Raw genomic sequence first — 57023 nt, 5'->3', positions numbered from 1 at the left:
CCGCTTCCAATCAGCTGCGGACGGTACACTGATATATTGATCCCTATTTCGGGAAGGAATACGATGACCGGGGCGCTCTCGAAGTCTTGACGATGTCATTCGGGTCGGTGTTGACGTCGCGTAACCCGGTTTACGGGAATCCTCGAGCGTGATCGAGAGCTGTTCAATTTGGTGTAGGGGTCCTATTTCGTTATGTTCCATGGCTTTCACCTGGAACCGTCGAATCCACGAACTTTCAAGCCCCTCGACTTTTCTCGGGATGAAAAGACTGGCGAGGTCGGTGGGCCTGACGCGGCGACCGTTCATGCGCCGACGGACGATGCAATTGGACGGGGTACCATCAGCTGCCACCCGATTCCAGGCTGCATCGACGCCACCGATCCGCTCCGGAACCCGCGCTCCACGGCATCGGCGCTCATCTGGAACGGTCCCACGACGAGCGCTTCGCCGCGGGAGAAGCCTCGGACGGCTCGAAGCGGGCGCCGCTGTCAGAGCCCTACCGCCGGAACCTCCCGCCGTGACGCGCCGATCCCCTGGAGCGACATCCCCGCCCGGCCCTTCCTCGGTCTGTCCGATGCCGACCGGCAGGAAGATCGCCGCGATTGGCGAGGAGCACATTCAGGCCGCGATCGGCTGATTTGCGTCGTGGCGTCATGAGAAACGTTTTTTCGTTTTGACGTTCCGGGACTTCCCGTTTATCCCACTCTCCCCCAGAAATTCCCGGCGTTTTCCGAACCCGAGCAAACCCAATCCCTGCCGGCAAAATCCAGCCCCTCATGATCAAGCCGATAATCCGACTGTTACTCAAAACCCTTTACCGGGTCCAGGTCAAGGGCATCGAACATTTTCACAGCGCAGGACCGCGGGTGCTCATCGTCTCGAACCACACCTCGTTCCTCGACCCCATTCTGCTCTGGGCCTTTCTGCCGGACGAAATCACCTTCGCGATCAATACCCGCATCGCCGAGTCCTGGTGGGTCAAACCGGCTCTGCGCTGGGTCCGGACGTTCCCGATGGACCCCACCAATCCCATGTCGGTCAAGACCCTGACCCATCACCTGCGCCGCGACCGGAGAGCGGTGGTGTTCCCCGAGGGCCGCATCACCGTTACCGGCTCACTGATGAAGATCTATGACGGCTCGGGCCTGGTGGCGGACAAGGCCGGCGCGGCGATACTGCCGGTACGTATCGACGGTGCCCAGTACACGCCGTTCTCCCGCCTCAAAGGTGTGGTCCGGCTGCGCTGGCTACCCCCGATCAGCATCAACATCCTGCCGCCGCGGACGATCAGCCCCCCACCGGACGCTCAGGCCGAGGAGCGCCGACGCCACGCCGGCCTGGCCCTCTCGGACATCATGAGCGAGATGATGTTTGCCACCGGCAATCACCGCGGCACCCTGTTCTCGGTCCTCCTCGATGCCCGCAAGGTGCACGGCGGCAAAACCCTCGTGCTCGAAGACGTCGAGCGCAAGCCCGTGAGCTACGACCGCCTGATCGCCCGCGCACTGTTCGCCAGTGAAAAACTCGAATGCCTGACCGAAACGGGCGAAACGGTAGGTATCCTGCTGCCCACCGCCATCGCCACAGTGGTTACGCTTCTGGGACTGCAGCATGCCGGCCGCATCCCCGCCATGCTCAACTTCAGCACCGGAGTCTCGGTCCTACGGGGGGCCTGCGAGACGGCCGCCATCCGGACGGTCCTGACCTCGCGGCGTTTCATCGATGCCGCCAAATTGGGGGACACCCTCGCCCAGCTCGAAAGCGGAGTCAGGGTGATCTACCTGGAGGAGGTCTTCGGCGACATTCCGGCACTGGACAAGCTGCGGGCGTTCGTGAAAGGACGCCTGGCCGATTACGGCCGGCGCGACCGGGCATCGGCGGATTCTCCGGCGGTGATCCTCTTCACCTCGGGCTCGGAAGGGCCGCCCAAGGGCGTTGCGCTCTCCCACGCCAACCTGCTCTCCAACCGTGAACAGTTCGCCGCCCGCGTGGATTTTGGTCCGCAGGACGTGATCCTCAACGCCCTGCCCCTTTTCCACTCTTTCGGCCTCACCACCGGTACCCTACTGCCCCTGCTGTCGGGCACGCGGGTGTTCCTCTATCCTTCCCCGCTGCACTATCGGATCATTCCCGAGGTGGCTTACGACATCAACGCCACCATCCTGTTCGGGACCAATACCTTCCTATATGGCTATGGCAAGCATGCGCACCCCTATGACTTCTACAGCATCCGCTATGTGTTCGCCGGGGCCGAAAAGGTACAGCCCGAAACCCGCAGACTCTGGGCCGACAAATTCGGCATCCGCATCATGGAAGGCTACGGAGTCACTGAAACCAGCCCGGTTCTGGCGGCCAACACGGCGATGCATTACCGGGAAGGCACGGTCGGCCGCCTCATGCCAGGCATCGAATATGCGCTGGAACCGGTGGAAGGTATCGTCGACGGTGGACGGTTGCATGTGAAAGGCCCCAATGTCATGCTCGGCTATCTCCATGCACATGCGCCAGGCCGGATCGAACCGCCGGCCTCGTGCTTCGGCCCCGGCTGGTACGACACCGGCGACATCGTCAGCGTGGACGAGCATGGTTATGTCACCATCAAGGGGCGGGCCAAACGCTTCGCCAAAATCGGCGGCGAAATGATATCGCTGGCAGTCATCGAGGAACTGGCGTCCAGGGTGTGGCCGGACGCCCGGCATGCCGCCGTCAGCCTCCCCGACCCCCGCAAAGGCGAGCAGATCGTACTGGCCACCGACCAGCCGCTGGCCGACCGAACCCTGCTTTTCGAGCGGGCACGGGCCGAAGGGCTGGGCGAACTGTACCTGCCCAAACGGATCCAGATGCTGCCCGCCCTGCCGCTGCTTGGCTCCGGCAAGATCGACTACCCGGCGCTCACTGCCCTGCTGGCAGCGGAGACCGGGGCATGATCAATGGACTCGCACCGCTGGTCATCGCCCAGTTTCTCTCCGCCTTCGCCGACAACGCGATCCTGTTCACCGTCATCGCCATCGTGCTGCAGAGCGGTACCCATGGAGACTGGTACGTCCCGGCCCTGCAGAGCGTGTTTCTGATCGCCTACGTGACGCTTGCCCCCTGGGTCGGCGTCTGGGCCGACCGGCTGCCCAAACCCCGGGTCCTGATCGTCGCCAATCTGATCAAAACGGCAGGGGGATGCCTGCTGCTGGCCGGGATCGAGCCACTGATCGCCTACTCGCTGGTCGGCGCCGGTGCAGCCCTGTACAGCCCCGCCAAATACGGCATCCTACCCGAAATCGCCGACGCGGATCATCTGGTCAAGGCCAACGGCTGGGTGGAGGGAGCCACCATCGCCGCCATCCTCCTCGGAACCGTCGGTGGCGCCAAGATAGCCGACCAGTCGATCCCGGCAGCCCTGGCAGTCATTTGCGGCTGCTTCCTGCTCTCGGTCCTGGCAGGGCTGCTGCTGCCCAGGCTGCCGGCGCGTCACACGGCCGAAGCGTCCGCCGTCCGCCAACTCATCCTCCAGAGCCGGTCCTTGCTGAAATCCCGGCGCGCACGGATGGTACTGTTGGGACTCGCCATGTTCTGGGCCGCCGCCGCGACGTTGCGGGTAGTCCTGGTCGCCTGGGCGCCCGCAGTACTGCACACCCGGACCGCCACGGACATCGCCGAGCTGACACTGTTCACCGCCATCGGCATCATCATCGGTGCCGCCCTCGCCCCGCGCTGGATTCCATTGGCGGAACTCCACCGCAGCCGCTATGCGGGCTATGCTTTGGCGCTCATGCTCGGCCTGCTCGCAGCCTCGTCCGAACCCTGGCCGGCCCGTGGTGCCCTGCTCGGCATCGGCGTCGCCGGCGGCTTCTTCGTAGTGCCGCTCAACGCCGCCATCCAGGACATCGGCCACCGCGGCGTCGGCGCCGGCATCGCCGTGGCCATCCAGAATTTTTTCCTGAATGGCGCCATGCTCGTCGCCGTCGGCCTTTATACCGCGGCGGCCGCACGAGGCGCCGATCCCGTCCTGGTGCTGCTGACCATGGGTGTCATGGTGCTTTGCAGTGTCGTCCGGATAGCGGTCCGGCTCCCTTCCCAGGCAGCGGACGACGGAAACCCCGGCGGCAAAGCAGCGACGGGACCGAATCTATACTATGATTAACATTCTGAAGACATCAGACCTTCAAACATCCATGCCCTTCCCGACCCGCCGACTGCCTTTACTGCTCCTGCTGCTTGCGCCGCTCGCGTGGGGTATCGATTCGCCCGAGGGGGGGGATCTCCAGCCGGTACCCGATCCGCCCGACATCCCGAGTCCGGTTCAAAGCGGAGAGGAGCTGGAACCGGACGTGACCATCATGCGCAAGGGCGAAGACCTCTACGAGGAATACCGGATCAATGGCAGACTCTACATGATCAAGGTCAAGCCCAAGATCGGTCCGCCCTATGTCATGATGGACAAGGACGGCGATGGCAACATGGATGTCCGGACGACCGACATGGCCCGCAGCATGGACATCCCGCAATGGGTCCTGTTCAGTTGGTGAACCGCCGCTGACGATCACTGCAACACGCCTTTTTTTAGGATTTCCGCGCGTGAGAAAACTCATCGACTCGCGGCTCGAGCAGCTTGCCCGCGCCGGGCAGGTGCATTTGCTGCGAAAAGGATTGAAAGGGCTGGAGAAGGAAAGCCTGCGGATCACTACCGCCGGCGAAATCGCACGCACGCCCCACCCGAAGGCACTGGGCTCGGCTCTGACCCATCCCGCCATCACCACCGACTATTCCGAGGCACTGATCGAACTGATCACCCCGCCTTTCGAGGACAGCGCCGACACTCTGGCGGCAATGGAGGATCTCCATCGCTTCGTTCACGCCAATATCGGCGACGAACTGCTGCTGGCGACCTCGATGCCCTGCCGGATCGAAGGCGACGAGAGCATCCCGATCGCATGCTACGGCAACTCCAACATCGGCCGGATGAAACACGTCTACCGGCGCGGCTTGGGCTACCGCTACGGCCGGGCCATGCAGGCCATCGCCGGCGTCCACTTCAATTACTCGGTGAGTGAAGAACTCTGGCCGGTTCTACAGGCCATGGCCGCCGACCGCCGTTCCCTGGCCGAATTCGTCGCCGACCGCTATTTCGGCATGGTGCGCAACATCCAGCGCTTCGGCTGGCTGATCCTGTACCTGTTCGGTTCATCACCCGCCTTGTCCAAGTCCTTCCTCGCGGGGCGGGAGACGCCGCTCGCGTCGAGTTTCACTGAATTCGATCCCACGACCTGGCACCGTCCCTACGCCACTTCGCTGCGTATGAGCGACATCGGGTACCGCAATGACAACCAGGCAAGCCTCGACATTTCCTTCAACCGGCTCGAAGACTACGTCCGCGATCTCAGCCACGCCATATCGACGCCCTATGCGCCCTACCAAGCCATCGGTGTCGAGGTGGACGGCGAATACCGACAGCTCAACGCCAACATTCTGCAAATAGAAAATGAGTATTACAGTACAGTACGACCGAAGCAGATCACCCGCTCCGGCGAAATGCCCACCCTGGCACTGAAGAAACGTGGCGTCCGTTATCTCGAACTGCGCTCCGTGGACCTGAACTGCTACCATCCGGCCGGCATCAGTCTCGAGCAGTTGCGGTTCCTGGAAATCTTCATGCTGCTGTCCCTACTCGCCGCCAGCCCCCCGATGAGCACCGAGGAGAAGAAGACCTCGGCCAACAACATGCTGGCCACCGCTTGTTGCGGGCGCACCCCGGGCATGACGCTGATCCGGGACAATACCGCGGTGGATCTTCGAGCCTGGGCCAAGGAACTGTGCGAATCCATGGCACCGATCGCAGCGGCGCTGGATGGCGATTCGACCGGGGGGGTGTTTTCCGCCGCCCTGGAGCATCAGTACGTGGCGATCGCCAATCCCGAACAGTGTCTGCCTTCGGCCCGCATGCTGCGGGAGATGCGGGGCAATCACGAATCCTTCGCCGAATTCGCGCAGCGCCTGTCGCTGCAACACGCCGAAAGCTTGCGCAGCCCTCCTTCGCTGCCCGCCGAAAAGGCCGAGGCCATGCGACGCATGGCCGAAACGTCGCTGGCCGAACAGGAATCCGTCGAGGCGGGCGACTCGCTGGCCTTTGCCGACTATCTGAAGCACTATTTCGCCCAAACCTGACAAGCTCACAAGCGCCTCCGCGACCCTCATGACGCAGACCGAGATCGACACGCTCCAGGCCGAACTGGCCGGCCGCTCCCCCCGCACCATTCTGGAAACGGCATTGAGCCGCTTCCAGCGGATCGCGGTATCGTTCAGCGGAGCGGAAGACGTCGTTTTGGTGGAAATGGCCGCGCGGTTGCGACCGGGCATCGAGGTCTTCACCCTGGACACGGGACGCCTGCATCCGGAGACCTACCGCTTCATCGAAGAAGTGCGCGAGCGCTTTGCCATCCGCCTCGACGTGCTGTCACCGGACGCCGCGGAACTGGAAGCAATGGTGCGGGAAAAAGGACTGTTCAGCTTCTACCGCGACGGTCATCAGGAATGCTGCGGAATCCGCAAGGTCCGGCCCTTGCGCCGCAAGCTGGCGACGCTCGATGCATGGATCACCGGTCAGCGCCGGGACCAGAACCCGACCCGGCAGGCGGTCCCTGAAGTGGAAGCCGATCCAGCTTTTGCGACTGGACATCACCCCCTCGTGAAATTCAATCCGCTGGCCGCCTGGACTTCCGCCCAGGTATGGGATTACATCACGGCCTGCGAAATCCCGTTCAACGCCCTGCATCTCAAAGGGTATGTGAGCATCGGCTGCGAACCCTGCACCCGCCCGATCCGCCCGGGCCAACACGAACGCGAGGGCCGCTGGTGGTGGGAGGATGCACTCAAGAAGGAATGCGGCCTGCACATCGGCGACGCTTCCAGGGTTTGACGCCCCCCGACTACCGCACGGGCAGCGTCAGCCCGGCAAACAAAGACTCCAGTTCCTTGGGTTCGCGCGTGCTCAGCGCCCGGTCCACCACCTCGCGGGTCAGATGCGGCGCGAACAGCTCGATAAAGTCGTAGAGGAAGCCGCGGACGAAAATGTCCCTCCGCAGGCCGATGTTGGTCACGCTGCTTTCGAACAGATGCGAAGCATCGAGCGCCACCAGATCCGCATCGGTCTCGGGGTTGTAGGCCATTCTGGCGATGATGCCGACGCCCAGTCCCAGCCGTACATAGGTCTTGATGACGTCGGCATCGACGGCGGTCAGGGCCAGCCGCGGCTTGATACCCGCCCTGTTGAACGCTTGATCCAGATGCGACCGACCGGTGAAGCCGAAGACATAAGTGACCAAAGGGTGCTCGCCGAGGTCCTCCAGGGTCAGGCCCGGCTTTTCGGTCAGGGGGTGTCCCTTTGGAACCAGAGCGATCCGGTTCCATCGGTAGCAGGGCAGCATGACCAAGTTGCCGAACAGTTCGATCGCCTCGGTCGCGATGGCGATATCCACCAGACCGCGTGATGCCTCCTCGGCGATCTGCACAGGCGTGCCCTGATGCATGTTGAGCTTGATACCCGGATAACGCTGCATGAATTCACGCACCACCGGCGGCAAGGCATAGCGAGCCTGGGTATGGGTGGTGGCGATGGACAGCGAACCGACCCGGTTGTCACGGAATTCCTGGGCGACGCTGCGGATGTCCTGAACCTTGCTGAGAATCTGTCCAGCCAGTTCCACGACGTATTTGCCGGCTGGCGTGATCTCGGTCAAATGTTTGCCGCTGCGGGCGAAGATGGAGATTCCCAGCTCCTCCTCCAGCAGCTTGATCTGCTTGCTGATACCCGGCTGGGACGTAAACAAGGCGTCCGCCGTCGAGGAAACGTTGAGATCGTGCTGAGAGACCTCCCAGATGTAACGCAGTTGCTGTAGCTTCACCGCCGAACCCCGGAAACCAGGTCCGCCCGCGCCTCACGCCGGTTGAGCGAAGACGCGCGCGGGTGAGGCGAAGCTTGTACGGAAAGGTCAGCGCTCAAGATACTGCAGTTTGTCCGGCTTGCCATTCCACTCGTCGGCATCCGGCAGTGCCTCCTTCACCTCGGAAATGCTGGGCCAGATCTTGGAAAGCTCGGCGTTCAACTGGATGAACTGCTCCTGTCCTTCCGGCAGTTCGTCTTCCGAATAGATCGCATGGGCGGGACATTCGGGCTCGCACAGCGTGCAATCGATACATTCGTCGGGATCGATGACGAGAAAATTGGGGCCCTCGTGAAAACAATCCACCGGGCAGACATCAACGCAATCGGTGTATTTGCATTTGATGCAGTTTTCGGTCACAACAAAGGTCATGTGAGCAATCCTAAAGGTGAGGGTCGTTCGCTTGAGTGAAGCGTTGTCATTCCGGGAGCGGCCACATCCGGTCCCGCATCGTGGGCACGCATTTTACATGCCCGCCCCCTTTTTCCCAAAACCCGGGCTCACTCCTCCCCCGGCATTGCACCGAGCCACGCCACCCACTGGCCGAACAGATCGGGATCCAGAGCGGCCACGGCGGACCGCACCCCCATGTCCGCCGCGACGGACACCTCCCGGGCGAGACGTGTCGCCCGGCCGCCGGCCTCGGCCAGAATCAGCATGCCAGCCGCATAGTCCCACAGTTTCTGGCCACCGTGCAGGTAAAGATGGTAACGGCCCGCCGCCAGCCAACACCATTCGAGGGCCGTGGAACCGAAGTTGCGTTGCGAGCTGAATGGCGGCTCGTCCACCAGCCGGCGTCTCAAGGCACGATCAAGGCGCTTGAAATCGACCACGGCGATGCAGCGCCGCAGGGACAGGCCGACACGCCGCGGCAACAGGCGCTCGCCGTTCACCCAGGCCCCCTCGCCAGCGCTGGCGACGAAGCATTCGCCGCGCACCGGATCGTACACCAGACCGAGCACCGAACCCCCTTCCCGGATCAAGGCCAGTGATATGGAGAAGAACGGAATTCCAGCGGCGAAATTGCTGGTCCCGTCCAGGGGATCCAGACACCACAGGCCGGCGCCGGCACGCGCCACGAGGCTCTCTTGCTCATCCCGGCTCATTTCTTCCCCGAGCACCTCGACGTCGGGTGTCAGTTTGCGAAGCTCTCCGGCCAACCGCTCCTGTACCGCCAGATCGGCCTCCGTCACGATGCTGCCGTCGGGCTTGACCGACCGCTGGGCGTGGGCGAAACGGGGGAGCAGTTCCTCGCGGGCGACATCTCTCAGCAAGGTCTCCAGGGTTGCGATTTCGGGAAACATTTTCCGCTCAGTCCTCTCTAACGTTCAGGCAAGTTTATGCGAAAAATCGGGGGATAAAACGGCCGGTGGTGGATAACCACCCCTCATCGTGGGTGCTGCCAACCACTCGCGCCGGTGTAAACCGCCAAGCGCCCGTCATCAGTCCACCTTCCGCCGACTCAGAACATGGCGTGGTCTTTGCTTCACATGAAACCACAAACTCCGTACCTCAGACGAGACCGCCATGAACACATCGACGATCGCCGATAGCATGCCGCTGGGCGGTATCGCCGGCTTGCAAGCCCACTGGAGAAACGATCTGGTCTCCGGCTTTCTGGTCTTCCTGATCGCTCTGCCGCTGTGCCTCGGCATCGCCATGGCTTCCGGCTTTCCCCCGATGGCCGGGATCATTACCGCGGTGGTGGGCGGTCTGCTGGTATCCCGTATCAACGGTTCCCATGTGACCATCAACGGCCCCGCAGCCGGGCTCATCGTGGTGATCCTCGCCGCGACGCAGACGCTGGGCCAAGGGGATGCGATGCAGGGCTATCGCTGTACCCTGGCTGCCATCGTGGTGGCTTCGGTGCTACAGATCGTGCTGGGCCTGTTCAAAGCGGGACGCCTCAACGCCTATTTCCCCGCCTCGGTGGTCCACGGCATGCTCGCCGCCATCGGCATCATCATCATGGCCAAGCAGATCCACGTCATGGTTGGCGTCAAACCGGAAGCCGCCAGCGACGATCTCCTGGCGACGATCGCCGAGATCCCCCACAGCCTGCTCAATCCCAACCCGGAAATCGCGCTGATCGGCTCTGTGGGTCTTTTGATCCTCATCGCCTGGTCGCTGATACGGAGCCGCCATCTGAAGATGGTGCCGGCGCCGCTGCTGGTCGTGATCGCCGGGATGGCCCTCGGCAAGTATTTCGACCTGGATCATGAACATATTTATATGTTCCATCCCGACAACCCCATTTTGCCGCACCATGAATATACCGTCGGCCCCAAGTTCCTGGTGACCATTCCGGAAGATTTCACTGCAGGCTTCTATTTCCCGGACTTTTCCAAAGTCTGGACGGCGGAGTTCTGGGGAGCCGTGATCAGCATCTGTCTGGTGGGCAGCCTGGAAACACTGCTCAGCGCGGTGGCGGTAGACAAGCTCGATCCCTATAAACGCTATTCCGACCTGAATCGTGATCTCACGGCCGTCGGGGTCGGGAATCTGCTTTGCGGCATGATCGGGGGACTGCCAATGATCGCGGAAATCGTCCGCAGTTCGGCCAACATCACCAATGAAGCCAAGACCGGCTGGGCCAATTTCTTCCACGGCGCTTTCCTGCTGCTGTTCGTCGCGCTGTTTCCGCACGTGATCCACGAGATTCCTCTGGCTTCGCTGGCGGCGCTGCTGGTTTACACCGGCTTCCGGCTGGCATCACCCCGGGAATTCGCCAAAACCATGGACATCGGCTGGGAACAGTTGACACTGTTCGTGGTGACCATCTTCGGGGTGCTTGCCACGGATCTCCTGGTCGGCGTCGGCATCGGCATCTTCGCCAAACTGGTCATCCACATGCTGCGGGGCGTTCACCCCAAGCATCTCCTCAAGATTTCCTACCGCGTCGAAGAGCATCCGGCCGGCACCTTCGTGATCCATGTCGACGGTTCTGCGATCTTCTCCAATTTCATCGCGCTCAAGAGCGAAGTCGCGGATCTGCCCGTGGGGAAAACGGTCATCTTCGACCTGTCGAAGGCCGATTTCATCGACCACACCGTCATGGAGTTCATCGACCATTTCCGGCACGACTATGTGCAGCGACACGGCCGCTGCGAGATAAGGGGCCTCGAGTCCCACGTGCCGTATTCGAATCATCCGCTGGCCGCGAGAAAACGCAAACCGCAGGCCAAGGCCGCCGACAAAGTCAAACTCGGCGGGCAAACCGGCTGAACACGCGGGCTCCCGGAACCGACGCCGGCGGCCGTTGCAGGCGCTGGAGCGATAAAGGGTCTGGGCTATAATCCTCCCCAGCCCTCATTCCCCATGTCCGTCGTGAAACCTCTGGTTTACCGTGCAGCCCAGCTTCGCGGCTGGGCTCTCCTCGGCCTGCTCGTGCTGATCCTCGCCGTGCTGGTCGGCATGATCTGGCGCAACCTCGACCGGTTCGAGACCATCCGCGCCCATGTCAGTTACGCTCACCGCATCATGCAGACCGGCCTGGACCTCCAAAAGGCCCTGACCGATTCCCTGCAGGACAACGAAAGGGCAATCCAGCCTGGACGCTTCGACACCCTTGCCCGCGACCTCAATCAGCTCCGCCAGTCCGATCAGCATTTCGATCCCGACACACCGCGCAAGCTCCAAACCGTCGAAACCTATCTCGCCGATCCCCTGCTCGCCCAGTTGGGCCCGCGGCCCCGCCGAACCCGCTTGTTGCTCGCGCTCCAGGCGATCAGTGAGATGCTGGATGCGGAAACCGCCCGCCGGGAAGAATTGCTGGAAGACATCAGCGCGAATACCCGCAGCGAAGTCACCTTGGCCAGCCTGACGCTGGCCGCCATCCTGCTGGTGACCGTATTGTTCCTGACCCGCCGCATCCTCACCCCCTTGCGGAACTTGCGGGAACTGCTGTCCCGAATCGCATTGGAAGACTTCTCGCCGATCGCCACTCGCAATCTGGACCCGGTGCTTTTGCCGGTTTTCACCAGTTACAACGAAATGGTGAGCCAGCTCGCCGAACTTCAGGACACCAAGCGGCGCTATGCCGAATCCCTCGAAGCGGACGTACGCGCCGCCACCCAGGCCCTCCTTGAACAGCAGTACAGTCTCGCAAGGGCGGAACGCTTCGCCGCGCTGGGTGAACTCGCCGCCGGCATCGCACATGAACTGCGCAACCCTCTGGCAGGCATCCAGATGAGTTGCAGCAACCTCAAGAATGAAATGGGCAACCCGGAACATGTCGAGAGGCTGGAACTCATCATCGACGAACTCAAACGGATGGGCCGGCTGCTCAACGACCTGCTCGCTCAGGGCAAGCATACGCCGGCTCCAGCGCGGGATTTCAACTTGGCCCCGATGCTTCACGATCTGGTGGCTTTGACGCGCTACCAGGTTCCTTCCCATATCGCACTGAATTACGAAGTTCCGGACGGGCTGACCTGCCATCTGCCGGACAGCAGCTTGCGGCAGGCTCTGCTGAATCTGATCCTGAACGCTGCCTCGGCCATCGGGCCGGCACCCGGCGAGATCGGCATCAAAGTGCACACCGAAGGCGAACAACTGATCATCCAGGTCTGCGACAACGGTCCTGGCTTTTCGGAAGAAATCTTGAAACATGGCGTCCGCCCGTTCGGAACCGGCCGCCCCGGCGGCACCGGTCTGGGCCTTGCCATGGTGCAGCGCTTCATCCGCGAGGTGAACGGCCGGATGGATCTGGCCAACCGGCCCGAGGGAGGTGCCCGCTGCACACTCATCATCCCCCGCCACATCGTTTCCGCCGGAGAAAAACCCGCCCATGGCCTATAGCTTGTTGATCATCGAAGACGAGAAACTGCTCGGCTCGGAACTGGTCCGGCACTACGAAAGGGCCGGCTGGGACGTCGATTGGGCCAAGACGCTGGCCGAAGCGCGCAACCTGTTCACCAAGAAAGCGGTCGACCCGCTGCTGGTACTGTCCGACCGTAGCCTGCCGGACGGCAACGCACTGGACCTCATGGAGGAAATGCGCGGCCAGGGCAACACGTCGGAATGGCTGCTGCTGACCGGCTACGGCAGCGTGCCGGATTCGGTGCGCGCCCTCCGTCTGGGGGCCTACGACTTCCTGGAAAAGCCCTGCGAACTCGAACGTCTCGACCTGGTGGTCGCCAGCGCGACGCGCTCCGCCCAGGCGCAGCGCCGTCTGCTCGAACAGGCGCAGGAACGGCACCGCCGCTATTCGCCGGAAGCCTACGTGGGCCGCAGCGAAGCCGCGCAGCGGGTACGCGACATGCTGGAGCGTCTCACCCGGGTGCCGTTCAGCGCCCTGATCATCGGAGGCGAAAGCGGCACCGGCAAGGGACTGGTTGCCCGCATCCTGCATTATTCGGGCAAACGCGCCCAGCAACCGCTGATCGAACTCAACTGTGCCGCCCTCCCCCACGACCTGCTCGAATCCGAGCTTTTCGGTCACGAGGCCGGTGCTTTCACCGGCGCCATCGGCCGTCACCGCGGCCTCATCGAGCAGGCCGACGGCGGCACCCTGTTCTTGGACGAGATCGGGGAAATGCACCTCGACCTGCAGGCCAAGCTGCTCAAAGCCATCGAAGACCGCAAGATCCGCCGGCTGGGCTCGGAAAAGGAAATCAGCATCGACGTCCAGATCCTGGCGGCCAGCAACCGCGATCTGGAAGAGATGGTGCGCAACGGGAGCTTCCGCAGCGATCTTTTTCACCGGCTGAGCGTCTTCCGGCTGCAACTGCCGCCCCTGCGTCAGGTCAAGCAGGATCTGGAAGAACTGGTGCCGCTGCTGATCGCTGAATTCAACGCCAAGGCCGGAAAGCAGGTGAAAGTCGTTTCCGACGAAGCATGGAACCTGCTCCGGAACTACGACTGGCCCGGCAACGTCCGCGAACTGCGCAACGTCATCGAGCGCTGCGTTCTGTTCGCCGACGGCCCCGTGTTCCCGGCGCAATGGCTGCAACTGCCGGGACACGGCAACGCGCCGCACCCTTCGCCGGTGGCGCCGGGAACCGAATGCATCGTGCTGCCCCTGGACGGCAGCATGGCACTGGACGACATGGACTGCTACATCATCCGCACCACGCTCGAACGCTATGGCGGCAACGTTACCGCCGCGGCGCGGGCGCTGGGTGCCACCCGCGAAACCCTGCGCTACCGCATCCGCAAGTACGGCCTCAAGGAAACCGCCTGAACCGCCCGCGGCCTTGTTGGATTCCCGACAACCGGCTGCACGGTTAAGGTGCACGAAACACGGAGAACCCCTCACAAAAGCTCGTCATCTTCGGATTCTCAAGGCTCGGTCCCGACGGCACGGGATATGCTTGATGTCGGACAGGGACCGCCGCGCCAGGGAACGGCCTCGCCTTCACCGACGACCGGAGGACATGCCGATGACCACGCCCACCGCAAGCCGCCTGCACAAGGCCATGACCTTCCTGATACTGTGGGGCAGCGGCTGGAAACGCCGCAAGCTGAGGTCCGCGACTTCGTACCGGATCGAATGGCAGGATCCTGCCTCCGGTACCTGGTACGGCGACCGGACGGCTTTGCGCCTGCTCAAGGTCCAGGCACTGGCACTCTATGATCGGCCGGAATCAGTCCGAGGGGAGTACGGCCGGCGTTTCTGACCGCTCGGAACGCAGGGAGCCGTAGACGACCAGATCACGCCCCAGCGTCTGGCAGCCGGAAGCGGCGATCCGGGAGGCACCGCGTCCAATGCCACCGCTCCCGCTGCCGCCTTGGAACTCGGGTACCACGGTGATGACACAGTAATCCGCCAGCGCCTGGTCGAGGAAACGGCCAGACAAGCCGGCATCACCCTCGACCAGCAGCGTACGCACCCCGAGGCCGAGTATGGTCGCCAGCACCGCGGCAAGGTCGATGTCACCCTGGGCGTCCGCGGATATCGCGACGACATCACCGACGGCAGACGGCGTGCCGGCCATGGCGAAATTTACGGGGGCTTTCCGACCGCCGCGCACGGTGAGCCGCAGTGCCGGACCGGACGCCGTCAGCGTTCCCTCGTGAACGGCCCGCAGAGCGCCGGCCAGCTCGCACGCCTCGGCCCCTGCCGTCGGCGCATCCCCGCCATCCAGACTCTGGACCCGGCTCAGCGTCACGAACGGCCGCCCTGGCGAAACCGGACCTTCGCTCTGGTGTTCGCACAGGGCATCGAGGAACGGAAAACGCGGCCGCTTCCGCTCGAACGACAGCATGTGCGACATTTTCTCGACTTTGGCCCGGAGATAGCGGACGTTCTCCGGATGGCTGGGCGCTTCGATCGGCACCCGGGCAGCGATGGGGATACCGTAGCGACGCAGTTCGTCGATCTTCTTGGGATTGTTGGTCATCAGTCGCACGCTCTTCACACCGAGGTCTTCCAGCATACGGGCCGCGACATGGTAGTCGCGCTCATCGGCCTGATGGCCCAGGCGCAGATTGGCCTCCACTGTATCCAGACCTTCGTCCTGCAGATTGTAGGCCCGTAGTTTCTGCACCAGGCCGATGCCCCTGCCTTCCTGGCGCAGATACAGCAGCACCCCACATTCCGCCTCGCCGATCGCACGGAGCGCCAGTTCGAGCTGCTCACCGCAGTCACAGCGGCGCGAACCGAACACATCGCCGGTCAGACATTCGGAGTGGACTCGGGCCAGCACGCCTTCTCGCCCCCGAACCTCGCCTTTCACTAGGGCCAGATGCTGCTTGCCATCCTGCGCCCCGCCGTAGCAATGGATGACGAAGTCACCGAATCGGTTGGGAAGGCGGGTGCTGACGAGTTCGTGAACGACGGGGAAAGTCCGGGTTTTCATGCAGGCGGTGGGTTACGGGTGCGGCCGAGCGGCACCGGAACCAGGATCCGGCAAGCGCGCTCAGGGTAGAAATCTACGCTTATACACAAGTTCGGCAGTGCATGCCAAGGGCAGGACGGCGGGTCAGCCCGCCGAGAGGATCTCGTTCAACGTACCGAGCGAATCCGTCGGCGCCGCGCAGACTCGCCCGCGGCAGACATAGGCCACGGGCCCGCCCGGACCCGGCATCCGCGCCGCCAGCGCCGATGGCAACCCGACCGCATCGGAGGGGATGGCATAGACCAGCGCTTCGGGAGCGGCTTCCCGCGCCTTGGCGCACCATTGCTTCAGCGCTTCACGTCCGCCCCTCAGGATGACCAGCGGCGGCGGAGTGAGCCATTCCCGGACGGCGTTCATCAAGGCACAGTGGGCATGCGGATAACGGGCCATCGCGCCATGCGCCGCCCGCAGTCCCCGTTCGGCCGCATCGGCATACCTCGACTCGCCGGTCAGCCCGGCGAGCCGGATCAGCGCACGGATCGCGACGCCGTTGCCAGAAGGCATGGACTCATCCATCCAGGGTTTGGGCCGCTGGATGAGCGTTTCATGGTCGGCGGCAGTAAAGAAGAAGCCGCCGTGTTCGGCATCCTCGAAACGCTCCAACAAGCGGTCGGCCAGGCTGACCGCCCACTCCAGGTCGTCCGTGGACCAGCGCGTCTGCAAAATCTCCAGCGCTGCATCCAGCAAGAAGGCGTGGTCGTCGAGATAGGCGTCAAACCGCGCCCGCCCGTCCCTGTAAACCGACATGAGCCTGCCACCGGCGTCCATGGTCCGGCGCACGAAGCCGAGAGCCCGGTCCGCAGACTCCATGAAATCCGCCCGTCCCAGCAGGCGCCCGGCCACGGTCATGCCCCGGACCATGAGGCCGTTCCACGCGGCGATGACCTTGTCGTCCCTGCCCGGCCGGACCCGTTGCTCCCTCACCCGGCGAAGGCGAGTCCTGGCCGATTCGAGCAGCCGCATCACCTCATCGCCGCCCTTCCCGGTCGCTGCCGCGACGGCTTCCAGGGACCGGGCGACGCGGAGATGCCAATGGCCCTCGAAATTCGGCGGCCCATCCAGCCCGTAACGAAGGGAAAACACGAGGTACTCATCCGCAGACAGCAGCCCCTGGACTTCCTGGCGATCCCAAAGGTAGAACCGGCCCTCCCCGCCCTCCGAATCCGCATCGAGCGCCGCGTAGTACCCCCCCTCCGGAGACTGCATCTCCCGGATCACCCATTCGGCGGTTCCGGTCGCAACGACGGCATAGGCCGGATCGCCGGTCTGCGCCGCCATTCGGGCATACAGTTCGAGCAGGGGACCGTTGTCGTAGAGCATCTTCTCGAAATGGGGAATCTCCCAGCGTTCGTCGACCGAATAGCGGGCGAAGCCGCCGCCGAGGTGATCGTAGATGCCGCCCCGCGCCATTCCGTCGAGCGTCGTGCGAAGCATCTCGACACCCTCGCCATCCGAACGCAAAAGCAATTCGAGGTCTGCCGTGCGGGGGAACTTGGGCGCCCCGCCGAATCCGCCGTGGCTGGCATCGAAACTCGTCCGCAGTGCCTGCGTTGCACGCGCCAGCAGCCCCGCATCCGGCATCAGAGTACCATCGCCTTCACGACCCATGGCCTCCAGTGCCTCGCGCAACACCTGGCCGTTCCGGGCAAGATCGCCCCGGTGCTCGGCATAGAAGGCGGCCAGATGGTGCAGCACGGACACGAAGGCCGGCATGCCGTAGCGCGGTTCCTTGGGGAAATAGGTGCCGGTGAAGAACGGCACCAGATCGTGCGGATTCAGGCATACCGTCAGCGGCCAGCCCCCGCCCCGCCGTGAGAGCAGCTGGTGGACGGTCTGGTAGATACGGTCGAGATCGGGCCGCTCCTCCCGGTCCACCTTGATGTTGACGAACAGCCGGTTCATGACTTCCGCCGTCGCCTCGTCCTCGAACGATTCATGCGCCATGACGTGACACCAGTGGCAAGCGGAATAACCGATGGACAGCAGGATCGGCCGGTCGGAACGGCGGGCTTCTTCCAGCGCCTCCGGTCCCCACGGATACCAATCCACCGGATTGTGAGCATGCTGCAGCAGGTAGGGACTGGTCTCTCCTGCCAGGCGGTTGGAACGCTGGGGGTCGGGCATGCTGAGGTGGCCTCTTCGGCGGGGGAAGTCCCAGTGTATCAGTTCCTCCATATTCCTGAGTATCCTACTGGGATTCAAAGCTCTGTTTCCGGCCCTCGGCCCTGCGCCCGGGCGATCCGAGCCCCGACATCCGAAGATGCGCTTGCGGCAGGCTTCGGCCGGTTCGTCGCTTTTCGAAGCCGGACCGTCGATCCGGGTCACGCCGGCGGACTCCAGGTTGCCCTGGGGATTTCCCCTGCAATCCCCGCGGCGTGTCGTAAGCCGAGGGAGGCGAGTTCAACCAGCCCGGAACGCCCGTTCCCGCACCTGCTCCCAGCCCGGCAGAGATTCGCGCTTGAGCACGAAGTCACCGCCCGGCGCCACGGCGCCGCCATCCGGCGGATCCGTCCACGATCCCACCGGCGCGATGGGGCGGGATCGCCATTTCAGCAGCAAAAAAACACGGAGTGGTAGAAGCTCGCGTAACCGCCATCGAAAGTCGGCACGACGGCTTCATCCTGCAATCCCGCCTTCTTGCCCGCTTTCGCGTCCGGCAACTCCCGGATGCCGCCTCCATGGGTGCCGTCGTCCTTCAGCCAATGGAAACAGGCATCGAAATGGACCGGCGTGACGACGGTGGAACTATTCGAGAACCGAGGCGCCACGAACGGCGCGCTGCATCAACGGCTTCCCGAAAGAGCGCAATTCGCGAGGATCACTGAACCAGCGCCAGCAGCACGCCCGCCGCCACGGCGGAGCCGATCACGCCGGCCACGTTCGGACCCATGGCGTGCATCAGGAGGAAGTTGTGGGGATTGCTCTCCTGGCCCACCTTATTGGCCACCCGCGCCGACATCGGCACGGCGGAAACGCCTGCGGCGCCGATCAGGGGATTGATCTTGTGGAGAGTAAAGCGGTTCATCAGCTTCGCCATCAACACCCCGGAAGCCGTGCCGAAGCCGAAGGCAATCGCGCCGAGCACGAGAATCCCCAAGGTTTCCGGGCGGAGGAAGGCATTGGCACTCAGCTTGGAACCAACCGACAGCCCCAGGAAGATCGTAACGATGTTGATCAGTTCGTTCTGGGACGTTTTGCTCAGGCGTTCGACCACACCGCATTCGCGCATCAGGTTGCCCAGGCAGAACATGCCGATCAGAGGCGCGGCGGAGGGCAGCAGCAAAGCGGTCAGGATCAACAATACCACCGGGAAAATGATCTTCTCGGTTTTGCCCACCACGCGCAGCTGCGACATTTCGATCAGGCGCTCCTCCGGCGTGGTCAGGGCGCGCATGATGGGTGGCTGGATCAACGGCACGAGGGCCATGTAGGAATAGGCCGCGACGGCGATGGCGCCGAGCAGGTCCGGCGCGAGCCTGGAGGCGACGTAAATGGCAGTCGGGCCGTCGGCCCCGCCGATGATGGCTATGGCGGCCGCATCCCTGAAGCCGAACTGGAGGCCGGGCACCAGGTTCAGCGCCAGCGCACCGAACAATGTGCCGAAGATGCCGAACTGAGCGGCCGCTCCCAGCAGCAGGGTCTTGGGGTTGGCCAGCATGGGACCGAAGTCGGTCATGGCCCCCACTCCCATGAAGATCAGCAGCGGGAATATGCCGGACTTGATGCCGAAATACAGATACGAGAGCAGCCCGCCTTCTTCGGCGATGCCGGCCACCGGAATATTGCTGAGCACCGCGCCGAAGCCGATGGGGAGCAGCAGCAAAGGCTCGAAGCCTTTGCGGATGGCGAGATAGATGAGCAGGAACCCCACCGTCATCATGATGACCTGCCCCCACTGGAAATTGGACAGGCCGGTGCTGCTCCACAATTCGACGAATCCGCTCATGGATCGGCCCGCCTCAGCCCAGCGTGACCAGCACGTCGCCGGTATTGACGGTATCGCCCGGCTTGACGGCGATACCGACCACGATGCCGCCGCTGCGCGCCCTCACTTCGGTCTCCATTTTCATGGCCTCCATGACGACGACCACCTGGCCTTCGGCCACTTTTTGCCCTTCGGTGACGTTGATACGCAGCACGTGCCCCGCCACCGGCGCGCTGACCGACTCGCTGACGGCCCGCGCGGCGAGGATCTGCGCAGCTGCGGACGGCGACGCCGTACCGGAGGCCGAATGGATCGCCCCGATGGCGCCGCCCGGCGCCACCTCGACCTGATAACTGCGGCCGTTGACCGTGACGGTGTAGAGACGGGCGCCATCCGGCGCCACGGCCTCGCTGGTGACCTCGGCTGCCGGGACGGCGGGCTCGGCACCTGGCGGCGGCTCGAAAGCCGCCGGATTGTCCCGGTTCTGGAGGAACCGCCAGCCGACCTGGGGGAACAGCGCATAGGTCAGCACATCCTCGACCTGCGGGGAGGACAGCTTTACCCCATGCTCCTTGGCCAGGCGCTTCAATTCGTCCGTCAGCTTCTTCAGCTCGGGTGCCAGGAGATCGGCGGGACGGCAGGTGATCGGCTCGTCGCCTTTCAACACGCGGGACTGCAGCTCGGCATTGACCGGCGCCGGGGTGGCGCCGTACTCGCCCCGCAGGACACCCGCCGTCTCCTTGGTGATGGTCTTGTAACGTTCGCCGGCGAGCACGTTGAAGACCGCCTGGGTACCGACGATCTGCGAGGTCGGCGTGACCAGCGGGATGAAGCCCAGATCTTCGCGGACCCTGGGTATCTCCTGCATTACCTCGTCGAAACGGTCCAGCGCCCCCTGTTCCTTGAGCTGGCTCTCCATGTTGGTGAGCATGCCGCCCGGTACCTGGGCCACCAGAATGCGGCTGTCGACGCCTTTCAGGCTGCCCTCGAACCTGGCGTACTTTTTCCGTACCTCGCGGAAATAGGCCGCGATTTCCTCCAGCAGATGGATGTCCAGCCCAGTATCGCGTTCGTGTCCCTGGAAGATCGCCACGACCGCCTCGGTGGGACTGTGGCCGTAGGTCATGCTCATGGACGATATCGCCGTGTCGACGTTGTCGATACCGGCCTCGACCGCTTTCACGATGGCGGCCGTGCTCAGACCCGTGGTCGCATGGCATTGCATGTGGATCGGCACGCCAACCTCCTGCTTGAGGCGGCCGACCAGTTCCTCGGCGACATACGGTTTGAGCAGGCCTGCCATGTCCTTGATGCAGATCGAATGAGCGCCCATGTCCTCCAGACGCTTGGACAGATCGACCCACATATCGATCGTATGCACGGGGCTCACCGTATACGAAATGGCGCCCTGGGCATGTTTGCCCATGGCGATGGCCGCGCGGATGGCCTTTTCGAAGTTACGGAGGTCGTTGAGGGCGTCGAAGATGCGGAACACATCGACGCCATTTTCGGCCGAGCGTTCCACGAATTTCTCCACCACATCGTCCGCGTAGTGGCGATAGCCCAGCAGATTCTGCCCCCGCAGCAGCATCTGCAGCCGGGTGTTTGGCAAGGCCTTCTTCAGTGCTCTCAGGCGCACCCACGGATCTTCGCCCAGATAGCGGATGCATGCATCGAAGGTCGCGCCGCCCCATGCCTCCAGGGACCAGAATCCGACCTTGTCCAGCTTGGGACAAATCGGCAGCATGTCCTCGAGACGAAGCCGGGTGGCCAACAGGGACTGATGCGCATCGCGCAGGACCACGTCGGTGATGCCCAAAGGGGTTGCCATGCAAAAACTCCTCAGATTGTGCCTTACTTGTTCTGGTAACGGTGGACCGCCGCCGTGATCGCGGCGACGATCTCCGCTTCATCCTCCCCGCCGGTACTCCTGGCGACCACGGCACTCACGGGCTTGAGTGCGACCGGCTCCTCCGGCGAATACCGGCCGATCAGGCGCGAAGTCACGTGGATGACCCCTACCAGCAGCGCCAGAAACAGGAATACGATGGTCATACCTATGAACATGAGCCTGCCACCGGCCAGCAAGAGCTCTGGGATCGACGATTCCATGCGGGAAGTTTCAGGTTAGCGACAAAACGCCGGAATGATAAAGCGCTCCGGCAGGAAAGTCGATCTGTGCCGTCCGGCGGCCCCGCCCGGGGTGTGCATGCGGCGGCAGACGTCTTCGAGCGCTATCGGTTGAGCTGGAGCATGTTCTGCTCATCCCTGGAACGGCGATCCTCTTCGTGACGCTGCTGCGGCTCCTTCGGCTTGAGCGTCAGCTTGGCGATACCGGTCCAGCCGGCCATGAACAGCAGCATCGCGATCGCCGACACCACCATGGCCGCCGTCAGCCGATCCGGATTTTTCGCCCAGAACAGCACCCACTTGGGTTTGATCAAACCGACGATCACGCCGATCAGGAAAAGAGCCGCGGCGAACACCACCACAATTCTCAGAATCATCACCTTGGTCGCCAGGTCCATACGTTCGTCCTCGAAACGGGGAAAAGCGCGATTAAACCGGATTCGACGAATCCACGCCACTCGCCCACGGTGACGAGCCGGTCGGGCGCTCGGCCGTGAAACACGACACGCCCGCCTGCTTCGCCGCGCCGCACCGGCCATGGTCTTTTCGACACCCGCAGGCGACGACGAGCGGGGATTGACACCCGAGTATGGAACTAGGAAATTAGCCGTAAACGCGTCAACTGGTAGAATTGCCCGGTTGACTTCCCTTCTCGCAGGTAACGCATGATGAATCGCAAACAGACTGTCGGCGTGCGCGTCGGTTCGGTACAGATCGGGGGCGGCGCGCCCATCGTGGTCCAGTCCATGACCAACACCGACACCGCCGACGTGGCGGGAACCGTCCGCCAGGTCATCGACCTGGCCCGGGCCGGTTCGGAACTGGTGCGCATCACCGTCAACAATGAAGAAGCCGCGGAAGCCGTCCCGCGCATCCGGGAAGAACTCGACCGTCAGGGTTGCAACGTGCCGCTGGTGGGCGACTTCCACTTCAACGGCCACAAGCTGCTCGACAAATACCCCGCCTGCGCCGAGGCACTGGGCAAATTCCGCATCAATCCGGGCAACGTCGGCCGCGGCTCCAAGCGCGATCCGCAGTTCGCCCAGATGATCGAGTTCGCCTGCCGCTACGACAAGCCGGTCCGCATCGGCGTCAACTGGGGCAGCCTGGACCAGTCGGTACTGGCCCGTCTGCTCGATGAAAATGCCCGGCTGGCCGAGCCGCGCTCCCTGCCGGAAGTGATGCGCGAGGCCGTCATCACCTCGGCGCTGGAAAGCGCGGAGAAGGCCCAGGGACTGGGGCTGCCCAAGGATCGCATCGTGCTGTCGTGCAAGATGAGCGGGGTGCAGGAGCTGATTTCGGTCTACGAAGCCCTGTCCAGCCGCTGCGACTATGCCTTGCACCTGGGGTTGACCGAAGCCGGCATGGGTTCCAAGGGCATCGTCGCCTCCACCGCCGCGCTGTCCGTGCTGCTGCAGCAGGGTATCGGCGACACCATCCGCATTTCGCTGACCCCGGAGCCCGGCGCCGACCGCAGTCTAGAGGTCATCGTCGCCCAGGAAATCCTGCAGACCATGGGATTGCGCTCGTTCACCCCCATGGTCATCTCCTGCCCCGGCTGCGGCCGAACCACCAGCGACTATTTCCAGAAGCTGGCCCAGCAGATTCAGACGCACCTGCGCCACAAGATGCCGGAATGGCGCAGGCGCTACCGGGGTGTGGAAGACATGCATGTGGCCGTGATGGGCTGCGTGGTGAACGGCCCGGGCGAAAGCAAGAACGCCAACATCGGCATCAGCCTGCCGGGTACGGGCGAACAGCCGGTCGCTCCGGTGTTTGAGGACGGCGTGAAGACGGTGACGCTGAAGGGCGACCGCATCGCCGAGGAATTCCAGGAACTGGTCGAGCGCTATATCGAGACCCATTACGGCAGCCGGGCAGAGGCCTGAACGCCGGGCCATCAGCGGGGAGCGTCGGAAGACTCCAGCAGTTCGAGTTCCCTGTCACTGAAGCCGGCGCGCCGGCGCAGTTCGAGATTGAATGGCCCACGCGCCCGGCCGTGCAGGTGACGGTCCACCAGAGCGAAATACTCGACTTCCGGATCGACCCCGCACTGATCGCAGACCCACCGGAACCAGCGCGACCCCAGGGCCACGTGCCCGACCTCGTCATGCAGGATGCGTTCGAGCACTTCGACGCTGCGCGCATCCCTGCCCGCCGCAGCCGCTCGATCATGCCCGGGGTCACGTCCAGCCCCCGCGCCTCCATGAAGCGCGGCACCAGGGCCATACGGGCGGCGACGTCGTAAGCCGTTTCCTCCGCCATGCTCCACAACCCGCCGTGCACCGGGAGATCACCGTAATCGGCGCCGAGTTCGCGGAGCCGCTGCCGCACCAGGGTGAAGTGTTCCGCCTCCTCCGCCGCCACCCGCAGCCAATCAAGGTAATAATCTTGCGGCAGGCCGCGGAAGCGGTAGAGGTGGTCCCAGGCTAGCTGGATCGCGCTGAATTCGATGTGGGCCACAGCATGCAAAAGAGCCACCCGCCCGTCCACGGTATTGATGCCGCGACGCGGCAGTCCGCGCGGATCGACCCGCCGCGGGCGCTCGGGGAAACGGGCGAAGCCGATCGGCCGCGGCTCGCCTTCGATTCCGAAATCGAGCTCGCCGGCGAGGCAGGCCCGCCAGGCCTCGTGGGATACCGCCAGTTTGGTTTCGACCTCGGGCGAGCCGAGGCAATGTTCGGCATAAGCCTGGAGGTTCCCGGCCCCAGCCGGCCCGCTGCCGGCCTCCTTCATGCCATCTCCAGATCCTTCACCTTCGCCGCCCGCTCGGCATAGGCCGGTGTGCGGTCGAAGTTCAGGTAGCGGTAAGTGTCAGCCGCTTTCTCCTCGATCTTGCCGGCATAGGCCATGTACTCCTCCACGCTGGGAATCCGGCCCAGGATGGAGCAGACCGCCGCCAGCTCGGCCGAGGCCAGGAACACCCGGGCGCCGGCTCCGAGACGGTTGGGGAAATTGCGGGTGGAGGTCGACACCACCGTGGCATTGTCGGCCACCCGCGCCTGGTTGCCCATGCACAAGGAACAGCCGGGCATCTCGGTGCGGGCGCCGGCCTTGCCATAGGTGGCGTAGTAGCCTTCCTCGGTGAGCTGGGCCTGATCCATGCGGGTGGGCGGGGCGATCCACAACCGGGTCGGCGTGGGCTTGCCGAAGGCTTCCAGCAACCTCCCGGCGGCGCGGAAATGGCCGATGTTGGTCATGCAGGAGCCGAGGAATACCTCGTCGATGTGAGTCCCGGCGACCTGCGACAGCGGCTTGACGTCGTCCGGATCGTTCGGACAGCACAACAGCGGTTCGGTAATCTGGTCGAGGTCGATCTCGATCACTTCGGCGTACTCGGCGTCCGGGTCCGCTTCCAGCAGTTGCGGATCGGCCAGCCAGGCTTCCATTGCCGCTATGCGCCGCCGCAGGGTGCGCGCGTCGCCATAGCCCTCGGCGATCATCCAGCGCAGCAGGGTGATGTTGGAATGGAGGTATTCCTCGATGGGCGCGCGGTCAAGCTTGATGGTGCAGGCCGCGGCCGAACGTTCGGCGGAGGCATCCGCCAACTCGAAGGCCTGTTCGACTTTGAGATCCGGCAGTCCCTCGATCTCCAGGATGCGGCCGGAGAAGACATTCTTCTTGCCCTGCTTCTCGACCGTCAACAGCCCCCGCTGCAGCGCGACGTAGGGAATCGCATGCACCAGATCGCGTAAAGTGATTCCCGGCTGCATCTCGCCCTTGAAGCGCACCAGCACCGATTCCGGCATGTCCAGCGGCATCACGCCGGTGGCGGCGGCGAAGGCCACCAGACCCGAGCCCGCGGGAAAGGAAATGCCGATCGGGAAGCGGGTGTGGGAATCACCGCCGGTGCCGACCGTATCCGGCAGCAGCATGCGGTTGAGCCAGGAATGGATGATGCCATCACCCGGCCGCAGCGACACACCGCCGCGGTTCATGATGAAATCCGGCAGGGTGTGGTGGGTCTCGACGTCGACCGGCTTGGGATAGGCCGCGGTGTGGCAGAACGACTGCAGCACCAGGTCGGCCGAAAAGCCGAGGCAGGCCAGATCCTTCAGCTCGTCCCGCGTCATCGGGCCGGTCGTGTCCTGCGACCCCACCGTGGTCATCGCCGGCTCGCAGTAGGTGCCGGGCCGGATTCCAGCCACCCCGCAGGCCTTGCCCACGATCTTCTGCGCCAGGGTGTAGCCTTTTCCGGTCTCGATCGGCGCCCTGGGACGGCGGAAGACCTCGGAAGGCGGCAGCCCCAGCACCTTGCGCGCCCGGTCGGTCAGACCGCGGCCGATGATCAGGTTGATGCGCCCACCGGCCCGCACCTCATCCAGCAGGATCTCGGTCTTGAGCGTGAACCGGCACAGTTCGACCCCGCTCTCGTGGTTCCGCAACACCCCTTCGTAGGGATGGATGTCGATCACATCGCCCGTCTGCATGGCGGTGACGTCGCATTCGATCGGCAGGGCTCCCGAGTCTTCCAGGGTGTTGAAGAAGATCGGCGCGATCTTGCCGCCGATACAGACCCCGCCCTGACGCTTGTTGGGAACGTGGGGAATGTCCTCGCCGATATACCAGAGTAAGGAGTTGGTGGCGGACTTGCGCGACGAGCCGGTGCCGACCACGTCGCCCACATAGGCCACCGGGAAACCCTTGGTTTTGAGTTCGGCGATCTGCGCTTCGGCATCGTGAATCCCCTCGCGCGGCACCTTCAGCATGGATTTGGCATGCAGCGGGATGTCCGGCCGTGACCAGGCGTCCTGGGCCGGCGAGAGGTCGTCGGTATTGGTCTCGCCGGGCACCTTGAACACGGTCACGGTCAACTTTCCGGGCACTTCCGGACGGGAGGTGAACCACTCGGCGTCCGCCCAGGCGCGCAATACGGCCTGGGCATGAACGTTGCCCGCTTCCGCCTTGACCTGTACGTCGTGGAAGGCGTCGAACATGAGCAGCGTACGGGACAGGCCGTGCGCCGCAACCGGGGCCAGCTCGGAATGATCCAGCAGCTCGATCAGCGGCGCGACATTGTAACCGCCCAGCATGGTGCCGAGCAGTTCGGTGGCCCGTCGGGGCGATACGATCGGGGAAACCGCCTCCCCCCGGGCGACGGCCGCAAGAAAACCCGCCTTCACGTAAGCCGCTTCGTCCACGCCGGCCGGCACGCGGTTGCTCAGGAGATCGAGCAGAAACGCTTCTTCGCCGGCGGGCGGCGACTTCAGCAATTCCACCAGGGCGGCGGTCTGTTCGGCAGTCAGCGGCTTGGGCACGAGGCCTTGGGCGGCACGTTCGGCTACGTGCTCTCGGTATTGGGTCAACATGTTCGAACCTTAAGAGATTGTGATAGAAAACGAGCCCGCCCTTCCCGCGGCCTGCCACGGGGAGAATACGAGTTCTTGCGGGAAACATGGGAGGCTATTATATGGAATAACCCGCTCCGAAACGGCATGCGCAGACCATGACGACGCTCTATATCAGCCATCCGGTGTTTCTCCGCCACGACACCGGTCCCGGCCATCCGGAAGGTTCGGTGCGCCTTGCCGCCATCGAAAGCGCTCTCGCCGCTCCGGAATTCCGGAGCCTGCGGCGTCTCGAGGCCCCCCGCGCCGACATCTCCCGGCTCGAACTGGTCCATTCCCGGCGGCACATCGAACGGGTGTTCGCCTCCCTCCCCCAGACCGGCCATCACTTCGTCGATGCCGACACGGTAGTCTCGCCGGAGTCGGGAGAAGCCGCACTGCATGCAGTCGGCGCGGTATGCCTGGCGGTGGACGAGGTGATCGGGAAACGGGCGCGCAACGCCTTCTGCGCGGTGCGTCCGCCGGGGCATCACGCCGAACCGGATGCGGCCATGGGCTTCTGCCTGTTCAACAACATCGCCATTGCCGCCGCCCATGCCCTCGCCAGCCACGGACTGCAGCGTATCGCCATCGTGGATTTCGACGTGCACCACGGCAACGGGACCCAGGCCGCGTTCAGACGCAATCCGCAGGCGCTGTACGTTTCGACCCACCAGTATCCCTGGTATCCGGGGACGGGCAGCGCCGAGGAAACGGGCGTCGGCAACCTGGTCAACATCCCCCTTCCGGCGGGCACGGACTCCGCAGCCTACCGCGAAGCCGTCACAGCCACCGCCTTGCCCGCCATCGACCGTTTCCGCCCCGAGCTAGTGCTCATCTCCGCCGGATTCGACGCCCACCGCGACGATCCGCTGGCCGACCTCGCGCTCACCGAGGACGACTACGGCTGGATCACGGCGGAACTCATGAAGCTGGCGGATCGCCATGCCGGCGGCCGTATCGTATCCGCCCTCGAAGGCGGTTACGCCCTGGAGGCTCTGGGCCGGAGCGCCGCGGCCCATGTCCGGACGCTGCTCCTCCCATCATCCTGAAATCCCGGCTGCAGCGGCCGATCAGACTGAGCCTCGCCCGATGGCGAAATAATCGAAACCCTTGGCCTTCATGTGTGCTGGATCGTAGATGTTGCGGCCGTCGAACACCGCGGGACGGGTGAGGGACTGCTTGATTTCGTCGAAATCGGGACTGCGGAACACGTTCCATTCGGTAACCACCGCCAGCGCATCGGCGCCTCGCAGGGCCGATTCCGGCGAATCGCACAGGATCAGGTCCGCCCGGTCGCCATAGATGCGATGGGCTTCCTCCTGCGCCACGGGATCGAACGCCCGTACTTTCGCCCCCGCCCGCCACAGCGCTTCCATCAGGGTGCGGCTGGGTGCTTCGCGCATGTCGTCGGTGTTCGGCTTGAAGGCCAGTCCCCAGACCGCTATGGTCTTGCCGGCCAGATCGCCCCCGAAATAGGCGCTGATTTTCTCGAACAGCTTTTCCTTCTGGCGGTCGTTCACGGCCTCCACCGCCTGCAGCAACTGGGCGGGATAACCGGCATCGCGGGCGGTACGCTCCAGTGCCTTGACGTCCTTGGGGAAACAGGAGCCGCCGTAACCGCAGCCGGGATAGATGAAATGGTAGCCGATGCGCGGATCGGAACCGATACCGACCCGGACCTTCTCGATATCTGCGCCCAGCCGCTCGGCGAGGTTGGCCAGCTCGTTCATGAAGCTGATCTTGGTGGCCAGCATGGCATTGGCAGCATACTTGGTCAGCTCGGCGGAGCGGATGTCCATGCACACCATGCGGTCGTGGCTACGGTTGAAAGGGGCATAGAGGGCGCGCAGCAGTTCCGTGGTGCGCGGGTTATCGGTGCCGACCACGATCCGGTCCGGCTTCATGAAGTCCTCGATGGCCGCGCCTTCCTTCAGGAATTCCGGATTGGAGACCACGTCGAACTCGATGGCCACACCACGCCGGGCCAGCACCTCACTCACCGCGCCGCGCACCTTGTCCGCCGTTCCCACCGGTACGGTGGACTTGTTGACGACCACCCGGTATTCCTGCATCCGCTCGCCGATGCTGCGCGCCACGGCCAGCACGTATTGCAGATCGGCCGAGCCGTCCTCGTCGGGCGGCGTGCCGACGGCGATGAACTGGAACAGGCCGTGGCTCACGCCCAGGTCGATATCGGTGGTGAACTGCAAGCGGCCGGCCACCATGTTGCGTTTGATGATGGTATCGAGGCCGGGCTCGTAGATCGGCACCTCGCCCCGCTCGAGGCGTTCGATCTTGCCAGCGTCGATGTCGATGCAGACGACGTCGTTGCCGACTTCGGCCAGACAAGCGCCGGTAACCAATCCCACATAGCCGGAACCAAAGATGGTGACTTTCATGCAGTTTCCTTAGGAAATGAGAAAAAAGGACCTCAGGCGAAGCGAGCCAGATCGGCCTGAATATCGGCGAGGTTCTCCAGTCCAACCGCGATGCGGATCAGCCCGTCGGCGATACCGGCCGCTGCCCGGGCTTCCGGACTCAGACGGCCGTGAGTGGTAGTCGCCGGATGGGTGATGGTGGTTTTGGCATCGCCCAGATTGCCGGTGATCGACAGCAGCCGGGTGCTGTCGATCAGACGCCAGGCAGCCTCCTGTCCGCCCTTGACCTCGAAGCTGACGATGCCGCCGAAACCCGATTGCTGGCGGGCGGCGAGTTCATGCTGGGGATGGCTGGCGAGTCCCGGATAATGCACCCGCTCGACCCAGGGCTGCGCCTCCAACCAGCGGGCCAGGCCGAGTGCGTTCTCACAATGGGCTTTCATCCTGAGATTCAGCGTTTCCAGGCCCTTGAGGAACACCCAGGCGTTGAACGGACTCATGCTGGGGCCGCCGGTGCGCAGGAATGGGTAGATTTCGGCGTCGAGCAGTTCGCGCCCGCCGACGATGGCCCCGCCTACGCAGCGGCCCTGGCCGTCGAGGTACTTGGTGGCCGAATGGATCACGATGTCCGCGCCCAGCGCCAGCGGCCGCTGCAAGGCCGGGGTGCAGAAACAATTGTCCACCACCAGCAGGCAGCCGCGGGCGTGGGCGATTTCCGCGAGCCTTGGGATGTCGGCGATTTCGGTCAGCGGATTGGAAGGCGTCTCGATGAACAGAAACCGGGTCTCGGGCCGGATGGCCGCGGCCCAGCCATCGTAATCGGTGAGACCGACGAAGGTCGTCGGGACCCCGAACTTGGCCAGGTAATTCTGGAACAGCAGGGTGGTATTGCCGAACACGCTGCGCGAACACACCACGTGATCGCCTGCCTTCAGCAACCCGAACGCGGTACTGGCAATGGCCGCCATACCGGAGCCGACCGCGACGCAGCGCTCCCCACCCTCCAGCGCCGCCAGCCTCTCCTCGAAGGTCCGCACCGTGGGATTCGTGAAGCGTGAATAGATGTTGCCCGCCGCCTTGCCGGCGAAGCGCTCGGCCGCCTCGGCGGCGCTGGCGAACACGTAGCTGGAAGTGGCGAAGATCGGCTCCGCATGCTCCTGCTCCATCGTCCGCCGTTGCCCGGCGCGCACGGCCCGGGTCTCCATGGCGAATTCGTTCCAATCCAGATCGTCCACGGCTCCTGCTCCTTTAGACGGTGTTGTAAAGATCGATGGCGGTCGCGGCCGCATCCCGTTTGGCCTTGGCATGATCCGAGCGGTGCTCGCTCAGGCGATCGAGATAGGCCTGATCGATGTCACCGGTGACGTAATCCTTGTCGAAGCAGGAGGTGTCGAAACGGGGGATCGACGGGTTGCCCTTCTGTACCGACTCGACCAGATCGGCCAGATCCTGATAGACCAGCCAGTCCGCGCCCAGCGCTTCCCGTACCTGTTCGTCGGTCCGGCCGTGGGCGATCAGCTCCTCGACCGCCGGCATGTCGATGCCGTAAACATTAGGGTAGCGCACCGGCGGCGAGGCCGAGGCGAAATAGACCTTGCGGGCGCCGGCGTCGCGCGCCATCTGGATGATCTGGGTCGAGGTGGTGCCACGCACGATGGAGTCGTCCACCAGCAGCACGTTCTTGCCCTTGAACTCCAGGTCGATGGCGTTGAGCTTCTGCCGCACGGACTTCTTGCGCAGGGTCTGCCCCGGCATGATGAAGGTACGGCCGATGTAACGGTTCTTGATGAAGCCTTCGCTGTATTTCACGCCCAGCCGGTTGGCGAGCTGCAGCGCCGAAGTGCGGCTGGTGTCCGGGATGGGGATGACCACGTCGATGTCGTGCTCGGGGCGCTCCCGCAGAATCTTGTCGGCCAGCTTGTCCCCCATGCGCAGCCGGGCCTTGTAGACGGAGATGTCGTCGATGATGGAATCCGGCCGGGCGAAATAGACGAACTCGAAGATGCATGGGGAATGGACGACGTGTTCGGCGCACTGGCGGATATGCAGGGTACCGTCCTTCTCGATCAGGACCGCCTCGCCGGGCGCCACATCCCGAACCAGCTCGAAGCCGAGCACGTCCAGAGCCACGCTCTCGGAAGCGATCATGTAGTCCTTGCCGAACCGCCCCTCCCGCTCGCCGAAAACCAGAGGGCGGATGCCATGCGGATCGCGGAAGCCGACGACGCCGAAACCGGTGACCATCGCCACCACGGCATAGGCACCGCGGCAGCGCCTATGCACCGCGGAAACGGCCCGGAACACGTCGTCCGGCGATACCCGCAGCTTGCCGATGCCCTGCATTTCATGGGCGAAGACGTTGAGTAGAACCTCCGAATCCGAATCGGTGTTGATATGGCGCTGATCCTGTCGGAACAGTTCGCGTTTGAGCCGGGCCGCATTGGTCAGATTGCCATTGTGGGCGAGCGAGATGCCGTACGGGGAATTGACATAGAACGGCTGCGCTTCAGCGGTGCTGGAACAGCCGGCAGTGGGATAACGCACGTGGCCGATGCCCATCGTGCCTTTCAGCTCCACCATGTGGCGGGTGTGGAACACATCCCGCACCAGACCGCTCTCCTTGCGCAGATGCAGCCGCTCCCTCTCGCAGGTCACGATACCGGCGGCATCCTGGCCGCGATGCTGAAGCACGGTGAGCGCCTCGTACAGTTCCTGATTGACCTCATCGTTGGAAACGATACCGGCAATTCCGCACATAGCCTGAACCTGTAAAGCGATTGAACGAAAGGGGACTCAAGGATAGGCCACCTGACCGGCGATTTCAGCCGGCAGCAGCGTCTTGATCCACAGCGCCATGGATTGAAACGGCGGAATGAGGCGCGACTCCTGCCACCATGGGTCCCGGGGCAACGGAGTAAACCCGGCCAGGAGCACCATGACCGATACGAGCAGCACGCCACGCGTCAGCCCGAACACCATCCCGGCCAGCCGGTCGGTCCCCCCCAGACCGGTGCCCGTCACCAGCCGACCGAGCAGAAAACCGGTGAGACCGCCCGCCATCAGACTGACCAGGAAGATGGCGACGAAAGCGACGCCGAGCCGCAGCGAGGGCAGCGGAATCAGGGATTCGAGAGGGACCGCCAGATCATGGCTGAAACGCAGCCCCAGCCACACCGCCGCGGCCCAGGTCGCCAGCGAGAATACTTCCCGCACCAGCCCTCGGGTCAACCCCACCAAGGCGGACAAGCCCATCACCGCAATGATGAGATAATCGACCCAGCTCAAAGCACCCGCGACCGCCGTGCCCGGCGCGACCTGCGGCAACATCGACTAGCGGGGGCGGGACGGCACCAGATAGCCACGGATGCCGGCGACCGACTCGAGCTGACGCAGCACCTGCTCGGCCCGGGCCTTGTCGGGCTCGGGTCCGATCCGGACACGGTAGGTCACCTTGCCAGTGCTGCCGTGGACGGTTTCTGCGTAGGCGGACAAATTGTTCTGGCGCAACTTCTCGACCAGCGCCTTGGCATTGGCCTCCTCGACGAAGCTCCCGGCCTGCACCAGCCAGGCCGAAACACCGGCGGCGGGCGCTGCGGCGGGTGGAACTTCCGGCTTGCGGAGCGCCGGCTCAGCCGACCCCGCCTTTGCCGGCGGCTTGCCTCCCGTGACGGCCGGCACGGCGATCGCCGCGGGCATCTTCTTCGGTACCGACGGCCTGACCGTGGGTTTCACCGTCGGTGCCGCCTCCATGGGCGCCATGTCTTCCTCGACGAACCCGTCGGCCGGCGCCTGTTCTGCTTCAACCGTCTGACCGGGTTTCTCCTTTTGCGGGACAGCTCCGCGCTTCGGCGAAGGTGGAACCGTCCCCGCTCCGGCGACACCGTCTTCACCACCCGTGATCGGAATGATGCGATCCGCCCCTTCGGCCTCCACCGGCTCGGCCGTCGCGACCTCCTCCACCGAGCGCGGCAGTTCGACCGGCTGCTCCTCCATGTCCTTGGGCATCGGCGGAATCTCGGCCACTTCCGGGCGGGACGGCCCCGGCTTCTCGTCGAACAGCATCGGCACGAAAATCACGGCCAGGGCGACGATGACCGTTGCGCCGATCAGCCGTTGTTTCAACTGTTCATCCATACGTTTCCTCGAACTTTGGAGGGATGGGCTCGATTCGGGCCAGATACTCGGCGACCAGGAAAAACGAGCCGAACACCAAAATGATCGAATCATTCTCGGCGTTTCGACGGACCCTTGCAAACACCTCGGCGGCATCCGCGAAACCCTGCTGCACGTGGCTTATGCCGAGCGCCGAGAACACCGGCAGCAGGATTTCCGGCGTCGCGGCCCGCGGCAGTTGCAACGGCGCGAGATACCAGTCATCCACCAGATCGCGGATGCACTCGACCACGCCGCGGATGTCCTTGTCGCGCATCATGGCGAACACCGCGTGCACCGGGCGTCCCCGCTTGAACTGCCGCAGGAACTCCGCGAGCACGCGCACTGCATGGGGATTGTGCGCGACGTCCAGCAGCACCGTCGGCTCGCCTTCCTGTATCTGGAACCGGCCCGGCAGATGGACGCTGGCCAGACCCGCCCGGACAGCGGCTTCCGGCACCGGAAGGCGGGGCCGGATGGCCTCGATCACCTGCAGAACGGCGGCCATGTTGAAATACTGATGGTCGCCCCGCAGGCACGGCTCGGGCAGCGCCGCATGGGTTTCCCCGCGCCCGTACCAGGTCCAGCCGTCGTTTTCCCTCCGGAACGAGAAATCGCGGCCCTGCATCAGCAAATCCGCTCCGATCGCCTCCGCGTGCCGCAATACCGTGGCCGGGGCGTCGGGATCGCCCAGGATGCAGGGCCGCGACGGCCGGAAGATGCCGGCCTTCTCCAAGCCGATGGCCTCGCGGGTCAACCCCAGCCATTCCTCGTGGTCGATGCCGATGCTGGCGACCAGCGCAGCATCGGCATCGACGATGTTCACGGCATCGAGCCGCCCGCCGAGACCGACCTCGAGGATCTGCACGTCGAGTTCGGCGCGCCGGAAGATGTCCATCGCCGCCAGCGTACCGAACTCGAAGAAACTCAGCGTGGTGTCGCCGCGCACCGCTTCGATCCGTTCGAACGACGCGCAGATGGCCGCGTCGTCGACCGGCGTCCCATCGATGCAGATGCGCTCGTTGTAGCGCAGGATATGGGGCGAGGTATAGGCGCCGACGCGGTAACCGGCCCGACGCAGGATGGTATCCAGCGCCGCGACGCAGGAGCCTTTGCCGTTGGTGCCGCCGACGGTGATGGTAAAAGGCCGGTCCTGAGCCGGATTGAGTGCCCGGTAGACCCTGCGAACCCGTTCCAGCCCCAAATCGATGGCCTGGGGGTGCAAGGTCTCCTGCCAAGACAGCCACTCCCCGAGAGTCGAGAAGCGCATCGGCTATTCGGCTTCCGGGTCGTCCATCGGCAACGCGGAAAGACAACGGGCCAGATCGGCCTCTCCGGCGCCCTCCCCGATCGCCGGCGGCGCCTTCGCCGCGGCGGGTGCGACAGCCCGGCCGTCGCGGGTCATGAGAGCCAGGAGCGCGGCGATGCGCTCACGCAGATCGCGGCGGTCGACGATCATGTCGACGGCACCGTGTTCGAGCAGGAATTCACTGCGCTGGAATCCTTCCGGAAGTTTCTCCCGCACCGTCTGCTCGATCACTCGGGGGCCGGCGAAACCGATCAGGGCGCCCGGTTCGGCGATGTTGATGTCGCCCAGCATGGCGAAGCTGGCCGAGACCCCGCCCATGGTCGGATCGGTCAGGACGGAAATGAACGGAATCCTCGCCTTGGACAGCCGCCCCAGCGCGGCGCTGGTCTTGGCCATCTGGAACAGCGACAGCAACGATTCCTGCATGCGGGCGCCCCCGCTGGCGCTGAAAACGACGAATGGAGCACCGTGTTCGAGACTGTGGTTGACGCCGCGTACGAAACGCTCGCCGACCACCGAGCCCATGGAGCCCCCCATGAACTCGAAATTGAAAGCTCCCGCCACGACCGGCAGTCCGAGCAGCTGCCCGGCCACGACGATCAGCGCATCTTTTTCGCCGGTTGCCTTCTGGGCCTGCTGCAAGCGGTCCTTGTACTTCTTGCTGTCCTTGAATTTCAGCGGATCCAGGGGGGCCAGCCCCTCACCGATCTCCAGCCGGTTGCCCGGGTCGAGAAACAGATGGAGGCGCTTGCGCGCGGAAATGCGCATGTGATGCGAGCATTTCGGACAGACCTCGAGATTGCGCTCGACCTCCGACTTGTACAGGATCGCATTGCAGCTCGGGCACTTGCACCACAGCCCCTCGGGCACCGTGCTCTTGGTCGAGGCCTCGGTGCGGATCTTGGAGGGAACGAGTTTATGGAACCAGCTCAAAGTCATGACTTCTCTCGGCTTCAGGTATCCAGCGCGCGCCGCATGACGGCGAGCAAGTCGACGATGTCCTTGCGCGCCTGTTCGGGCCGGTCCTGAGCCGCCGCGATCTTCTCCACCAGAGCACTGCCCACCACCACGGCATCGGCGAACCGCCCTATGGCCGCCGCGGTCTCGGCATTCTTGACGCCGAAACCGACCCCGATCGGCAGGTCGGTCAACGACCTGATGTGGGCGATCCGGCTTTCCACTTCGGCGAGGTCGAGGTGTGACGCTCCGGTCACCCCCTTGAGGGACACATAGTACAGATAGCCGCGACCGAGCGCCGCCATCCGCTGAACTCGGGCGTCCGAACTGTTGGGTGCCAGCAGGAAAATCGGGTCGAGCCCGGCCCTGTGCAGCATCGGTACGAACTCCCCCGCCTCTTCCGGCGGCATGTCGACGGTAAGCACGCCGTCGACGCCGGCATCCTTGGCACGATCGACGAAACGCTGGTACCCCATGCACTCGACGGGGTTGAGATAGCCCATCAGCACGATGGGCGTCGTCCGATCGGCACGGCGGAACTCGGCCACGAGATCCAGGGTCTTGCCAAGGCTCATATGGTGAACCAGCGCGCGCTCGCTGGCTTTCTGGATCACGGGACCGTCGGCCATGGGGTCGGAAAACGGCACGCCCAGCTCGATGACGTCGGCACCGGCCTCGACCATGGCATGCATGACCGGCACGGTGAAACCGGGCTCCGGATCGCCGGCAGTGATGAACGGGATCAGGGCCTTGCGGTTGGCATGACGCAGGACCTGGAAAGTTGAGGTCAGACGGCTCACAGAACGATGCCCTCCCGGGTGGCGATGGTGTGGATATCCTTGTCGCCACGGCCAGACAGGTTGACCAGGACGATCTTGTCGGAACTGAGAGTCGGCGCCAGCTTGAGGGCGTAGGCCACGGCATGGCTGGATTCCAGTGCCGGGATGATCCCCTCGGACCGGGTCAGGATGTGGAACGCCTCGAGCGCTTCGGCGTCGGTGGCACTGACATAGCTCGCCCGGCCGCAGTCCTTGAGCCAGGCGTGTTCCGGCCCGACGCCCGGATAGTCCAGCCCGGCGGAAATGGAATGGGTCTCGATGATCTCGCCGTCTTCGTCTTCCATCAGGTAGGTACGGTTGCCGTGCAGCACGCCGGGGCGGCCGGCGCTCAGCGGAGCCGAGTGGCGACCGGTTTCTATACCATCCCCGGCGGCCTCGACCCCGTACATGGCGACCTCGCGGTCATCGACGAACGGATGAAACAGGCCGATGGCATTCGAGCCGCCGCCCACGCAGGCGACCAGGGCATCGGGCAGACGCCCCGTCATCTCCAGCATCTGCCGGCGCGCCTCGCGGCCGATCACGGCCTGGAAATCGCGCACCATGGCGGGATAGGGATGGGGACCCGCCACCGTACCGATGATGTAGAAGGTATCGTCGACGTTGGTCACCCAGTCGCGCATGGCTTCGTTCAGCGCGTCCTTGAGCGTCCGGGAACCCGACTCGACCGCTATCACGGTGGCGCCGAGCAGCTTCATGCGGAATACGTTGAGCGCCTGGCGCTGGACGTCGACCGCCCCCATGTAGACCACGCACTCCATCCCCAGCCGGGCCGCCACGGTGGCCGTGGCCACGCCGTGCTGGCCCGCACCGGTCTCGGCGATCACCCGCCGCTTGCCCATGCGCTTGGCCAGCAGTGCCTGGCCGACGGTGTTGTTGACCTTGTGTGCACCGGTATGATTGAGATCTTCGCGCTTGAAGAAGATCTGTGCGCCGCCGAGCTCCCGGCTCAGGCGTTCGGCATGATAGATCGGTGAGGGGCGGCCGACGTAGTGGTTCAGATCGTGATCCAGCTCGGCGAGGAATTCCGGGTCCTTCAGGTAGCGATGGTAGGCGGCTTTCAGCTCTTCCAGCGGCTCCATCAAGGTCTCGGCGACGAAAATGCCGCCGTAAGGTCCAAAGTGGCCGCGCTCATCGGGCAGGTCATAGGGCTGAATCTCGTCTTGCATGATCAAAATCGTATACCTCGCGTAAAAACGCCGCCATTTTGTCGTGGTCCTTGATTCCCTTCCGCGCCCCCTCCACGCCGCTCGATACATCCACCGCGTAAGGCTTTGCCGTTTCCAGTGCCTCTCTCACATTGGTCGGCGCGAGCCCGCCCGCCAGGATCAACGGCAGGCAGCATCCGGCTTCGGCCCTGCGCCAGTCGAACGTCATGCCGGTCCCGCCCTGCTCGCCCGGCTGGTAGGCGTCGAGCAGCAAACCGGCGGCGCCAGCGTACCGGCGAGCCTCGGCCCCGACGTCGACACCGGGCATCATCCGCAAGGCCTTGATGTAGGGCCGCCCGAAGCCAGCACAGTATTCGGGGGATTCATCGCCATGAAACTGCAGCAGATCGATCCGCACGGCACTGCAGACCTCCCGCACTCGTTCCGGCTCGGCATCCACGAACAGTCCCACCACCGTGACCAGCGCCGGGACGGCCGCGGCGATGGCCTGCGCCTGACCAAGGCCCACGTTGCGCGGGCTGGGACCGTAGAACACCAGACCCAACGCATCGACGCCCAGAGCCACCGCGCAGGCCGCGTCCTCGGCCTGCGTGAAACCGCAAATTTTAACCCGAGTTCGCCCGGAGGGGTATGCCGGCATCATGATTCGTCATCGGGCTGGTAGCGGCGGGCGTCCGCCGGCAGGTGTTCGAAAACGGCGTCGCGCGCCAGCCCGAATTCTTCCGGATAACACACGCCTCCCAGGTAAAGCCCGTCCGGCGGCGCCGTGACACCACCCTTGGCGCGGTCCCGCATGGCCAGCAGTTCGCCGACCCAGGCCGGATCGTGCTTGCCCGCCCCCACCGCCATCAGTACCCCAGCGATGTTGCGCACCATGTGATGGACGAAGGCGTTGGCGGCGATTTCCATGATCACCCTTTCACCCTCCCGGCGCACGTGCAGGAAATGCACGCGCCGGAAAGGGCTGCGGGACTGGCATTGCTGCGCCCGAAAAGACGAGAAATCGTGTTCGCCGACCAGATAGGCCGCACCTTCCCGCATCCGCTCGACGTCCAGGGGCGCGTGGCACCAGGTGAACTGGCGGGGCCGCAAGGCGGAACGCATGGGCCGGTTCAATATCTCATAGCGGTAGTAGCGAGCGATCGCGCTCAACCGGGCGTGGAAATGAGGTTCGGTTTCCCGCACCCAGAGGATCCGCACGTCCTCCGGCAGCGCGGTATTGGCCCCCAGCAGCCAAGAGCGCTCACTGCGCCGGCTCTCGGTGTCGAAATGCGCCACCTGCTCGATGGCATGGACTCCCGCATCGGTGCGCCCTGCGCATGTGACTCGCACGGGAGCGTCGGCGACCCGGCTCAAGGCCCGCTCGACCTCGGCCTGAACGGTGCGCTTACCGTTCTGCCACTGCCAGCCGGCGAAACCGCTGCCGTCATATTCTATGCCTAAGGCGATCCTCATGTTTCAGGCCCGATTCGAGGCGCGCTATCGTACCAGAAACGCCCCGCCGGTTTATCCACAGATTCTGTGGATAATTCTGTGAGCCCCCTGCAGACCGCCTTGTCAACTCATTGATTTGATGAGACACGACCCACCCCTGACAAAATCGAGACACCACCGGGGCGGGTCTTGGGGACCCTGTATCGGCGAAGAGGGGGCGGCTGCGCCGACACGGACGGCATCGAGCCCCTTATTTGACTTTGTTCAAGCCCGTATCCTGGATCGCCTGCTCACAGCGCGAGCTGACCTTGGCTTCATTCTTTTCCAGGCAGGCCAACAGCCGCCCTTCGCCGGGATCGACATTGGCACAGTATTTGTCAAGATCGTCGTCGCATTCTGCGGCCACATAGCTCAGAGCGTTGACTTCACGCTGAAGCTGGGCCGCGGCATCGTAAATGGCGTATTCGCAGCGCGTGGATAGCTTGTCCTGGTAGGCGTAGAGACAGGCCAACTGACGTCCGTCACCGGGCATCACGTCCTTGCAGAACTTGTCGAGTTCGGCCTTGCAGCCGGTTTTGAAAGTCGAGACCGGATCGTCGACCTGAGCCTGCTCCAGGGGCGCAGAAGCCTTGGTCTCGGCCTTCTTCGCCGCACAAGCGGGTTGTGTCATGAACGCCGCCAGCAGCAGGCCGGCGAACAGATATCGTGCACTGTACATGAGATGTTCCCTATTGATTGGGTGATGAGACGAATCGCGCACCCCCACTCCCGCAAGTCCCGGCCCGAGCCGGCCCTTCCGCTGGCGGCGCACATCCGGCATTGTAGCCAGACACCCCGGGAAAACCTATCCGGCTTGAAACCGGGTTCGTCCTAACGGCCGGGGACAGCCGTTTTGCAAAATGCAGAAGGTGGGTGGAAAATAACCAAGTGGCATACTCAACCATGCCAGGTCATACTCCACCTCCGCCGCTCATCGAACACACGAGGAGTCAACCCAGGTTTATCCCCCCATGAAGCCTCCGTCCGAAGCCACCATCCGGCTGCTCAACCGAGGACTGTTCGTCGCCGGTACGGCTCCTTTTCTCTTCCTGGCAGCGGGCGGCTTGACTCACGGCCTGGGCGCCAATCCCGTCGAGACCATTTCCCACGGCAGCGGCCTGTGGACATTGCGATTCCTGCTGGGCACCCTCGCCATCACACCGTTGGCCAGATTCCCCGGCGGACACTGGCTCATTCACCTCCGCCGCACGACCGCTCTGCTGGCTTTCTTCTACGCCTGCCTTCATGTCTCGAGCTATCTGATATTCGATCAGTTATTCGATGCCCGCGAAATTTGGCGGGACATCGTCAGGCGCCCCTTTATCTCCGCCGGGATGACGAGTTTCCTGATCATGGTTCCATTGGCTGCCACCTCCAACCAGGCCATGGCCCGACGCCTTGGCCACAGAAACTGGCGCCTGCTGCACCGGTGGGTATATGTGTCCGCGGCGGCCGGCGTATTCCATTATTTCTGGCTGGTCAAACGGGATACCTCGGGTCCGGCCTTGTACGCGGCGATCCTGGCGATCGTCCTGTGCCTGCGACTGGACGAAGCCACCCGACGGCGGGCTGGCCGCCCTTCCGCCACTGCGCCACGACCATCGATTGCTGATCCCTCGGCGCCTCAGCCGACGGATTAGCGCCGGCACCTGGCAACGAGACTCCGAATTCCCACCCGTGGATGTACCAACCGGGAAGCCACCATTGTCACTGCGCGCAAATCAAAAATTGGCGGTTTCGAGTACCGAGGGCAACGGATGTTGCACTCGGTTGTCGAGTCCGCCCACCATGAAAAGCGGGCGCCAACAACCGGCGCCCCCTTATCAAATGCCGGCTGCGGCTTGAAAAGCCGTGCGCTGCTGCGACCGCCCGCCGTCAATGCTCCGGAACGCCCTTGACATCCTCGTTCCAGATCGGATTATCCCGGTCCTCCGGGTCGAGCTTGACCACGTCCTCCGGGAAAATATGCCAGAACGAACGATCGATCGCGCCCTCCTGGTAATGGCCTTCTTTCCGTCCGTGAAAAAAGGGACACCACCAGTTCTCCACCAACTTGACCAGATAAGCGTGCCACTCGAACAGCCCCACACTGAAAGGACAATACCAAGTACAATTAAGCACCCAAAACAGCCTGGACTGGGTGGGACTGAGCCTGTAGCCGGGCCGCATGACGATCTGGTTTGATAGCTTATATCGGAAACTGGCCCGATCCGGCAAAAAGTCTTTCAACGTCTTTATGTTTTCTGCGCCCATCAGCTTGAGATGGAAATAACTGACATAGGCGCTGATCATCACGAAAGGCAGAGTCAGGATAGGCAGATAAATCAAGAATACCCCTAGAATGCGCGTTGCATACGGGATTTGACCATGATTCTTCCCGATCACGACGCGGTTCTCGCCAATCCCTGATGGATCACAAGTTTCGCACTTTTTCATTTCGAGCCTCAGCCAAAGCGTTCTAGTTCTTATCGGTGCGGTCCAGACAGTCCCGGGACGGCACCACATACCCTCTGTTTCCGACTCCGGCAAAGATCGCCCGCCGGTCGCGGCAGAGAAACTATGAGGTCGAAAGCTCCGCGTCAAGCGGCATAGCGCAGGAACGGCCCGAATCGTGGCACCGTGAGAGGCTCACCGGCGGCGAGCGCCAGGGCGGCGCCGGAGCCGACGAGCTGCGGACGGGTTTTTGCGCCGAACGAGGCGAAACCGCTTTTTCCTCGGCCGCCTCCTGCGTTTCGGGCCAGGAGGGAGGTCACCCGGACATCGAGGTGGATTACTGCATGCCCTTCTTCAGAGCATCAAGCAATTTGCTGCCGGCGACCGCATCATCGCTGCCTACCAGCACCATCACGGTCATGTGGTCACCCATTCGAATGCACTCGACCACTGCCAGAGTCTTGTCGGTCCAGGAACGGACGGAATCAACGTCCTTACTGACCCTACCCGTCGTCAGCGACGACATGAGCGACTCGCCCCGGCTCACGCAGTCGGCCTGGCTCAGGCTCGACCGTAAATGATCCCAGTACATGTTGGGGGTGGCCAAGGCGGCTTCAGACGCGCCCAGCAGGGCGGCCGACATCAGAAAAGATTTCGCAAACACGGTCGGTCCTCCTCGTCTTTACATTCAAGAAACGGGATCCGCTTCGGGAGAGCTTGCCGGTAGAAGCGGAGGCTCGCCTTGTGATCTGCATCTTACGTCGACCCTGATGAACCTGCCCAGCGGAAAAATGGGCGCCGCCGGCATCGGCCTGTTACTCGCGATCCCGGCCGACTTTCATGTCAGGCTTCGAAAGAAGTATGAGTATGCAAAGCATCGGGCCTGTGGCTCGGCGAGTTGCCGCCGGCATGCCGTTCCTTGTAAAGGAGATAGATGAAAACCGCCATCAGCCCGATCAGAATCCAATATTTCAACCAAAACAGGAACTTCAGTTTAGCCAGAAGTACCGGATGGCCGAGGAGATAAGCGTTGAATTCAGCGAAGAAATTTTCGATCACGGTACACGACCTCGCAGCTCTGCCGGCCGGTCGTCCGGCTTCATTTTAGCGTTTTGGTGCATTGCGCGCCGCCTCAAGGAACGAGGCGGCCGGGACCCTTGGTGACGCCCAACGCCCCTTTTTACTTCGAGCGCACACATATTTACAAAGATTAGACCACGGCCGGGCACATCCAGTTCCAGGCAGGACCATGGACACAAAAAGCTCATGCGGCAAATGGTCCGCTGGTTTGGATGAAGCGGAGCGAAGACCGACAGGAAGATCGCCAAGGCACTCTCGACCCGCTCTGGACTCAAAGCGATTGGTCGGATCCGGCCAGAGGAAATGGCCGTGCAGAAACGAAAAAAGGCTTGCGATGGCACGCAAGCCTTTGAATTTTGGTAGCGGGGGCAGGATTTGAACCTACGACCTTCGGGTTATGAGCCCGACGAGCTACCGGACTGCTCCACCCCGCGTTTGGTGAAGGAAAATTATACCCGTGTGTTCCCGAGACTTGCAAGCCCTATGAGTCACATCCTAGCCCCCCTCGGTGCCGGGGACTCGCCTTCCGATCCCGAGCCCATGCGGGCTGCATCGGCCAGCGTGTGGCGTTCGAGCGCGGCCAGGAAATCTTTCCGCGCTTCATAGAGGATGGCCTTGAGGAAACAGCCCCGGTCGATCCGGCAGTGACTGGCCTTCGGATCGAAACATTCGACCAGATTCATGTTCGGCTCGGTCAGGCGTACCACCTCGGCGATGGTGATGGTATCGGCCGGACGCGCCAGCCTCAGCCCGCCGCCCTTGCCGCGCATCGTCACGAGCAGGCCGGCATTGGCCAGAGTGTTCACCACTTTCACCAGGTGATTCCGCGAAATCCGGTAGTACTCGGCGATTTCCGGGATGGTCGCCATGCCGGGTTCCGGCAGGCGAACCAGATAAATCAAGACCCGCAGCGAGAAATCCGTGAACTGGGTCAGTTGCATGGCTGATACCTGTTTGGACAGCTGACGATAGCATAACACGCGCTCACAGAAGGGCTTGACACGAGCTCGTGTCGATCCTAAATTTATATTTGCGATGCATCTTATAACAGCATTCGACTCCAGTGCGTCGCATTCGCATAAATCGACTAGGAGAAGCTCATGACCGAAAAGAAACTCGCCGACTGGTGGAACGAATCCCATGGCTCACTCTATGAAAAACTGGGAGGAGAAGCCGCGGTGAACGCAGCCGTGGACATCTTCTACCGCAAGGTACTGGCCGATCCCCGCATCAACCGGTTTTTCGAGGGGGTCGACATGGAGAAACAGGCTGCCAAGCAGAAGGCATTCCTGACCATGGCGTTCGGCGGGCCGCACAATTACACCGGCATGGACATGCGGCGCGGACACGCGCACCTGGTAAAGCAGGGCCTGAATGACGTCCACTTCGATGCCGTCATGGAACACCTCGGCGCCACCATGAAAGAGCTGAACGTACCCGATGAGCTGATCGCACAGGCGGCGGCGATCGCCGAGAGTACGCGCAACGACGTGCTCGGCCGCTGAGTCGAGGAATCGACAGGAGCGCCACCATGACGAGCATCACCTACGGCGGAAACACTTATCCCCTCGACAAAGACCAGTCTGTCCTGGATTGTCTCGTCGGTCACGGCGCGCCTGTCCCCTTCTCCTGTCGTAGCGGGGTCTGCCAGACCTGCCTGATGCGGGCCGTCCGCGGCGTGCCGCCCGAGGACTCGCAGCGGGGGCTGAAAGACTCGCTGAAGCTTCAGAACTATTTCCTCGCCTGCGTCTGCCATCCGACCAACGATCTCGAAGCGGCGCTTCCCCAAGATGTCGTGAAATCACTACCGGCGACCGTCACGGCGCTGGAACCGCTCAACAGCGAGATCATGCACGTGTCGCTCGAATGCCACGCCCCCTTGGAATACCGGGCCGGGCAATTCATCAATCTGTTCCGCGAACCCACGCTCGGGCGAAGCTACTCCCTGGCCAGCGTGCCGCAGCACGATGAGCATTTACACCTGCACGTGCGGCGACTGCCACAAGGTAAAGTCAGCGGCTGGATACACGAACACCTGCGCATCGGCCAGACGGTGGAAATTCGGGGGCCGAGCGGCGACTGTTTTTACGTGCCCGGCCGGCCGGAGCAGGAGCTGGTACTGATAGGCACGGGGTCCGGCCTGGCTCCCCTCTACGGCATCCTGCGCGACGCCCTGCAGCGAGGACACAGCGGACCGATCCGTCTGTTCCACGGCAGTAGAAACCGGGCGGGCCTTTATCTGACCGACAGGTTGAGGGAACTGGCGAGGGAATATCCGAATTTCGACTACGTTCCCTGCGTTTCCGGCGAAGAACCGGCGCCTGGCTTGGCGGCAGGCCGCGCCCACGAGATTGCTTTCATGGAGATCCCGGACTTCAAGGACAAGCGTCTGTTCCTCTGCGGCCATCCGGAGATGGTGAGCGCGGCGAAAAGACGCGCCTTCCTGGCGGGTGCTGCGATGAAGGACATCTATGCCGATCCGTTCAACGTGAACGCCGCCCCCTAGATTCCCTCAGCTCCCGCTCCAGCAGCGCTTCGTAGATCGGCAGATCGTGGAGACGGGCGGCGACCGCCTGCGCCGCGAAGCAGGCCGCCAAAAGCGGCAGGATGAGCGCATAGTTGCCGGTCATTTCGATCATCAGCACCACGCCGGTGAGCGGCGCCTGGACGACGCCGGTGAACAGAGCCGCCATCCCGGCCACTGCGAAAACCTTGGGCTCCACAGGCAGCACCGGCGCCATCTGCTGGATGAGCATTCCGGAACCGAGCCCGAGCAGAGCGCCCAGCAGTAGTATCGGCGCGAAGATGCCGCCAGCCGCCCCGGTGGCGTAACTGCCGATGGTCAGAGCAAACCGGGCAGCGAAGTAGAGCGCGACCAGACTCGGCGCCAGGCTGGCTTCACCGTCCAATATCCGGCCGACCAGCCCCTGACCGCCGCCCAACAGATCCGGCGCCAGCCAGCCGACCAGCCCGATCGAGCCGCCCCAGCCCAGCCAGAACGCTTTGCGCGACCCCGGACGGCCCGGGCACAGCCGCTGGACCGCCAGCAAAGTGCGATTGAAAGCGACACCAAGCAAACCGCACGACACACCCAGCCCGACGAACACCGGCAGCGTCGTCAGTGAGGGAGCGCCGGAAATCCCGACCCGGAATGCCGGCAACTCCCCCAAAGCCAGACGACAGACCGTGTCCGCGGCGAGACAAGCGACCGCCGCGGCGAAAAACTCCGGGGACGAACATCGTTCACGCAACTCCTCGAGCACGAATATCAGCCCCGAAAGCGGCGCATTGAAAGCCGCCGCCAGACCGGCCCCGGCCCCCGCCGCGATCAACGCGCGACGTTCGTCGGGGGATGACGAACACGCCGTAGCCACGCCCTCCGCAACCGCCCCACCCATCTGCACGGTCGGCCCTTCCCGTCCCAGAGTGAGTCCTCCACCCATGCCGATCAGCCCGCTCAGGAACTTGACCGCCAGCACCCGGGCCCAGCGGAACCCGCGCAATCCCATCAGCACCGCCTTCACGTGCGGGATGCCGCTGCCGGCCGCTTCCGGCGCGAACCGCTCGACCAGCCAGGCCGCCAGGAATACGCACAGGGCCGATGCCGCTGCAGCGATGGCCAGCCCCGATGCACCGTAGCCGTGCGCGAAGTCCTGCAGTCGGGCGCGCCATGCTTCGCCGGCATCCATCCCGAGATGGAAACCGACCGCGGCACACCCGGCCAGCAGGCCCGCCAGCAAGGCGCGCGGAAACAGGTGCCGCCGCTCCCGATTCAGGCGGACGAACCGCTCCGCCTCAGTCATCCAGGAAGACATAGTGAAGATCGAACTGGATGTTGTGTGTCCAGACATCGGCGGTGCCCGGCGTACCTGCCATGTATTGGCCCAGATACCCGAAATCCACGCCCAGATTCCGGCTCAAGCGATAGGAAATACCGGAGAAGATCCGGTTCTGGCAGAATCCGGCCGGCCCGAACAGGCTGTAGTTCGGACACACCATGAGTTCGTCCCCCATGTAAAACTCCGCCCCCTCGGCCACGAAGCGTACGGGATGGCTCCAGGTCACCGCCTCGCGGAAACGGATGCCGACTTCACCACCCTGTTGCAGCACCCGCTCCTCGAGCCGGGTCCTGCTGACCAGTTTCCCCCCAACCGCTTCATGGGTGAGCACCGCCTCGAGATACGGGCGATTTTCCTGATAAGCCGGCTGGTCCACCGGATGCAGCCAGGTGTGAGCGTAACCGATGCCGAGATAGAACCGGGGGTCGACCTGATAGCCCACCCCCACCCAGAGCAAGTCCTCGTACATGCGCCAGGCATTCGGCGGATTGTCGTCGCGCAGGCGAACCTGATCCCGCACATACCACTTGAATTTGCGCCAGTCCGGAGACACGCTACCCAGACTGCCCAGTAGGCTCAGCGAAGTCCAGGCACCGGCCATGCCTTCGATTCCGCCGGCACCGGCCGCTTGACACGCTGCCATCAGCAGCGACGCTCCAAGCGGAAAACCGGCCGTCGAACGCATCCAACCCGCCCCTCTATTCGAACCGCTGAATCCGGTGCATGCCCGTTCGCCGGGCCGTGTTTGAATTTGAAATGGAACGGCCTAAGGACTTTACTTGGAGACTCACCCCGCCGCCTTCGAAAATACGCGCAAAGGATAACCCATATGTCCCGTTCCCCCTTCAGACACTGGCCCCTCGCCGGCCTCACCGGCATCCTGCTGAGCTGTGGCGGCTGCAGTCCCGGAGCCCAACAGGCCAGGCCGGCATCCGGCGCGGACGAAGCGCTGAACCGAATCGAGCACATCGTCGTGATCTACGCCGAGAACCGCAGCTTCGACAACCTTTATGGCCTCTTCCCCGGCGCCAACGGTATCGCCAACGCCAGCGAGGAAGCCAAGCGTCAGATCGATCACGACGGCACGCCCCTGCCCTATCTGCCGCCGGTCTGGCTGGTCGGCGATGCCCGACCCGACCCGGCCTTCCCGGCCCGACTGCCGAACGGCCCGTTCCGGCTCGACGCGCCGCCCGTCGGCATGGCACTGGCGCAGAAAACGCGCGACCTGGTCCACGCGTTCTACCAGAATCAAGAACAGATCAACGGTGGCCGGATGAACCGCTTCGCCGCCGTCTCGGACGCCGGCGGCCTCGTCATGGGCTATTACGACGGATCGAAGCTCCCGATGTGGGACATTGCCCGGGAATTCACCCTGGCCGACAATTTCTTCATGGGCGCTTTTGGCGGCTCGTTCCTCAACCATTTCTGGCTGGTCTGCGCATGCACTCCGGTGTTTCCGGATGCACCGCCGGAGCGGGTCGCCCGGCTCGACGCTTCCGGTCGCCTGCTCCGCGCGCCCGACTCTCCGCCCAGCGCCCTGCAGGGACCCGCCAGATACACCGTCTCGCGCGTCACACCGGATGGCTACGCGGTGCTCAATGAACAGCCGCCTTACCAGCCCAGCGGCATCCCACCCGCTGCCGGCGGCGACCGCCGTCTGGCCGATCCGTCCAAACACCCCTTGCCACCGCAGTCGTTCAAAACCATCGGCGACACCCTGAGTGCGAAGGGCGTGACCTGGGCCTGGTATGCCGGCGCCTGGAACGCCGCCGTCGAAGAAGGTATGCGGGATACGCAGCCGCGCCAAGTGATCTATGGCAAAGGGGAGAACTCGCCGAACTTCCAGGCCCACCACCAGCCTTTCAATTATTTCGCCCGCTATGCCCCGGGCACACCAGAGCGGGCCGAGCACCTGAAGGATGGCGCGGATTTTCTGTCCGCGATCGAAGCCGGTACCCTCCCCCAGGTCAGTTTCTACAAGCCGCAGGGCAGATTGAACGAACATCCGGGCTACGCCGACGTCCTCGCCGGGGATGCCCATATCGCCGGCCTGGTCCGCAAGATCCAGGCAAGTCCGCTCTGGCCGACCACGGCGATCATCGTGACCTATGACGAAAACGGCGGCTTCTGGGACCACGTTGCCCCGCCCAAGGGCGACCGTTGGGGCCCCGGTGTCCGCATCCCGGCGATCGTCGTGTCCCCCTTTGCCCGGCGGGGGTATGTCGACCATACGCCGTATGACACGACCTCGATCATCAAATTCATCACCCGCCGCTTCGGTCTGGAACCGTTGCCAGGCGTGCGCCCGAATGCCGGGGATTTGACCCACGCCTTCGATCTCGGCCCGTGATTCCGCGCAGAGCATCACACCGTCAGGCAGATCGGCCGAAGACCGGCACCGGCGGGCGAAACCGACCGGATGGCTTTGCACGATACCCCGGCCGCGGGTCCTGATACCTTCAACTCCAAGCGCCTCACCGGCCGTCTGATCTCCGGCCTTCTCCATCATGGGATTGCGATGCCCCCACCACCGGCGCCCGTGACGCGCCCCCATGGCTTTGGTTAGAATACCAAGATTGTCCGTGCCGTCCTGCCCATGGTCGTGGGCGCGCCCCGAGCCCTCCCGGACATCTCCTCATCGCACAGATTCGAGCTTTCATGACGAAATACATCTTCATCACCGGCGGAGTCGTTTCGTCGCTGGGTAAAGGCATTGCCGCATCCTCCCTCGCCGCGATCCTCGAGGCGCGCGGCTTGAAAGTCACGCTGACGAAGCTCGATCCCTACATCAACGTCGATCCGGGCACCATGAGCCCGTTCCAACATGGCGAGGTGTTCGTGACCGAGGACGGCGCCGAAACCGACCTCGATCTGGGCCATTACGAGCGCTTCGTCCGCACCACCATGGGCAGGGCGAACAGCTTCACCACCGGCCAGATCTACGAGAACGTGATCCGCAAGGAACGCCGCGGCGAATATCTGGGCGCCACCGTGCAGGTCATCCCCCACATCACCGACGAGATCAAACGCGGCATCCGCCTCAGCGCGGAAGGCTACGACGTGGCGCTGATCGAAATCGGCGGCACCGTCGGCGACATCGAATCCCTGCCCTTTCTGGAGGCGATCCGCCAAATGCGGGTCGATCTGGGCGAAGAACGCTCGCTGTTCATCCATCTGACCCTGGTGCCTTACATCTCCAGCGCCGGCGAGCTGAAGACCAAGCCGACCCAGCATTCGGTCAAGGAACTCCGCACCATCGGTATCCAGCCGGACATCCTGATCTGCCGCTCGGACCGGCCGATCCCGAAGAGCGAATGCCGTAAGATCGCTCTGTTCACCAACGTTCAGGAAGATGCGGTCATCGCTTCAGTGGACGCCGACACCATCTACCGGATTCCCGCCCTGCTGCACGAGCAGCAGCTCGACGAGATCGTCGTCCGCAAGCTGCGGCTCGACGCCGGCCCCGCCGACCTGAGCGAATGGCATCGTGTGGTCGATGCGCTCCAGAATCCGGAGCGCTCGGTCACCGTCGCCATGGTCGGCAAGTACGTCAACCATTCCGACGCCTACAAATCGCTGAGCGAGGCGTTGGTCCACGCGGGCATCCACACCCGCACCCGGGTCGACATCCGCTTCATCGAGTCCGAGGAAATCGAGGACCACGGCACCGGCGCGCTGGAAGGGGTCGACGCCATCCTGGTTCCCGGCGGCTTCGGTGAACGCGGTATCGAAGGCAAGATCGCCGCCGTGAAATACGCCCGCGAGCACCGCGTGCCGTACCTCGGCATCTGCCTGGGGATGCAGGTCGCCGTGATCGAATTCGCCCGCAACGTGGCCGGACTGGAAGGCGCGCACAGCACCGAGTTCCTGCCATCGTCGCCGCATCCGGTCATCGCCCTCATCACCGAGTGGAAGACCGAGGCCGGCGGCATCGAATACCGCAGCGGCGATTCGGACCTGGGCGGCACGATGCGGCTGGGCGGACAGAAATGCCGGCTGGTACCCAACACGCTGGCCCATGCCACCTATGGCAAGGACGTCATCACCGAACGGCACCGCCACCGCTACGAATTCAACAATCACTATCTCAAGACGCTGGAAGCGGCGGGCCTGCGGGTTTCCGGCAAATCGCTGGACGGCCGCCTGGTCGAGATGGTGGAAATTCCCGAGCACCCGTGGTTCCTGGCCTGCCAGTTCCATCCCGAGTTCACCTCCACGCCGCGCGGCGGCCATCCGCTGTTCAGCGGCTTCGTCCGCGCCGCCTGTGCGCGCAGCGAAGGCACGTCACCTCCCGAGAGCGGTGGAGCCCAATCATGAGCAACGTCGAGACATCGGCCCAGCCGTTCGAACTCTGCGGCTTTCCGGTCGGTCTGGAACACCCGCTGTTCCTGATCGCCGGCCCCTGCGTGATCGAAACCGAGCAGCTGGCGCTGGACACCGCCGGCACTCTCAAGGAAATCACCGACGGTCTGGGCATCCCATTCATCTACAAGTCCTCCTTCGACAAGGCCAACCGATCCTCCCACGCAAGCTACCGGGGGCCTGGCATGGAAGAGGGACTGCGCATCCTGGCCGAGGTCAAACGCCAGATCGGGGTGCCCGTGCTGACCGACGTGCACGAGGACACCCCGTTGCAGGAAGTCGCCTCGGTGGTGGACGTGCTGCAGACTCCGGCCTTCCTGTGCCGCCAGACCAATTTCATCCAGAACGTCGCCAACACCGGCAAGCCGGTCAACCTCAAGAAAGGCCAGTTCCTGGCACCTTGGGACATGAAGCACGTCGCCGCCAAGGCGCTGGCCACCGGCAACCGGCGTATCATGGTATGCGAACGCGGGGTCTCCTTCGGTTACAACAATCTGGTGTCGGACATGCGGTCGCTGAGCATCATGCGCGAGACCGGCTGCCCGGTGGTCTATGATGCCACCCACTCGGTGCAATTGCCGGGCGGCCAGGGCACCGCTTCCGGCGGCCAGCGCGAATTCGTGCCGGCACTGGCGCGGGCGGCGGTGGCGGTGGGCATCTCGGGCCTGTTCATGGAAACCCACCCCGACCCCGACCGCGCCCTGAGCGACGGTCCCAATTCCTGGCCGCTGGACCGTATGAAGGCTTTGCTGGAGCTGCTGTCGACCCTCGACCGCACAGTCAAGGCGAGTCCCCTGCTGTAATCGGGACCGCATGACATCGGCGTCCGGAATGCGCCTTCTCGTGCCGTCGTCCCGAACGCCCCAACACATACCCACTGGTGATCCCATGAGCAAGATCGTCGACATCCTGGCCCGGGAGATTCTGGACTCCCGCGGCAATCCGACCGTCCAGGCCGAAGTGATCCTGGATTCGGGCGCGGAAGGTAGCGCCATGGTTCCCTCCGGCGCCTCCACCGGCGCCCGCGAAGCCATCGAACTGCGCGACGGCGACGCCTCACGCTATGGCGGCAAAGGCGTACTCAAAGCCGTGGAGAACGTCCGCGGTCCGATCAAGGCCGCACTGACCGGCATGGACGCCGCCGACCAGGCGGCCATCGACCGGCGCCTGATCGAGCTGGATGGCAGCGACAACAAGGGCGTACTCGGCGCCAACGCCATCCTGGCAGTGTCGCTGGCGACCGCCCACGCTGCCGCGGCCGACGCGAAAAAGCCGCTGTACGCCTACCTCAACCGCAGCGGCGAGTTCCTGCTGCCGGTGCCGATGATGAACATCATCAACGGTGGCGCCCACGCCGACAACAGTATCGACATGCAGGAGTTCATGATCCTGCCGGTGGGCGCACCGAACTTCCGCGAAGCCCTGCGTTACGGCGCCGAGGTGTTCCACGCCCTGAAGAAAGTACTGTCGGAACGGGGACTCGCCACCGGCGTGGGTGACGAAGGCGGCTTCGCGCCGAACCTGCCGTCCAACGAAGCAGCCATCGGCATCATCCTGGAAGCCATCGAAAAGGCCGGCTACCGGCCCGGCGAGGACATCTGCCTGGGTCTGGACGTCGCCAGCTCGGAGTTCTATTCGGACGGCATCTACACTCTAGCTTCGGAAGGCAGGCGGTTCACCTCGGAAGAGTTCTCGGACCATCTGGCTGCCTGGGTCGACAAGTACCCCATCGTCAGCATCGAGGACGGCATGGCGGAGAACGACTGGCACGGCTGGGGCATCCATACCGACAGGCTGGGCCGACGCATCCAGTTGGTGGGCGACGACCTGTTCGTGACCAACCCGGCCATCCTCAAACAGGGCATCGAAGCCCGGATCGCCAATTCGATCCTGATCAAGGTCAACCAGATCGGCACCCTGACTGAAACCCTGGAAGCCATCCATATCGCCAGGAAGGCCGGCTACACGTCCGTCGTGTCCCATCGCTCGGGCGAAACGGAGGGCACCACCATCGCCGACATCGCCGTCGCCACCTGCGCCGGCCAGATCAAGACCGGCTCGCTCAGCCGCTCCGATCGCATCGCCAAATACAACCGGCTGCTCAAGATCGAGGAAGAGCTGGGTGACAAAGCGCGCTACGGCGGCCGCGGCGCCGTCAAAAACCTGGCCTGAGCCGCGGCCGACCGCCCGGAGCCGGGGTGAATAAACTGACCGCGTTCCTGCTGGCGCTGATCGCCCTGCTCCAGTACCGGCTGTGGTTCGGCGACGGCAACCTGCGGGAAATGCAAAGGCTGCAGGAGCGCATCGTGGAACTCACCGAAGAAGGTGAGAAACGGCGGCAACGCAACGCGGCCCTGGAGGCCGAGATCCGTGACCTCAGGGAAGGTACCGATGCCATCGAAGAACATGCGCGCCGGGACCTGGGCATGATCAAGGAAGGCGAAACCCTGGTACAAATCATCGACGCGGCGCATCCCTCGCCCAGCCCCGAACCGGCACCGCCGCCCCGTAGGGTGCACAGGTCCCCGGCTCCGGCTGCCAACGAAGCACCGACACATGAGCACTGACGCGCGTTTCTGGATCGTCGTCCCCGCCGCCGGCGTGGGCAAACGGATGGGGGCCGACATCCCCAAACAGTACCTGGACGTGGCGGGCAAACCAGTCCTGCAGCACACGCTCGAACGCCTGCTCTCGGTCCGCCGCGTCACCGCGGTCATGGTCGCGCTGGGCGCGAACGACGAGTTCTGGCCGGAGCTGCCCTGCTCACGCGAGCCGCGGGTGCTCGCCACGACGGGCGGCAGGGAACGCGCAGACTCCGTGCTGAGCGCCCTGACCGCCCTGGCCGGCCGGGCCGCGGACGGCGACTGGGTGCTGGTCCACGACGCAGCCCGCCTCTGCGTCACCCGTGACGACGTCGAGCGCCTCATGGAAACCCTGGAAGACGACCCCGTGGGCGGCATCCTGGCTCTGCCGGTCACCGACACCCTCAAGACGGTCGAGAACGGCACCATCCAGGGCTCCGCAGACCGCAGCCGCGTCTGGCGCGCCCTCACCCCCCAGATGTTCCGCTACCGAGCGCTCAAAGAGGCGCTGGAAGCAGCGGCACGACGGGGACTGACGGTGACGGACGAAGCCAGCGCCCTGGAGCTGGCCGGCCTGTCGCCGCGGGTAGTGGAGGGGCGCCCCGACAACATCAAGATCACCCGGCCGGAGGACCTCCCTTTGGCCACCTTCTATCTGGAGCGACAATGTTTCGAATAGGCCAAGGTTATGATGCCCACCGTTTCAAAGAGGGCGACCACATCGTGCTGTGCGGCGTGAAGATTCCGTTCGGCCGTGGATTCGCCGCCCACTCCGACGGCGACGTGGCTCTGCACGCGCTGTGTGACGCCCTGCTGGGCGCGGCCGCCCTCGGCGACATCGGCCGCCATTTCCCGGATACCGACGCCCGCTACAAGGGCATCGACAGCCGCGTATTGCTGCGCGAGGTACGACAGAGAATCGCCAGCCTGGGCTACACCGTCGGCAACGTGGACGTGACCGTCGTGGCCCAGGCGCCACGGTTGGCCGCCCACATCCAGGCGATGCGGGAAAACCTCGCTCAGGACCTGGAAATCCCCCCTGACTGCGTCAACGTCAAGGCGACGACCACCGAAGGCATGGGATTCGAGGGCCGCGGCGAAGGCATCTCGGCGCACGCCGTCGCCCTCCTCGCCCGCAGATGACCGGACATCCCGACTGCCCCGGATTCGACGATCTGCCGCGGGCACACGGCGAAGTGACCTGCCGCGGCCGCATCCGGGTCTCTCCGGAAGACTTCCGGGTCGACGAAATCCTCGGCTTCGACCCCACCGGCCAGGGGGAACACGCCTTGCTGCACATCCGTAAGACCGGGGAGAACACCGACCACGTGGCACAGCGGATCGCCAGGCTGGCCGGCGTCAAGCCGATGGACGTGGGCTATGCCGGCCTCAAGGACCGCCACGCCGTCACCACCCAGTGGTTCAGCGTGAGACTGGCCGGCAAGGCCGATCCCGACTGGAGGGCGCTGGAAAGCGAGAGCATCGCCGTCCTGCGCCATACCCGGCACGACCGCAAACTCAAGCGTGGCGCCCTGGCAGGCAACCGCTTCCGCATCATCCTACGGGGCCTCGAAGGTGTGTGCGACGGTCTGGAAGCCCGCTGCGCGGCGATCCGCGCGGCCGGCGTGCCGAACTATTTCGGCCCGCAGCGCTTCGGCCACGGAGGCCGCAATCTGCAGGAAGCACTGCGGCTGTTCGCCGACCCGCGCCGCCGTATCGACCGCAACAAGCGCTCGCTGTACCTGTCGGCGGCACGCTCCTATCTGTTCAACCGTGTCCTCGCCGGTCGGGTGGAGCACGGCAGCTGGAACCGGGGAGTGGAGGGCGACGCTTTCATGTTCACCGGCTCCAACGCCTTCTTCAAGACCGACGAGTTGGATGAAGACATCCAGCGACGCGTCGAAGCGCTGACGATCCACCCCAGCGGAACCCTTTGGGGAAGGGGCGACCCGGTGATTTCCGGCACGGCCCTCGCAATGGAGCGGGCGGCGCTGGCACAATGCGCGGAATTCCGCGAGGGTCTGGAACGCTGCGGGCTCGAAGTCGGCCGGCGGGCGCTGCGACTGCCGGTGCCGGATCTCGAATTCGCGGGAGTCGAGGATTCGGCCTGCGAACTGACGTTTTCCCTCCCTGCCGGCACCTATGCGACCACGGTCTTGCGGGAACTCGTCGAATTCGACCCGCAAGGCTGGCCGGACACCTGATTTTTCGAAAATCACCCCCTCGGAGGACCTTAACCATGTCCGTCACCATTTACCACAATCCGCGCTGCAGCAAGTCGCGGGAAACCTTGAAACTGCTTCAACAGCGGGGCATCGAACCGGTCATTGTCGAATATCTGAAAACCCCGCCCGACGCGGCGAGCCTGCGTGAACTGGTGAGGCTCCTGGGAATCTCGCCACGCCAGTTGCTGCGCAAAGGCGAGGCCCCGTACAAGGAGCTGGGGCTGGCGAATCCGGAGCTCGACGACGAAACACTGATCGAAGCCATGGCCAGCCATCCGGTACTGATCGAGCGCCCGATCGTCGTGGCCAACGGCAAGGCAGCGTTGGGCCGGCCACCCGAGAACGTACTGGCCATCCTCGGCTGACCCCTTTCCCAACTCCCGACCGACATGACCGAGTCCAAACGCAGCAGCACCGAAATCCTGATCCTCTATTACAGCCGCCACGGCGCCACCGCCGACATGGCGCGCATGATCGCCCGAGGCGTGGAAGAAGTGCCGGGCGCCATCGCCAAGCTGCGCACCGTGCCGGAGGTCTCACCCGTCACCGAAGCGACGGCGCCGGCCGTTCCATCCGAGGGGCCGCCCTATGCCACGCTGGACGACCTCAAGCATTGCGATGGCCTGGCCCTGGGCAGCCCGACCCATTTCGGCAACATGGCCGCGCCGCTCAAGCATTTCCTGGACAGCACCAGCGCCCTGTGGTTTTCCGGCGCACTGTCAGGCAAGCCAGCCGGCGTGTTCACTTCGACCGCTTCCATGCACGGTGGCCAGGAAGCGACTCTGCTGACCATGCTGCCGCCGCTCCTCCACCACGGCATGATCCTGGTTGGCATTCCCAGCAGCGAAGCCGCCCTGCACAAGACCCGCAGCGGCGGCACGCCCTACGGCCCCAGCCGCCACACCGGCGACGCCTCGCCGCTGAGCGACGAAGAACGGGCACTGTGCCGTGCCTTCGGTGCCCGGCTGGCGCGGGTCGCCAAGGCGCTGAAGAATACCGGGGATTAAGTCCGCGAGGACATTCGCAGCTACCGCCATGGCCCAGCAGATACCGCTGCATTTCGCCGTC

56 protein-coding genes, 1 tRNA gene and 1 pseudogene (2 of these 58 cut by a window edge) are annotated in these 57023 nt (G+C 64.0%); 26 read left to right on the top strand and 32 right to left on the bottom strand.

Going from position 1 to position 57023, the window contains the following annotated elements:
* The 6 genes from H156_RS0105640 to H156_RS0105615 all read left to right on the top strand — a co-directional run.
* Nucleotides 1-32 carry the 3' portion of an integrase core domain-containing protein gene (locus H156_RS0105640; protein WP_161625737.1) on the top strand. Its footprint begins 253 nt before the window's first position, so 32 of the gene's 285 nt are visible here — the last part of the coding sequence; its start codon lies beyond the left edge, outside the window; the stop codon is at nt 30-32.
* 744 nt (nt 33-776) lie between these two features.
* Nucleotides 777-2927, top strand: a complete 2151-nt coding sequence (locus H156_RS0105635; RefSeq protein ID WP_017366142.1) for an AMP-binding protein — start codon at nt 777-779, stop codon at nt 2925-2927.
* Complete coding sequence (lplT, locus tag H156_RS0105630; RefSeq protein ID WP_017366143.1) at nt 2924-4135, top strand: lysophospholipid transporter LplT; 1212 nt, start codon at nt 2924-2926, stop codon at nt 4133-4135. Before H156_RS0105635 ends, lplT begins: the two co-directional genes overlap by 4 nt.
* A 31-nt stretch (nt 4136-4166) precedes the next feature.
* Nucleotides 4167-4520, top strand: a complete 354-nt coding sequence (locus tag H156_RS0105625) for a DUF2782 domain-containing protein (protein ID WP_017366144.1) — start codon at nt 4167-4169, stop codon at nt 4518-4520.
* Between the two features lie 49 nt (nt 4521-4569).
* Entirely contained in the window at nt 4570-6156 is a 1587-nt protein-coding gene (gshA, locus tag H156_RS0105620) for a glutamate--cysteine ligase (protein ID WP_017366145.1), read from the top strand.
* A 28-nt stretch (nt 6157-6184) separates the two neighbouring features.
* Complete coding sequence (locus H156_RS0105615) at nt 6185-6907, top strand: phosphoadenylyl-sulfate reductase (protein WP_017366146.1); 723 nt, start codon at nt 6185-6187, stop codon at nt 6905-6907.
* A 10-nt stretch (nt 6908-6917) separates the two neighbouring features.
* On the opposite strand, the gene cysB is transcribed toward H156_RS0105615, so the two are convergent.
* The 3 genes from cysB to H156_RS0105600 all read right to left on the bottom strand — a co-directional run bounded on the left by cysB (nt 6918) and on the right by H156_RS0105600 (nt 9235).
* Nucleotides 6918-7892 carry an HTH-type transcriptional regulator CysB gene (gene cysB / locus H156_RS0105610; protein ID WP_017366147.1) on the bottom strand — a complete coding sequence of 325 codons (975 nt, stop codon included), beginning with the start codon at nt 7890-7892 and terminating at the stop codon, nt 6918-6920.
* A gap of 87 nt (nt 7893-7979) precedes the next feature.
* Nucleotides 7980-8303 (bottom strand): ferredoxin FdxA, encoded by a 324-nt coding sequence (gene fdxA, locus H156_RS0105605; RefSeq protein ID WP_010961694.1) that lies wholly within the window; start codon nt 8301-8303, stop codon nt 7980-7982.
* Between the two features lie 128 nt (nt 8304-8431).
* Entirely contained in the window at nt 8432-9235 is an 804-nt protein-coding gene (locus H156_RS0105600) for an inositol monophosphatase family protein (protein WP_017366148.1), read from the bottom strand.
* Nucleotides 9236-9458: 223 nt separating this feature from the next.
* Between H156_RS0105600 and H156_RS0105595 the strand changes: the two genes are divergently transcribed.
* The 4 genes from H156_RS0105595 to H156_RS0105580 all read left to right on the top strand — a co-directional run bounded on the left by H156_RS0105595 (nt 9459) and on the right by H156_RS0105580 (nt 14551).
* Complete coding sequence (locus H156_RS0105595) at nt 9459-11156, top strand: SulP family inorganic anion transporter (protein WP_017366149.1); 1698 nt, start codon at nt 9459-9461, stop codon at nt 11154-11156.
* A gap of 93 nt (nt 11157-11249) precedes the next feature.
* Nucleotides 11250-12731 (top strand): sensor histidine kinase, encoded by a 1482-nt coding sequence (locus H156_RS0105590; RefSeq protein WP_017366150.1) that lies wholly within the window; start codon nt 11250-11252, stop codon nt 12729-12731.
* A complete protein-coding gene (locus H156_RS0105585) occupies nt 12721-14115 on the top strand; it encodes a sigma-54-dependent transcriptional regulator (RefSeq protein WP_017366151.1) in 1395 nt (464 codons plus the stop codon). The genes H156_RS0105590 and H156_RS0105585 overlap by 11 nt, the downstream gene beginning before the upstream one ends.
* Nucleotides 14116-14314: 199 nt before the next feature.
* Nucleotides 14315-14551 (top strand): hypothetical protein, encoded by a 237-nt coding sequence (locus H156_RS0105580; RefSeq protein ID WP_017366152.1) that lies wholly within the window; start codon nt 14315-14317, stop codon nt 14549-14551.
* On the opposite strand, the gene ribA is transcribed toward H156_RS0105580, so the two are convergent.
* The 8 genes from ribA to H156_RS0105540 all read right to left on the bottom strand — a co-directional run bounded on the left by ribA (nt 14519) and on the right by H156_RS0105540 (nt 22204).
* Nucleotides 14519-15733 (bottom strand): GTP cyclohydrolase II, encoded by a 1215-nt coding sequence (ribA, locus tag H156_RS17725; RefSeq protein ID WP_017366153.1) that lies wholly within the window; start codon nt 15731-15733, stop codon nt 14519-14521. The genes H156_RS0105580 and ribA overlap by 33 nt on opposite strands.
* Nucleotides 15734-15856: 123 nt before the next feature.
* A complete protein-coding gene (locus H156_RS0105570; protein ID WP_017366154.1) occupies nt 15857-17947 on the bottom strand; it encodes a thioredoxin domain-containing protein in 2091 nt (696 codons plus the stop codon).
* Nucleotides 17948-18172: 225 nt separating this feature from the next.
* A complete protein-coding gene (locus H156_RS17640; protein ID WP_274517084.1) occupies nt 18173-18295 on the bottom strand; it encodes a hypothetical protein in 123 nt (40 codons plus the stop codon).
* 26 nt (nt 18296-18321) lie between these two features.
* Entirely contained in the window at nt 18322-18540 is a 219-nt protein-coding gene (locus H156_RS0105560; RefSeq protein ID WP_017366156.1) for a hypothetical protein, read from the bottom strand.
* A 50-nt stretch (nt 18541-18590) separates the two neighbouring features.
* A complete protein-coding gene (locus H156_RS0105555) occupies nt 18591-19718 on the bottom strand; it encodes a sodium ion-translocating decarboxylase subunit beta (protein WP_017366157.1) in 1128 nt (375 codons plus the stop codon).
* Nucleotides 19719-19731: 13 nt separating this feature from the next.
* Nucleotides 19732-21528 (bottom strand): sodium-extruding oxaloacetate decarboxylase subunit alpha, encoded by a 1797-nt coding sequence (gene oadA, locus H156_RS0105550; RefSeq protein ID WP_017366158.1) that lies wholly within the window; start codon nt 21526-21528, stop codon nt 19732-19734.
* A gap of 23 nt (nt 21529-21551) precedes the next feature.
* A complete protein-coding gene (locus H156_RS0105545) occupies nt 21552-21809 on the bottom strand; it encodes an OadG family protein (RefSeq protein ID WP_017366159.1) in 258 nt (85 codons plus the stop codon).
* Between the two features lie 122 nt (nt 21810-21931).
* The gene (locus H156_RS0105540) at nt 21932-22204 is read right to left on the bottom strand and encodes a hypothetical protein (protein WP_428829181.1); all 273 of its coding nucleotides are present in this window, start codon (nt 22202-22204) and stop codon (nt 21932-21934) included.
* A 288-nt stretch (nt 22205-22492) separates the two neighbouring features.
* On the opposite strand from H156_RS0105540, the gene ispG reads away from it, so the two are divergent.
* Nucleotides 22493-23716: a flavodoxin-dependent (E)-4-hydroxy-3-methylbut-2-enyl-diphosphate synthase gene (gene ispG / locus H156_RS0105535; RefSeq protein ID WP_017366160.1), complete on the top strand. Its 1224-nt coding sequence runs from the start codon at nt 22493-22495 to the stop codon at nt 23714-23716.
* Nucleotides 23717-23727: 11 nt separating this feature from the next.
* On the opposite strand, the pseudogene H156_RS16660 reads toward ispG, so the two are convergent.
* Together H156_RS16660 and acnB are read right to left on the bottom strand one after the other, a co-directional pair.
* A pseudogene (locus H156_RS16660) lies at nt 23728-24563 on the bottom strand (ferritin-like domain-containing protein).
* Nucleotides 24560-27136 carry a bifunctional aconitate hydratase 2/2-methylisocitrate dehydratase gene (gene acnB, locus H156_RS0105510; protein WP_017366161.1) on the bottom strand — a complete coding sequence of 859 codons (2577 nt, stop codon included), beginning with the start codon at nt 27134-27136 and terminating at the stop codon, nt 24560-24562. Before acnB ends, H156_RS16660 begins: the two are co-directional and overlap by 4 nt.
* 137 nt (nt 27137-27273) lie before the next feature.
* On the opposite strand from acnB, the gene H156_RS0105505 reads away from it, so the two are divergent.
* Complete coding sequence (locus H156_RS0105505; protein WP_017366162.1) at nt 27274-28206, top strand: histone deacetylase family protein; 933 nt, start codon at nt 27274-27276, stop codon at nt 28204-28206.
* 21 nt (nt 28207-28227) lie between these two features.
* Here the strand turns inward: H156_RS0105505 and H156_RS0105500 are convergent, their stop codons facing one another.
* The 12 genes from H156_RS0105500 to H156_RS0105445 all read right to left on the bottom strand — a co-directional run bounded on the left by H156_RS0105500 (nt 28228) and on the right by H156_RS0105445 (nt 40113).
* Complete coding sequence (locus H156_RS0105500; protein WP_017366163.1) at nt 28228-29556, bottom strand: UDP-glucose dehydrogenase family protein; 1329 nt, start codon at nt 29554-29556, stop codon at nt 28228-28230.
* A 32-nt stretch (nt 29557-29588) separates the two neighbouring features.
* Entirely contained in the window at nt 29589-30770 is a 1182-nt protein-coding gene (locus H156_RS0105495; RefSeq protein ID WP_017366164.1) for an O-succinylhomoserine sulfhydrylase, read from the bottom strand.
* 13 nt (nt 30771-30783) lie between these two features.
* Nucleotides 30784-32292 (bottom strand): amidophosphoribosyltransferase, encoded by a 1509-nt coding sequence (gene purF / locus H156_RS0105490; protein ID WP_010961712.1) that lies wholly within the window; start codon nt 32290-32292, stop codon nt 30784-30786.
* 36 nt (nt 32293-32328) lie between these two features.
* Nucleotides 32329-32862 carry a CvpA family protein gene (locus tag H156_RS0105485; RefSeq protein ID WP_017366165.1) on the bottom strand — a complete coding sequence of 178 codons (534 nt, stop codon included), beginning with the start codon at nt 32860-32862 and terminating at the stop codon, nt 32329-32331.
* A 3-nt stretch (nt 32863-32865) separates the two neighbouring features.
* Nucleotides 32866-33669 (bottom strand): SPOR domain-containing protein, encoded by an 804-nt coding sequence (locus H156_RS0105480; RefSeq protein WP_017366166.1) that lies wholly within the window; start codon nt 33667-33669, stop codon nt 32866-32868.
* The gene (folC, locus tag H156_RS0105475; RefSeq protein WP_017366167.1) at nt 33662-34957 is read right to left on the bottom strand and encodes a bifunctional tetrahydrofolate synthase/dihydrofolate synthase; all 1296 of its coding nucleotides are present in this window, start codon (nt 34955-34957) and stop codon (nt 33662-33664) included. Before folC ends, H156_RS0105480 begins: the two co-directional genes overlap by 8 nt.
* A 3-nt stretch (nt 34958-34960) precedes the next feature.
* A complete protein-coding gene (accD, locus tag H156_RS0105470) occupies nt 34961-35935 on the bottom strand; it encodes an acetyl-CoA carboxylase, carboxyltransferase subunit beta (protein ID WP_010961716.1) in 975 nt (324 codons plus the stop codon).
* A 14-nt stretch (nt 35936-35949) separates the two neighbouring features.
* Nucleotides 35950-36753 carry a tryptophan synthase subunit alpha gene (trpA, locus tag H156_RS0105465; RefSeq protein ID WP_017366168.1) on the bottom strand — a complete coding sequence of 268 codons (804 nt, stop codon included), beginning with the start codon at nt 36751-36753 and terminating at the stop codon, nt 35950-35952.
* Nucleotides 36750-37961 carry a tryptophan synthase subunit beta gene (gene trpB / locus H156_RS0105460; protein ID WP_026046052.1) on the bottom strand — a complete coding sequence of 404 codons (1212 nt, stop codon included), beginning with the start codon at nt 37959-37961 and terminating at the stop codon, nt 36750-36752. The genes trpA and trpB overlap by 4 nt, the downstream gene beginning before the upstream one ends.
* Nucleotides 37936-38604, bottom strand: coding sequence for a phosphoribosylanthranilate isomerase (locus H156_RS0105455; protein ID WP_010961719.1), 669 nt, complete (start codon nt 38602-38604; stop codon nt 37936-37938). The genes trpB and H156_RS0105455 overlap by 26 nt, the downstream gene beginning before the upstream one ends.
* Nucleotides 38601-39416, bottom strand: a complete 816-nt coding sequence (truA, locus tag H156_RS0105450; protein ID WP_017366170.1) for a tRNA pseudouridine(38-40) synthase TruA — start codon at nt 39414-39416, stop codon at nt 38601-38603. Before truA ends, H156_RS0105455 begins: the two co-directional genes overlap by 4 nt.
* A 229-nt stretch (nt 39417-39645) precedes the next feature.
* Nucleotides 39646-40113, bottom strand: a complete 468-nt coding sequence (locus H156_RS0105445; protein ID WP_017366171.1) for a cysteine rich repeat-containing protein — start codon at nt 40111-40113, stop codon at nt 39646-39648.
* A gap of 292 nt (nt 40114-40405) precedes the next feature.
* Here H156_RS0105445 and H156_RS0105440 point away from each other — a divergent pair, with 292 nt between their 5' ends.
* Nucleotides 40406-41074 carry a protein-methionine-sulfoxide reductase heme-binding subunit MsrQ gene (locus H156_RS0105440; protein WP_017366172.1) on the top strand — a complete coding sequence of 223 codons (669 nt, stop codon included), beginning with the start codon at nt 40406-40408 and terminating at the stop codon, nt 41072-41074.
* Nucleotides 41075-41309: 235 nt separating this feature from the next.
* On the opposite strand, the gene H156_RS0105435 is transcribed toward H156_RS0105440, so the two are convergent.
* The 5 genes from H156_RS0105435 to H156_RS0105410 all read right to left on the bottom strand — a co-directional run bounded on the left by H156_RS0105435 (nt 41310) and on the right by H156_RS0105410 (nt 43888).
* Nucleotides 41310-41870: a hypothetical protein gene (locus H156_RS0105435; RefSeq protein WP_026046054.1), complete on the bottom strand. Its 561-nt coding sequence runs from the start codon at nt 41868-41870 to the stop codon at nt 41310-41312.
* A gap of 334 nt (nt 41871-42204) precedes the next feature.
* Entirely contained in the window at nt 42205-42531 is a 327-nt protein-coding gene (locus H156_RS0105425; RefSeq protein WP_228370200.1) for a hypothetical protein, read from the bottom strand.
* Nucleotides 42532-42710: 179 nt separating this feature from the next.
* Nucleotides 42711-42926, bottom strand: coding sequence for a hypothetical protein (locus H156_RS0105420; protein WP_017366175.1), 216 nt, complete (start codon nt 42924-42926; stop codon nt 42711-42713).
* 378 nt (nt 42927-43304) lie between these two features.
* Nucleotides 43305-43381 (bottom strand) — tRNA-Met (locus H156_RS0105415).
* A gap of 54 nt (nt 43382-43435) precedes the next feature.
* Nucleotides 43436-43888, bottom strand: a complete 453-nt coding sequence (locus tag H156_RS0105410) for an Rrf2 family transcriptional regulator (RefSeq protein ID WP_010961728.1) — start codon at nt 43886-43888, stop codon at nt 43436-43438.
* A gap of 159 nt (nt 43889-44047) precedes the next feature.
* On the opposite strand from H156_RS0105410, the gene H156_RS0105405 reads away from it, so the two are divergent.
* Together H156_RS0105405 and H156_RS0105400 are read left to right on the top strand one after the other, a co-directional pair.
* Nucleotides 44048-44452, top strand: coding sequence for a group I truncated hemoglobin (locus H156_RS0105405; RefSeq protein WP_017366176.1), 405 nt, complete (start codon nt 44048-44050; stop codon nt 44450-44452).
* A gap of 26 nt (nt 44453-44478) precedes the next feature.
* Nucleotides 44479-45453, top strand: coding sequence for an FAD-binding oxidoreductase (locus tag H156_RS0105400; protein ID WP_017366177.1), 975 nt, complete (start codon nt 44479-44481; stop codon nt 45451-45453).
* On the opposite strand, the gene clcA is transcribed toward H156_RS0105400, so the two are convergent.
* A complete protein-coding gene (clcA, locus tag H156_RS0105395) occupies nt 45431-46762 on the bottom strand; it encodes a H(+)/Cl(-) exchange transporter ClcA (protein ID WP_238536902.1) in 1332 nt (443 codons plus the stop codon). The two genes, H156_RS0105400 and clcA, sit on opposite strands and share 23 nt — an antisense overlap.
* Nucleotides 46743-47429 (bottom strand): DUF2490 domain-containing protein, encoded by a 687-nt coding sequence (locus tag H156_RS0105390; RefSeq protein ID WP_238536903.1) that lies wholly within the window; start codon nt 47427-47429, stop codon nt 46743-46745. Before H156_RS0105390 ends, clcA begins: the two co-directional genes overlap by 20 nt.
* 186 nt (nt 47430-47615) lie before the next feature.
* Between H156_RS0105390 and acpA the strand changes: the two genes are divergently transcribed.
* The 11 genes from acpA to hda form a co-directional block, all read left to right on the top strand.
* A complete protein-coding gene (acpA, locus tag H156_RS0105385; protein WP_017366180.1) occupies nt 47616-49136 on the top strand; it encodes an acid phosphatase in 1521 nt (506 codons plus the stop codon).
* Between the two features lie 308 nt (nt 49137-49444).
* Nucleotides 49445-51103: a CTP synthase gene (gene pyrG, locus H156_RS0105380; RefSeq protein ID WP_017366181.1), complete on the top strand. Its 1659-nt coding sequence runs from the start codon at nt 49445-49447 to the stop codon at nt 51101-51103.
* Nucleotides 51100-51951: a 3-deoxy-8-phosphooctulonate synthase gene (kdsA, locus tag H156_RS0105375; RefSeq protein ID WP_017366182.1), complete on the top strand. Its 852-nt coding sequence runs from the start codon at nt 51100-51102 to the stop codon at nt 51949-51951. The genes pyrG and kdsA overlap by 4 nt, the downstream gene beginning before the upstream one ends.
* 85 nt (nt 51952-52036) lie before the next feature.
* On the top strand, nt 52037-53320 hold the full coding sequence (gene eno / locus H156_RS0105370; RefSeq protein ID WP_017366183.1) for a phosphopyruvate hydratase: 1284 nt from the start codon (nt 52037-52039) through the stop codon (nt 53318-53320).
* Nucleotides 53321-53346: 26 nt separating this feature from the next.
* Entirely contained in the window at nt 53347-53715 is a 369-nt protein-coding gene (gene ftsB, locus H156_RS0105365; protein ID WP_010961737.1) for a cell division protein FtsB, read from the top strand.
* Entirely contained in the window at nt 53705-54409 is a 705-nt protein-coding gene (gene ispD, locus H156_RS0105360) for a 2-C-methyl-D-erythritol 4-phosphate cytidylyltransferase (RefSeq protein ID WP_017366184.1), read from the top strand. The genes ftsB and ispD overlap by 11 nt, the downstream gene beginning before the upstream one ends.
* The gene (ispF, locus tag H156_RS0105355) at nt 54397-54873 is read left to right on the top strand and encodes a 2-C-methyl-D-erythritol 2,4-cyclodiphosphate synthase (RefSeq protein WP_010961739.1); all 477 of its coding nucleotides are present in this window, start codon (nt 54397-54399) and stop codon (nt 54871-54873) included. Before ispD ends, ispF begins: the two co-directional genes overlap by 13 nt.
* A complete protein-coding gene (gene truD, locus H156_RS0105350) occupies nt 54870-55934 on the top strand; it encodes a tRNA pseudouridine(13) synthase TruD (protein WP_017366185.1) in 1065 nt (354 codons plus the stop codon). The genes ispF and truD overlap by 4 nt, the downstream gene beginning before the upstream one ends.
* Before the next feature lie 35 nt (nt 55935-55969).
* Nucleotides 55970-56320, top strand: a complete 351-nt coding sequence (gene arsC / locus H156_RS0105345; RefSeq protein WP_017366186.1) for an arsenate reductase (glutaredoxin) — start codon at nt 55970-55972, stop codon at nt 56318-56320.
* A 24-nt stretch (nt 56321-56344) separates the two neighbouring features.
* On the top strand, nt 56345-56962 hold the full coding sequence (wrbA, locus tag H156_RS0105340) for an NAD(P)H:quinone oxidoreductase (RefSeq protein WP_017366187.1): 618 nt from the start codon (nt 56345-56347) through the stop codon (nt 56960-56962).
* 28 nt (nt 56963-56990) lie between these two features.
* A protein-coding gene (gene hda, locus H156_RS0105335) for a DnaA regulatory inactivator Hda (RefSeq protein WP_017366188.1) crosses the window boundary here: on the top strand, nt 56991-57023 show its beginning. Its footprint extends 666 nt past the window's final position; the window shows 33 of its 699 coding nt (coding positions 1-33); its start codon is at nt 56991-56993; the stop codon falls past the right edge of the window.

Source organism: Methylococcus capsulatus str. Texas = ATCC 19069 (assembly GCF_000424685.1).
GTDB lineage: Bacteria > Pseudomonadota > Gammaproteobacteria > Methylococcales > Methylococcaceae > Methylococcus > Methylococcus capsulatus.
Note: the sequence above shows the minus strand (reverse complement) of the source record. Positions and strands in the feature narration are given on the sequence as shown.

Excerpts from the sequence above, each read along its gene's own strand:
- H156_RS0105635 (WP_017366142.1), top strand. The coding sequence starts at position 777 with ATGATCAAGCCGATAATCCGACTGTTACTCAAAACCCTTTACCGGGTC.
- lplT (WP_017366143.1), top strand. The coding sequence starts at position 2,924 with ATGATCAATGGACTCGCACCGCTGGTCATCGCCCAGTTTCTCTCCGCC.
- H156_RS0105625 (WP_017366144.1), top strand. The coding sequence starts at position 4,167 with ATGCCCTTCCCGACCCGCCGACTGCCTTTACTGCTCCTGCTGCTTGCG.
- H156_RS0105615 (WP_017366146.1), top strand. The coding sequence starts at position 6,185 with ATGACGCAGACCGAGATCGACACGCTCCAGGCCGAACTGGCCGGCCGC.
- fdxA (WP_010961694.1), bottom strand. The coding sequence starts at position 8,303 with ATGACCTTTGTTGTGACCGAAAACTGCATCAAATGCAAATACACCGAT.
- H156_RS0105600 (WP_017366148.1), bottom strand. The coding sequence starts at position 9,235 with ATGTTTCCCGAAATCGCAACCCTGGAGACCTTGCTGAGAGATGTCGCC.
- H156_RS0105595 (WP_017366149.1), top strand. The coding sequence starts at position 9,459 with ATGAACACATCGACGATCGCCGATAGCATGCCGCTGGGCGGTATCGCC.
- H156_RS0105590 (WP_017366150.1), top strand. The coding sequence starts at position 11,250 with ATGTCCGTCGTGAAACCTCTGGTTTACCGTGCAGCCCAGCTTCGCGGC.
- H156_RS0105585 (WP_017366151.1), top strand. The coding sequence starts at position 12,721 with ATGGCCTATAGCTTGTTGATCATCGAAGACGAGAAACTGCTCGGCTCG.
- H156_RS0105580 (WP_017366152.1), top strand. The coding sequence starts at position 14,315 with ATGACCACGCCCACCGCAAGCCGCCTGCACAAGGCCATGACCTTCCTG.
- ribA (WP_017366153.1), bottom strand. The coding sequence starts at position 15,733 with ATGAAAACCCGGACTTTCCCCGTCGTTCACGAACTCGTCAGCACCCGC.
- H156_RS0105570 (WP_017366154.1), bottom strand. The coding sequence starts at position 17,947 with ATGGAGGAACTGATACACTGGGACTTCCCCCGCCGAAGAGGCCACCTC.
- H156_RS0105555 (WP_017366157.1), bottom strand. The coding sequence starts at position 19,718 with ATGAGCGGATTCGTCGAATTGTGGAGCAGCACCGGCCTGTCCAATTTC.
- oadA (WP_017366158.1), bottom strand. The coding sequence starts at position 21,528 with ATGGCAACCCCTTTGGGCATCACCGACGTGGTCCTGCGCGATGCGCAT.
- H156_RS0105545 (WP_017366159.1), bottom strand. The coding sequence starts at position 21,809 with ATGGAATCGTCGATCCCAGAGCTCTTGCTGGCCGGTGGCAGGCTCATG.
- H156_RS0105540 (WP_428829181.1), bottom strand. The coding sequence starts at position 22,204 with ATGATTCTGAGAATTGTGGTGGTGTTCGCCGCGGCTCTTTTCCTGATC.
- ispG (WP_017366160.1), top strand. The coding sequence starts at position 22,493 with ATGATGAATCGCAAACAGACTGTCGGCGTGCGCGTCGGTTCGGTACAG.
- acnB (WP_017366161.1), bottom strand. The coding sequence starts at position 27,136 with ATGTTGACCCAATACCGAGAGCACGTAGCCGAACGTGCCGCCCAAGGC.
- H156_RS0105505 (WP_017366162.1), top strand. The coding sequence starts at position 27,274 with ATGACGACGCTCTATATCAGCCATCCGGTGTTTCTCCGCCACGACACC.
- H156_RS0105500 (WP_017366163.1), bottom strand. The coding sequence starts at position 29,556 with ATGAAAGTCACCATCTTTGGTTCCGGCTATGTGGGATTGGTTACCGGC.
- purF (WP_010961712.1), bottom strand. The coding sequence starts at position 32,292 with ATGTGCGGAATTGCCGGTATCGTTTCCAACGATGAGGTCAATCAGGAA.
- H156_RS0105485 (WP_017366165.1), bottom strand. The coding sequence starts at position 32,862 with ATGTTGCCGCAGGTCGCGCCGGGCACGGCGGTCGCGGGTGCTTTGAGC.
- H156_RS0105480 (WP_017366166.1), bottom strand. The coding sequence starts at position 33,669 with ATGGATGAACAGTTGAAACAACGGCTGATCGGCGCAACGGTCATCGTC.
- folC (WP_017366167.1), bottom strand. The coding sequence starts at position 34,957 with ATGCGCTTCTCGACTCTCGGGGAGTGGCTGTCTTGGCAGGAGACCTTG.
- accD (WP_010961716.1), bottom strand. The coding sequence starts at position 35,935 with ATGACTTTGAGCTGGTTCCATAAACTCGTTCCCTCCAAGATCCGCACC.
- trpB (WP_026046052.1), bottom strand. The coding sequence starts at position 37,961 with ATGCAAGACGAGATTCAGCCCTATGACCTGCCCGATGAGCGCGGCCAC.
- H156_RS0105455 (WP_010961719.1), bottom strand. The coding sequence starts at position 38,604 with ATGATGCCGGCATACCCCTCCGGGCGAACTCGGGTTAAAATTTGCGGT.
- truA (WP_017366170.1), bottom strand. The coding sequence starts at position 39,416 with ATGAGGATCGCCTTAGGCATAGAATATGACGGCAGCGGTTTCGCCGGC.
- H156_RS0105445 (WP_017366171.1), bottom strand. The coding sequence starts at position 40,113 with ATGTACAGTGCACGATATCTGTTCGCCGGCCTGCTGCTGGCGGCGTTC.
- H156_RS0105440 (WP_017366172.1), top strand. The coding sequence starts at position 40,406 with ATGAAGCCTCCGTCCGAAGCCACCATCCGGCTGCTCAACCGAGGACTG.
- H156_RS0105435 (WP_026046054.1), bottom strand. The coding sequence starts at position 41,870 with ATGAAAAAGTGCGAAACTTGTGATCCATCAGGGATTGGCGAGAACCGC.
- H156_RS0105410 (WP_010961728.1), bottom strand. The coding sequence starts at position 43,888 with ATGCAACTGACCCAGTTCACGGATTTCTCGCTGCGGGTCTTGATTTAT.
- H156_RS0105405 (WP_017366176.1), top strand. The coding sequence starts at position 44,048 with ATGACCGAAAAGAAACTCGCCGACTGGTGGAACGAATCCCATGGCTCA.
- H156_RS0105400 (WP_017366177.1), top strand. The coding sequence starts at position 44,479 with ATGACGAGCATCACCTACGGCGGAAACACTTATCCCCTCGACAAAGAC.
- clcA (WP_238536902.1), bottom strand. The coding sequence starts at position 46,762 with ATGTCTTCCTGGATGACTGAGGCGGAGCGGTTCGTCCGCCTGAATCGG.
- H156_RS0105390 (WP_238536903.1), bottom strand. The coding sequence starts at position 47,429 with ATGGCAGCGTGTCAAGCGGCCGGTGCCGGCGGAATCGAAGGCATGGCC.
- acpA (WP_017366180.1), top strand. The coding sequence starts at position 47,616 with ATGTCCCGTTCCCCCTTCAGACACTGGCCCCTCGCCGGCCTCACCGGC.
- pyrG (WP_017366181.1), top strand. The coding sequence starts at position 49,445 with ATGACGAAATACATCTTCATCACCGGCGGAGTCGTTTCGTCGCTGGGT.
- kdsA (WP_017366182.1), top strand. The coding sequence starts at position 51,100 with ATGAGCAACGTCGAGACATCGGCCCAGCCGTTCGAACTCTGCGGCTTT.
- eno (WP_017366183.1), top strand. The coding sequence starts at position 52,037 with ATGAGCAAGATCGTCGACATCCTGGCCCGGGAGATTCTGGACTCCCGC.
- ispD (WP_017366184.1), top strand. The coding sequence starts at position 53,705 with ATGAGCACTGACGCGCGTTTCTGGATCGTCGTCCCCGCCGCCGGCGTG.
- ispF (WP_010961739.1), top strand. The coding sequence starts at position 54,397 with ATGTTTCGAATAGGCCAAGGTTATGATGCCCACCGTTTCAAAGAGGGC.
- truD (WP_017366185.1), top strand. The coding sequence starts at position 54,870 with ATGACCGGACATCCCGACTGCCCCGGATTCGACGATCTGCCGCGGGCA.
- arsC (WP_017366186.1), top strand. The coding sequence starts at position 55,970 with ATGTCCGTCACCATTTACCACAATCCGCGCTGCAGCAAGTCGCGGGAA.
- wrbA (WP_017366187.1), top strand. The coding sequence starts at position 56,345 with ATGACCGAGTCCAAACGCAGCAGCACCGAAATCCTGATCCTCTATTAC.